Raw genomic sequence first — 57,671 nt, 5'->3', positions numbered from 1 at the left:
CAGACTTAGTTCAGGCAGATAGCCCTGTGAATAAAGTCGGAGGTAAACCGCTGGCTAAATTTGAAACCATTACTCATACCGTACCAATGTTGTCATTGGGCAATGTGTTTAATCAAGAAGAACTGTTTGCCTTTGCTCGTCGTATTGAGGAACGCTTACCCAACCAAAAAATTCAGTATGATGTGGAGTTGAAATTCGATGGATTGGCGATTTCACTTTGGTATGAAAACGGTGTGTTGACTCGTGGTGTTACCCGTGGGGATGGTGAAACAGGCGAAGTGATTACTCAAAATGTCAAAACGATTCGCAATCTACCCAAAGTGTTGTCTTCGGACAAAGTTGCAGTACCTCGTTTACTAGAAGTTCGTGGCGAAGTGCTGATGCCTAAAGCTGGTTTTGAACGATTGAATGCTGAGAATGAAGCCAAAGGTGAAAAAACATTTGCCAATCCTCGCAATGCCGCAGCAGGAAGTTTGCGACAGTTAGATCCAAATATTGCTGCATCACGACCTTTAGCATTCTATGCGTATGGAATTGCACAGTGCGAACCTAATCATGGGTTAAGCTCGATGTCAGCAAGCCTTGAATGGTTGACTAATTTTGGCTTTGCCGTAGGCGAACGTCATTTTATTTGTGACAGTATTCAGGAAGTTCAAGAAAAATATCAGCAAATCAATCAAGAGCGTCCGAATTTGGCGGTTGAAATTGACGGAATGGTCATTAAGGTGGATGACCTACAACAACAACAAAAGCTTGGTTTTTTAAGTCGAGAGCCACGTTGGGCAACAGCCTATAAATTCCCCGCCGTTGCTGCTTTGACAACAGTTGAAAATATTGATTGGCAAGTGGGGCGAACTGGTACATTAACCCCCGTAGCTCGTTTAAACCCTGTGGCTGTGGGTGGTGTCACCGTTTCAAATGTGACTTTGCATAATATTGGTGAAATCCATCGTTTAGATGTTCGAATTGGCGATACTGTAAGTGTCTATCGCAGTGGTGATGTGATTCCCAAAGTTGAGAAAGTTTGGTTAGAGTTTCGTCCAGACGATGTGGTTGAAGTGCATTTGCCCGAAAATTGTCCTGTATGTTCGTCACCTGTGGTGATGCCAGAAGGTGAGGCTTTAGCTCGATGTTCAGGTGGTTTGTATTGTTCAGCACAGCGTATTGAAGCCATTCGACACTTTGTTTCTCGTAAAGCGATGGACATCGAAGGTCTAGGTGATCGTTGGGTGGAGTCATTACTTCATCTTGATTTATTAAAAGATGTTGCTGATATTTATCACTTACATGAACATCGTGAACAGCTATTGACCATAGAGAAAATGGGCGAAAAATCTGTTCAGAATTTACTGGATGCCATTGAAAACAGTAAGAAAACAACCTTAGCTGCATTTATCTATGCACTTGGAATTCGTGGCGTCGGTGAAACGACAGCGCGTATGCTTGCCAATACATTCCAAACCTTTGATGCAATTCGCCATGCTGATCTCGAAGCCTTGAAAAAGACACCAGATGTGGGTGGAATTACAGCTGAATGGATTGTAGATTTTTTCCAAGCCTCACATAATCTTGAAGTTATTGATCGGTTACTGGCGGCAGGAATTCACTGGGATGCTCCAATAGCTCCAACACGTCAGCCTTTAAATGGTGAGAGTTGGGTGATTACTGGAACACTAGCAACGATGGGGCGTGATGATGCGACTCAGATGCTTCAAGCTTTAGGTGCTCGTGTGAGTGGCAGTGTTTCAAGTAAAACCAAATGTGTGGTTGCTGGAGAAAAGGCGGGTTCTAAACTCGAAAAAGCAGAAAAATTGGGCATTCCAGTGTTGGATGAGCAAGCCTTTTTAGCGTTGATGGCTGATTATGGTCAAGCTTAAATATGCTTGAATAAATTCCTAAGCTATTGTAAAGATACATTCTGTGTGTCTTTACAATCATCTTTAGGTCATGAAAATAATAAAACGATGTGCTGCTTGCTTTCTACTGTTATTGCCAACAACCTCAGTTTTTGCCGTGAATGATTGTGAGCATACGAGTGGTTTAAAACAGTTGGATGAGCATTTAAATCAATCCATTGAAAATGATTTATCCCACTATTGGTATTTACGAATTAAACATTTTAACGAATTCATGCTTAGATCCTTTAAACAGGATCAGCAATCGGTGAATGACTTGATTTGGTCAAAACAATACACACAATCCCAACTCAAACAAAAGCTGGTACAAAAAAACCAAAACATCTTCCAAGATTTGAATACTCAGTTTGTCAAAATTGCTCAACAACAACAGGCAAAAGAAACAAAATTGGATGATGTTTACCACTATATTGCCAATTATGAAAAGTTATTAGAACCCTATATCGCAATGCAATTAGATAAACAACAAAAGCAACTTTTGATGGTTTATGATGCTCAGAAAGATCAAGCGATCAATGCGCTTTTTCAGTATGACATTCAAGAGGACGAATTATTAAAACAACAGATCCAACAAAATTTTCATTTTAAATTTACAGAAATTAAGACGTTAAATCAGGAACATGATCAGGACAAACGAATTTTATATTGCCAAATGAAGCTGATGTTAAATCAACAAAAAAGTGTGATATTAGAATATGCGATCGGTCAATTTGTTGATGAGCCAGATGTGTTGCTCATGCCAACTGAATTTAAAGTGAATAGGCTGAATGTGGGATATGAAGATATTGGGCATTACTTAATCGTGCAATAATCAGTTTCTTCATAAAGCTTGAAAAAGTAATTTTTGGGAAGATGTTTAAATGTATTTTAGCTTGATCAAGCATGAAACCTTGATCATGAGATAAAAATAAATCTGTAAGACTTTTATTTACAACGCCAAGTTTTACATGAAAAATTTACATCAATTAAGCTAGGCGATGCTTAGCCATAGAAAGCGATTATTCATATTTCATGGATAATTAAAAGTATTGAATCCTATTTTGGATGGAGAAGAAGTCTCATATTTTTTATATGATAATCATTCCTATTTATTAGAATTTTCCATTAAAAAAAGTTTTAGATGAAAAATTACAATATTTAACAATAGTGATAGTGTATATAATAATCATTATCAATTGAAAAATAATTTGTTGAATATGAAACTTTTTTCCCAAACTATTTTGGTTAATTCTATTGCGGTTGCTCTTTTTGGCGGGGGTACTCTACAAACAGCTTTGGCTGATACGGAGGTTTCAACCTTACCGACAATCAAAGTTGCTGCTGAAAAACAGCAAGAGGAAGCAACTTTTGCCAATGGCGCTTTGAAAAAAATACCCAGTTAGGACCATTGGGCAGCAAGCAAATTATTGATACCCCATTTAGTATTAATAGTTATTCTGAGCAGTTGATTGAAAACCAACAAGCAAATACTGCGGGTGAAGTCTTAAAAAATGATGCCAGTGTAAGAACGACGACCAATCAAGGGCATCTCAATGAAAACTTTAAAATCCGTGGTTTTGATGTCAATCATGAGGATTTAAATTATAACGGCTTTTATGGTGTAGCCCCTTATGGGCGTATGCCAACAGAGTTTTTAGAATCCGTTTCAGTGCTTAAAGGACCAAATGCATTGGTTGCGGGTGTTGCTCCTACAGGAAGTGTGGGGGGCATTATTATTGGTCATTCAAAACGAGCCGATAAAGAATTAACACGTGTTTCAGTTGCATATGAAGACGGAGGATATTACCAATCGGGATTTGATGTATCACGTCGTTTTGGTCAAGAGAAAGAATTTGGACTACGTGTAAATGGTGCTTATGCAGATGGTGAGCATATCATTGATGGTATGAATGATCGTCAAGCACTGGGTTCAATTGCTGCCGATTACACTACAGATAAAGTCAAAATTAACTTAGATGCATATGCGGTAAAAGGAAATCGTAAGGGGGGCTCACCTGCGATGGTTGCGATGGGTGGAAAGGGAAGTGTTAATCAGGTTCTTGCCGCACCAAAAGGTGATTTAAACTATTTCTCAGACTTAAAAGGCAATACCAACAGTCAATTTGTGGGGTTATCTGGTGAATATAAATTTACCCCTGATTTAAAAGCATTTGCGGGTATTGGTTATGTTGAAAAATCATACGATGGGCATCTTTTTGGTACGCGTATGATTGTGAATAATGTCAATGGAAATGCCACATCTCAATATTATCGCGTGGGTTCAAAAGAACATAACACCGTAGCAAACTTTGGCTTTGAGGGGAAGTTTGATACAGGTTCTATTCAACATACATTAGGTTTACGTGCGGATTATTTAACGCGTCAGTATACCCAACATAAAGCAGCAACCAGTTCGAGTTTTACAACGAATTTATACCATCCATCCAATACTGGAAAGATGCCAACAACTTATCCTGAAATTGTGCCTTATGGTGATAATGAGTATGTGAGTTACACCTTAACTGACCAGATTTCAATGCTAGATGATAAGTTGCAACTCATTTTAGGTGCTCGCTATCAAGATATTGATACAAAGAACTTGGTTAAAAAAACATCTTATAATTCAGATAAACTTTCTCCAAGTTTGGGCATTGTGATTAAACCCTTTGGCGAGGATCTGTCTTTTTATGCAAGCTATGTCGAGGGTTTAGCAGAAGGCGTGACGGTCTCTGAGATTACCTATCCGACTGCAACCAATCAGGGAGATACGCTTGCACCATACCAAACTAAACAGTATGAATTGGGCGCCAAATATCAATGGGGTTCATGGTTAAACACTGTGGCGTTGTATCAAATTGAAAAGCCCGAGGTATATCAGGACACTATAACAAATAAGGTTAAAGATGATGCTGAGACTCGTTCACGTGGTATCGAATGGTCTTTCTCTGGAAATGTAACAGATGCATTATCTTTAATGGGGAGCTTGGCTTATATCGATGCGGAATACGTGAAATCTGGTAAAACAGCGATTCAGGGAAATAACGTTTATGGTGTACCTGATTTTACTGCCTCTTTGGGACTTGATTATGCGATTCCTCAAATTGACGGTCTCAATATAAACACGCGTGTGAGTTATGTGAGTGAACAATATTTGAATGAAGAGAACAGCTTAAAACTTCCTGATTATACAATTGTTGATTTAGGTGCACGTTATAAAACTAAACTTGGTGGGGTAAATACCACATTTCTTGCCAATGTTGATAACGTGACCAATAAAAAATATTGGGAAGGGGTCTTTAATTCAAATTACGCTTTGGTGGGGGGTGCTCGAACATATAAGGTTGGTGTAACTTTTGATTTCTAAACTCTAGCTGATCTTAAGCGTGATAAAACAACAAGCCTTTTTCATATATGAAAAAGGCTTGTTGTTTTAAACAAAACGTGTATGGCTGAAATGTTGGCAGACGCTAAATATATTTTTTCACCACGCCATCATCAAGCAATTGTTGAAAATGCTCCACTAAACTGGTCTCAATATCACGATAGTGGATGCCCAACTCTTTGATACTTTTATCTGCATTAAAGAAGATCGGATAGCCCATATTCTTTTCAATAAAGTCACGTGAATAACCAAATACAGGTCCAATAAATTTAAAAGCTTTTTTCGGAACTTGATTGCGGGGAAAAGGAAATTTTTGTCCAAAATTTTGACGTAAAATTTTTCCCATTTCCAAGAGACTGAGTGAGCCACCACTAATAATGTAGCGACCAGACGCGTGTGGGTTAAACGCGGCTAAAATATGTGCATCAGCTACATCTCGAACATCAACAATACCATTCCACATTGGTGGAACACCAAATAGCGTCATTCCGTTGGCAAATTGTTCGAGGACTTCAACACTGCCTGACTGAGTATTCGCCGTTAGTGATGGTCCAAGCACTAAAGCTGGATTTACACAAATAAGCTCCCAGCGATTTTGTGCTTCTGCCATTTCCCAAGCTTTTCGTTCAGCCATGACTTTAGAGTAAGGATAAGGTTGATGGGTCGTTGAACTGGTTGTGTTCCAATGGGACTCATCAAACTGATTGTGTTCAGTTTTTAATATATCGATTGCATCACCATAGGTTGAAGCAATACTTGACGTCACAATGACACGTTTTACAGAATCTGTTTTATTGACACTATTGAGGACATTTTCTGTTCCTAAAATTGCAGGCTCAATAATATCTTTAATGGCATCTTTATAGTTGGTCACTACAAATGGTGATGCCATATGTAATACAACTTCACAACCTTGCATCGCCTCATCGAAAGAACCTTTTTCAAGCAGATTGGCTTTGAAAAGCTTAAGTGTTCCTGTACTTTGCTGTGCTATTTTTTCAAGATGGGCAAAGCTTTGTTTTTTATTTAAATCCCGTACAGTTGCATGAACAGTATAACCTTGCGCCAATAGTTTTTGAATCACCCAACTCGCAATATAGCCTGTTGCACCTGTGACCAAAATCGGGGCTGAAATATTTCCCTGAACCATTATTTTTTCCTTCTAATTTTTAATATTCAATATCATAAATATTAAGGCGAATGTTGTCTTGAAATATTAGCATTAAAAAAAATTAAAAACGTGATCGCTTGAGTTTAGCGATTAAAATTTAATAGAAAACAAAATCATGATGGCAAATAAGAAGCATTTTTAATGGTTACAAAATAAATCATTGTCATTTTTAGCAATAAATCGCCATCAAAAGTATGGTGAATGATTGCAAGAGGTTATTTTATATATAGAAAATTACTTATTTGAATTGCAAATGCGTATGTTTCTCATTTTAATTTTATAAAAATCATAAACTTACACATTTTGCCTTTTGCAAATTTTATAAAATTTGCCCATACTATTGCAAAAGAATGTGGAGTAATTGAAATGCGTGGCAATCCAGAAGTCGTAGACTATCTAAATATGTTGATCGGTGGCGAACTGGCTGCTCGTGATCAATACCTCATTCATTCTCGTATGTACGAGGATTGGGGCTTAAGCAAAATTTATGAGCGTATCGATCATGAAATGCAAGAAGAAGCTTCACATGCTGATGCTTTAATTCGCCGTGTACTTTTCCTTGAAGGTACACCGAATATGAATCGAGATGATATCGTCACTGGTGAAGATGTGGTGACTTGCTTAAAAGCAGATTTGGCGTTGGAATATCATGTGCGTGAAAAACTTGCACAGGGCGTAAAACTGTGTGAAGAAAAAGGTGACTACGTTACCCGTGATATGCTTCGTCAGCAAATGAATGACACAGAAGAAGACCATACGTATTGGTTAGAAAAACAATTGCGTTTGATCGAATTGATTGGTTTACAAAACTATATTCAGTCGCAAATGTAAGATTTGCTGTATGAGATCAAAAAGCCTTTAGATTTTATCATCTAAAGGCTTTTTTTTATTGGTGTCGAGATATTTCAGCACCAAACAAGCTCAATCATTTGTTCGATGTTTAAGTGCTAATTAAATAGCACGCCCTCATAGCTAAGGCTTTATACAATTATTTTTTTGAAAATTTTTGGATATCAGCTAGCACTTGATTTGCGTGCGTTTGAGTATTTACACTGCTGTAGTGATACACAATTGAGCCTTGAGGATCAATTAAGAAAGTTTCTCTTTTTGCGATTTTGGTAATTCCGAGATTACGCACAATCCCAAACTGACTCGCCAATTGGTGATTGGTATCCGCAAGAATCGGGAAATTGAGTCCCAATTTTTCTGAAAATTTCTGATGAGATTTTACATCATCCAAACTTACACCAAGCACTACAGCATTATTCTTAATGAATTGTGGATAGAGTGATTTGAATTGATTGGCTTCTTGAGTACAACCAGGTGAATCATCCTTTGGATAGAAGTACAGAACGACCCATTTACCTTTATATTGACTCAGTTCATGCCATTTTGAATTTTGATCTTGTAGTTTAAAACTGGGCGCAGGTTTTCCAACCCATTGTCGTTCTGATTCATAAGAAGAAAAAATTGAATTTTCAGCATGACTGACCCGATTCAACATCAACAGGGTAGAAATAGAAAGTAACCCTATACCTAATATTTTAAGTGATTTCATTGTATGTCCTTTGCTGCGTTGAGCCTAAATCCATACTAACAAAGTTTAGCTGTACAGCGCGTGGAGAAATGTTGGCTTTTATTTGAAACGCCTTTATGATTTTTAAAGTTGTATATCATCAAGAGAAAAATATGGACGTCGGTGCAGTACTCATCCAATTGAAAATGGATAAGAAAGATGATGTGAGGGCATGGCAGGAAATATTACATCGTAGACAAGCTGAGGCAATACAGACACTTGTTGCTGAAGGTGTGCATGTAGAATCATGGTTTCATGTGGAACTGGATGGTCTTGACTATTTGATTGCTTATACTCGTGCCGATGATATTTCTAAAGCGCATGAAACATCGAGAAATAGTCAATTTGCAATAGATCAACTCCATCAACAATTTAAAAGTACATGGGCAAAAGTGATTCCTGCAAGCTTATTGGTTGATTTAGATGTTAAGCAACAATAACTAAAAAATTGACATTAATGTTTTGATTTTTAGATACTAATTCTGGCGTTGTAATCAGATCTGTTGTTCTATTATTTTAAGCATGCTCTAATCAACGCTTCTGATGATTTTTAACAGTGATTTGAATTGAATCGACGTATTTTGCTGATTACTGGTTGGGGCGGTGGAACAAAGCTGCTCATGGCATTACAACAACGCTTAGAACAGCAAGGTCATGCCGTTGAGCTGATTAATATTTTTAATGCCTTGGATCAACAAGTCTTACAACACTATGTTGAAAAGGCTCAATCCTTTGATGTGATTTGTGGCTGGTCTTTAGGTGGGCAGTTGGCAACCTTGTTGGTCGACCAAATCGAAAAACAATATCAGCAAAAGAAGATATTGATCACACTGGCTTCAAATCCATGTTTTGTCGCAAATGCTGAATGGCAAGCGGCAATGCCTCAAACTACATTTCAAAACTTCAAACAATCCTTTGTAGATGATGCAATTGCCACACTGAAAAAATTTGGTTTTATGGTGTGCCAGGGCAGCGAAACCAGCAAAGCAGATTTTGCTAAATTGCAAAGTTTGATTCAGCCACAAAATTTAGAACTATTAAAACAGGGTTTGTTGTGCTTAGAGCAATTAAATCATGTTGAGATCTTAAAAAATTATACAGGAAAGCAATATCACTTGTTTGCAGAACAAGATTTCTTAGTTAGTCACAAAGTCTTTGAAAATTTCCAGAAATTCAATGCAAAGTTTTTGGATGTTGAACTATTTACAGGTTCACATGGGCTTCCAGTTTTTAATTCTGAATTAGTTTCTGACAAAATCTGCCAATATTTACAAAAAATAGAATAAATCATTGGACGAGTGGTAAATCTCGCAATTTATTTTTATTCCCTCTAGGTTTAACATCGGTACACTGTTTTTGCTGTAATTGCTTTACCTATGGATACTGGAGTAAATGGATGACCGATTTAAACAACCGAGCGAACGAATTGGTCGCAGATGATCTAGGTTTTGATCGTGAACATCTTTGGCATCCTTATACGTCCATGACACAGCCCTTACCCAGTTTTAAAGTCAAAAAGGCGTTTGGTGCAACAATTGAACTTGAAGATGGTCGTCAACTCATCGATGGTATGTCCTCATGGTGGTGTGCGATTCATGGTTATAACCATCCTGAATTAAATCAAGCAGTCACCGATCAACTCCAAAATATGTCACATATTATGTTTGGCGGATTTACCCATGATCCTGCGATACAATTGGGAAAGTTGTTGCTTGAAATCACTCCGCCTAGTCTCGACAAAATTTTCTTTGCAGATTCCGGTTCTGTTGCAGTTGAAGTCGCATTAAAAATGGCAGTGCAATATTGGTCTGCTCAAGGCAACGCGCTAAAAACCAATTTTGTCACCCCCCGCTCTGGTTATCATGGTGATACATGGAATGCGATGTCTGTCTGTGATCCCGTAACAGGTATGCATCAAATTTTTGGATCAAGTTTACCCAACCGTTTTTTTGTCCCTGCACCCAAAGTTGGTTTTTATGAAGAATGGGATCAACAAGATATAGCGGCACTTGAAGAAACTTTGGCAGTACATCATGCCAGTATTGCAGGTTTGATTCTTGAGCCGATTGTACAAGGTGCGGGAGGGATGCGTTTTTATCATCCTGAATATTTACGTCAAGCCAAATTGCTCTGTGAGCAATATGATGTTTTATTAATTTTTGATGAAATTGCAACTGGCTTTGGACGCACAGGAAAATTATTTGCATGGGAGCATGCGCAAGTCGAACCTGACATCATGTGTATAGGTAAAGGTTTGACGGGTGGATATATGACCCTTTCAGCGACGATTACCTCAAAGCAGGTGGCTGAAACGATTAGTCAGGGAGAGGCGGGGGTATTTATGCATGGTCCTACTTTTATGGCAAATCCTTTAGCTTGTGCTGTGGCGGTAAAAAGCACTGAATTACTCATCAATCAAGATTGGCAAAACAATATTCAGCGTATCGAAACTCAGCTTAATCGCCATTTGACACCATTACAATCATTCAAGCATGTTGCTGATGTCCGTGTATTGGGAGCAATCGGTGTGGTTGAACTCACCGTTAATGTAGATATGAAAACCTTACAAAAAGAATTTGTACGTCGTGGTATTTGGGTTCGTCCGTTTGGTAAATTGGTTTATGTGATGCCGCCTTATGTGATTAAGGACAGTGAGCTGGATATTTTACTTACACAGTTGGTTGAAGTTGTCAGCGGTATGGAGCAAAACATATGAGTGCGACCAATAGATTGCTGGACCACTATGCCAAACAATTGGATGAGCTAAAGCAACAAGGAAACTTTCGACAATTTAATTCAAATATCCAGCAAGGTCGTGAGATATATATCCATGATCAGCGAATGCTAAATTTCGCTTCAAATGATTATTTAGGTTTGGCTTCTGACCTTGAACTAAGAACGCAATTCTTTGATGAAACGCCAAATACGCAACGCCGAATGAGCTCTTCATCTTCACGCTTGTTGACGGGGAATTTTCCAGAATATGAATTGCTAGAAGAAAGTTTAACTCAAGCTTTTAACGGTCGTGCTGCGTTGCTGTTTAACAGTGGCTATCATATGAATATTGGTATTCTGCCTGCTCTTGCTGATAGTAAGACACTGATTCTTGCTGATAAATTAATTCATGCCAGCATGATTGATGGCATCCGTTTGTCATCCGCAAAATATGTGCGCTATCGACATAATGATCTCGAACATTTGGCTCAATTGTTGCTTCAATATCATGATGATGAGGCTTTTGAGCGGATTATTGTGGTGACTGAATCCATTTTTAGTATGGATGGTGATGAAACAGATTTAACAAAATTGGTTGAGATTAAAAAGCAGTTTTGCAAAGTCATGTTATATGTAGATGAAGCACATGCAATCGGTGTTCGAGGTGAGCACGGTTTGGGTTGTGCTGAGCAATATCAAGTGATCGAAGAGATTGATTTTTTAGTTGGAACTTTCGGTAAGGCAATTGCATCAGTTGGTGGCTATTTAATTTGTCACCCAGTCATTCGAGCGTTTCTGATTAATTCGATGCGTCCTTTGATTTTTAGTACGGCTCAACCCCCAGTTTGTATGGCTTGGACAAATTTTATCTTTCAGAAAGTTTTAGGTTTAAATCAATTGCGCCAAGATTTATACAATACCAGTGGGTACTTACAACAGGCTGTACAAGCGAAGGGCTTTGATTGTCCATCTACTTCTCATATTGTTCCCGTGATTATTGGCGACTCAAGCCAAACAGTGATGAAGGCAAAAACTTTACAAGAAGCAGGGTTTTACATTATGCCTGTACGCCCTCCGACTGTTCCACAACACAGTTCTAGGTTACGTATTTCTTTAACTGCTCAAATATCTCGAGCTGATTTAGATCAGCTGATTCCCCTATTGTAAGCAGAACGTATTGTGAGTTGAATGTGAAATCTCTAAAACTTGATACGTCACAGATTGCGTTGCGTTTTGCGCAGGCAGGGCAGAGTTATCCAGAACAAGCAATTGTGCAAAGAAAAATTGCTCGGCATTTGTCTGATTTAATCACCCAATATGGTGTTGGTCAGTATGACAAAGTATTTGAAATTGGTTGTGGTTCAGGAAATCTAACCCAACTTTTAATACAAAAATTCAATATCAAAGATTTGATTTTGAATGATCTCTATGAAGATGTTCAGCAGCATTTTAACTTTAATGTAATAAGTAACCCTCAGGTAAACTGGTTAATTGGGGATATTGAACAACTTGAGTTTCCACAAAACTTGAACTTGGTTGCTTCAAGCTCTGCCCTACAGTGGATAAATGATTTAGATGCGATTTTTAAACAGGCGTTTCATCATTTAACAGCACATGCTGAGTTGTGTTTTTCGAGTTTTGGTCAACATAATTTACATGAAATTAAAAGCTTAACAGGGCAGGGATTGAGCTATTTATCTATCGAGGACTTACAGGCTAAATTGCAGAACAATGGTTTTGAAATTTTGCATTTATCTGAGCAGATTGAACAGTTGACTTTTACCCATCCCAAACAAGTTTTACAACATTTAAAAGCCACAGGTGTAACCGCAACGGCTTCTTCATTCCGTTGGACAAAGCAAAGCCTTATGGATTTTTATCAAAATTATCAAAAGTTTTCATATGTTGATGAGGTAGGAATACTTCAGTATCGCCTGACTTATCACCCTATTTATTGTATCGCGCGGAGAATGTCATGACTGGATCAGTTTACTTTATTAGTGGAATAGATACGGGGATTGGCAAGACCTACACGACAGGATATTTAGCAAAATTGTGGAATGCGCAAGGGCGTAAAACTATTACTCAAAAGTTGATTCAGACTGGTAATACAGATATATCAGAAGATATTCAACAACATCGAGAAATTATGGGCATGGGCTGGTTTCCAGAAGATGAAACCAAACTGACCATGCCAGAAATTTTTACTTATCCTGCATCACCACATTTGGCAACACAAATAGATGGACGTGAAATCGACTTCCAAAAAATTGAATCTGCCACAGATCAACTTGCACAAAACTATGAAGCTGTTTTATTGGAAGGTGCTGGTGGTTTGATGGTGCCACTCACTACAGAGCTGCTGACAATTGATTATATCGCTCAGAAAAAACTGCCAGTGATTTTAGTGAGTTCTGGTCGTTTAGGGAGTATTAATCATACGATTTTAAGTTTAGAAGCATTGAAGAGTCGTGATTTAGAGTTGTATGCGCTTGCCTATAACTTAAATGATGAATCTCAGGATGAACTAATTTCAAAAGATACCGCAGAATATTTAAAAGCCTATTTAGGGAAACATTTTCCGAACAGTATCTGGATCGATATTCCAGTAATCTCATGATAAAGCACGGTATCAAGTGCTTGATGCTGTATAAAAATACTTTGCTTTCGAGAGTAGGTTTTAACTTGAAAGCGCTTAAACAGAGAGAGGATGCTGCTGATGAGTTTTAAAATTCAAATCGAATTATTGAATGAGTCTGAACGCTCTTCTTTAGATTTTGAAAGTAATGCATCCACTCAAATTTTAAATAGCTTTGATCAAATTGATTGGTCGAAACAAGCTGTTTGGGGGATGTTAGAGCAACATCAAGGCGAGTTTCCCTTTTTTCAGGTTGAGCAGATACAGAGTGGGCGTAAGTTTGGTGGTCTTTTGATTGCCTACAGTCACGATCAATATAATTTTAATGTGCATGCAGAACTGTATCAAAAACAGCAAAAGTCACATCTTTTTGGTTTATTTAAATCTGAAAGCATGCCAAGCTTTGATAACGATGATGTGCCTTTTGAGGTATTTCGTGACTGTTTGGAAAAGTTTTTGCGTGGCAATGATTCCGAAATTGAACGACTACTCAAGATAAAATATAAAAGCTATGGTCATACAGATGCATTTAGTCGATAAATGATTGAACATTAAATTGTAATGAGTAAATTAATTAAAGGTATGTTTCTGTTTGATAATAAAGAATATTTAAAAAAATTTCTAATCGCTTCTTATCGTCGTTACATTAAGCATAAAGTGACAACAAATTAGTCTTTTTAAAAAATCAAAAGTCATTTATATTTCATATCAGTAGCGTAATTTATATCCAATAAGCGCTGTGTAATAAAATAAACTGAAAACAATCAAGAGGTGAGCCATGTCAGGATGGTATGAAATTAGTCAAGCAAAAGATGGTCAATATCGCTTTGTATTGAAAGCAGGAAATGGAGAAATTATTCTTACCAGTGAATTGTATAAAGCAAAGGCTTCAGCACTGAACGGTATTGCTTCTGTTCAAAAAAACAGCCCCGATGATGCTCGTTATGATCGCCTTGAAGCCAAAAATGGTAAACCCTACTTCAATTTAAAAGCCGCAAATCATCAAATCATTGGAACGAGCCAATTTTATTCGGGCGACGCAGCGCGCGATAATGGGATTGAATCTGTAAAGAAAAATGGTCCTTCTGAGAAAATTAAAGATTTAACTGAGCAAGCAGAATAGACTGTTAAATTTTTCTAAAAGAGCATGTGATTTACATGCTTTTTTTATGGCAATATTAAGTTGATTAAAAATACCATTATTTATCAAAATTGATCAATTTAATGAAATTATTTAAATAAATTTTAATTAAATTGTTAAGTTTAAAATTACAATTTTGACATAAATCTAGAGACACATTCTAAAAAGATAGAATATAAAAATATCGAGAGTGTTATATTTACTAGCTTTGCATTTACTTTTAAATCTTAATTGAGTTTTTATCATAAATTTATATGATTATTTTTAAGCATTTTTAAAATTTAAATATGTTATGGTCAATTTATTATCAAATTAAGATCACTGTATCGGTTTGGTATTATTGAGTTTTAATAAATAATTTACGATTAGGGTATTTGACCATTTAATCAAATACTTTTCGGAAAATATGTGAATTAGATTGAGTATTTTTAAATATTGCTAATGTAATGAAGAATTATATCCATGGAGTTGGGTGAGTGTATCTAGATTATAGGAGATATTCCATAAAATAATCATATTGGAATAATCACAAGAGATAGGTTTGATTTAGATTCAGCAGTCACTTAAATAAACACTAATATAATTCACATAATATTTATTAAGTGTTAAATTGGTCACAAATAAGTGAGGTTTCTCGATGAAAATAGAAATCGCTGGTAATTCACAAATTGCTGCTGAGGTTATTTCCCAAATTCAAATATGGGATGCTGCTGTTGTTGGTAACAGTCTTGAACACCTCTTAGATCAATGTGCACAAGATGTCAGTCTGTTTGACGTCAGTACTCAAATGGATGGTATTCACGCCTATAAACAGGAATGGGAAAAGTTTAGCCCTTATTTTAGCGAGAATATAAAAATTGTTCGACGTAATATGAAAATATATGCCTCAAACGATTTGGCGATACTGCATTGTCATTCTAAAGTGGAAAATACGGCACTGAAAGATAAGTTACAAATGCCTTGGTGTCGAACCACATTATGTCTTCAAAAGAAAGAAGGGCAATGGTTGGTGGTACATCAACATATCTCAATGCCAATAGATATGATGACTGGCAAAGCCATTATGTTAAAAGACAAGGCAAAATTGAGATTAGTGGTATAAATTAATCTTTATAACTGATGTAACGCAGTAACTCTAAAATTAAATGTTGGAGCTAGAAGAATGTGGGTACGCGGAAACGTCATCCGCAATTGCTTGAGGCAGGACTCCTTCTAATAAGTAAAGTTTCTGCGAAACTTTGAATATTTTGACGATAGTGAACGAGTTCTGCGATGTCGCTGCGCAAGATGGTTGCCCTTGCGGAGCTTTGCTCCTCATGCCAAAACAAAAGTACCTCGAGCCGAAGGCTATTCCATAAATTTAAACTTTGGATGTAAGACTCCGTCGTGTAAATTTAGCTTTTTCTTTTTCACCTACTTAATTTAAGTCAAGTGAGTAACATCAGTTTATAAAATAAACGCTCTTTCTTGGGCGTTTATTTAAATTCAATAGCAATCATTTGAAGTGGCAAAAAAGATTTTTCAGTGCTTGTTGGTTTGCTACTTGAATCACAGATCGACTTTTGAAAAAATCATGAAAATAATCTCAAAATGTGAAAAATAATGCCAAATTCATTGTTTGCAAAATATGGTTGGTTAAAACCCTTAGCTCCTCGTAATCCTCATGAGCCACATCGAGTGGCAACATCTTTAGAATTGTTGTTTGATTTGATTTTTGTGGTGGCAATCGCAACAGCAGGGCAGCAATTACATCATAGTATTATTGAAAACCATTTATCACATGGTTTATTGCTTTATTTCATGGTGTTTTTTGCACTGTGGTGGGCATGGATGAATTTTAGCTGGTTTGCCTCAGCTTATGACAATGATGATGTGTTTTATCGCATCATGACTTTTGTACAAATCATCGGTTCTTTGGTTATGGCGGCTGGCATTCCGAGTGCTTTTCAGCAGCAAGATTTTGATGTGATTATTATCGGCTACGTCATTATGCGCCTTGGATTGGTAACACAATGGTTTCGGGTTGCGAAAAATGATCCAGAGCGTAAGCAAACGGCTTTGAGATATGCTTTTGGTATTATCCTTGTGCAGATTGGTTGGTTACTTTTTCATTTTTCGCCGATTCATTTTACCCTATATCTATTTGTGCTTTTGGTGATTGCAGAACTCAGCGTCCCTATCTTTGCCGAAGCACATAATATGACACCTTGGCATCCGCATCATATTTCAGAGCGATATGCATTGCTCACCATCATTGTGTTAGGTGAGTCGATCATAGGATGTTTTGCAGCAATTTCTGATGCTTTAAATAATCAGCTGTTAAGCCAAGAGTTGATCTTTTTAACCATTGGTGGCTTATTGATCATGTTTACCATGTGGTGGGCGTATTTTGATCACGATGTTGCTGAAAGATTGAATAGTCGTAAACGTGCATTCTCATGGGGTTATGGTCATTTTTTTATTTTCGTGAGTATTGCTGCATTGGGTGCCGGCTTGGCTGCTGCCGTTGATGTTGTGACCCATAAAGCTGAAATTTCTGCTGAGATCGTAACATATTTTATTGCAATTTCTTTGATTGTATATAGCGCTAGCCTATGGTTATTACAGGATATTCATCATTTGTCTGGTATAAAGAAATGGTTTTATCCAATAACCGCTGCCATTGTGCTGTGTATTCCTATGATATTGCTTCAAACGGGCTATGCTGTGTTTGTGATTGCCATCATTTATGCATTACGTCTTATTTTTTCAAAATGTTATTTAGCAAGATAAGCAGAGTCTTATGATCAGGGTGGCGTAAATGGGGTTTCATGATTTTTACCGAATGAGTTCACATGCTGTTATTTTCAACGAACAACAGCAAGTCCTCTTATTAAAGGCAACTTATGCAGATTGTGCATGGGGTTTACCTGGTGGAGGATTGGATCAAGGTGAAACAGTACATGAAACGTTATGCCGTGAATGCCAAGAGGAATTGGGTTGTGATGTGAAGATTGAATATCTATCCGGTATTTATTATCACCCTACCGTTAATTCCCATGCCTTTATTTTTAAATGTACTTTGCCAAGTGATCAACAGATTCATTTAAGTGAAGAGCATTCTGAATACCAATGGTTTGATTTTGATCAGCTTTCCCCTGTACAAAAAATTCGGGTCGAAGATTGTTTTAACTTTGATGGTCAGGTCATCAGCCGGTCATTTTAAGGTGATGTCTCTTTTTCGGAAGCAATAAAAAACAGGTCATCAAGACCTGTTTTTTATTCTCAGTTCATTACCTTATTTATCTGGTAGGGCATAAGCGACAATAGAGTCACCCATCTTGGTCCCAAATGAACCATGTCCACCTGCCATGATCACAACATATTGTTTGCCGTTGCTTTCATAGGTCATTGGGGTTGCTTGTCCACCTGCAGGCAAACGACCTTTCCATAATTCATCACCATTGGTGACATTAATGGCACGAATATAATCGTCTTGCGTTGCGCCAATGAACATAACATTACCAGCTGTTGAAATAGAGCCACCTAACATTGGTACACCCATTTTGAACGGTGGTAATGGAATCCCTGGCATACTGTCACGGATGGTACCGATACGACGTTTCCATGCGACATCATGTGTTTTTAAATCGACACCAGCAACATAGCCCCATGCAGGTTGTTTACATGGTAAGCCGAATGGTGAAAGGAAAGCGCTGATTTCAACACCATAAGGAACACCATACATCGGTTGAACACCTGCTTCGGTACCTGCACCTTTTGCTGTTTGCTTACGGTTAGGGTCAGCTGGAATCAATTTACTGACAAATGGCAGTCCAATTGGGTTCATCACAGCAATTTGACGATCAGGGTTTAGTGATAAACCGCCCCATTCAAATACACCTAAATTACCCGGGAAAACGAGCGTGCCATTTTCTGAAGGCGGTGTATAAATGCCGTCATAATTTAAACGATGAAACGAAACACGACAGATTAATTGGTCAAACATGGTTGCGCCCCACATTTGTTTATCTGTCAATTTATCTTTTGGTGCTAAGTTAAAGTCTGAGAATGGTTGAGTTGGGGAATAGAATTCGCCTTTGGTTTGTGGACCACGTTTTACAGTTTGTGGTACTGGACGTTCATTAATCGGAACGATCGCTTGACCATTGCGACGGTCTAAAACAAAGGCATTTCCTGTTTTGGTCAATACATAGATGGCAGGAACAGTTTGTCCTGTTTTATCTTTAATATCAGCCAAGGTTGGTTGAGACGGTACATCCATATCCCATAAATCATGGTGAGTGGTTTGGAAGTTCCAGACTAATTTACCTGTCGTTGCATTCAACGCTAACATTGAGTTGGCATAACGCTCATGCAGTTTGGTACGGTTACCGCCCCAGATATCAGGTGTACCTACACCAGTGGGTACATAAACAATATCGAGTTTTGCATCATAGGCGAGTGGTGCCCATGCATTTGGTGAGTTGTTGACATATTTTTGACCAGGACCTGGAATCTGGTTTGGATCTTCAGCACCTGTGTCAAATACCCAAAGCAAAGCACCTGTATTCACGTCATAACCACGAATCACACCAGAGGGTTCTTGTGTAGAATAGTTATCGGTTGTTGAACCACCAATGATAATGGTTGTACCCGTAACCACTGGTGGAGACGTTGGAATATAGCCACCCGGATAAGGGAAAGGCATATCTTTTTGCAAATCAACTTCACCGTTGTGACCAAAGTCAGAACAAGCTTTACCAGTATCTGCATTTACGGCAACGATACGACCATCGTTTACAGGTAAAATGACTTTACGTGGGCATTCTGTTGAAGATGATTTTTTTGCTTGCAGGCTTGTTGCAAAACCTACAGTGTTATTTGCATCGTAGTAAGAAACACCACGACAGGTTAAGTGTTGGAAAGTATTATCTGATTTAAGTTTTGGATCAAATACCCACTTTTCTTTACCTGTAGAGGGATCAAGAGAAACCAATTTTTGGTGAGTCGTACACAAATACATGTTATTGCCGATTTTAATCGGAGTAACCTGATTGGTTGTTTCACCAGAGTCATTCTCTGTTTTTGACTCGCCTGTATGATAAGTCCATGCAACTTGCAGGTCTTTCACGTTGTCCGAGTTAATTTGGTTCAATGGAGAATAACGTAAACCTGATTGAGTGCGCCCATATGCAGGCCAATCCGCATCAGCGATTCCATCAATTGGAGCAGGGGTTGGTTGTTTTGCGGATAATGTCCCACGAATTTCTTGTGGATCATTAAAGATCGAATATGCCATCACGGCAATCGTGATTGCCAAAGTACCAGAAAGTGCAATTTTAGCGCCTTTGGCATTGAAACCACGGGTAACTGCTGGAATAAGTAACCATAAACCAAACACGCCTAAGATGTCTAAACGTGGTGCAAGCGCGAAAAAGTCAGAGCCGACTTCCCAAAGCCCCCAGACCACAGTACCGAGTACTAGAGCAGCGTAGACATATAAAGCAGAGCTGCTTAATTTACGTAATAAAATTGCTGTTGCAATGAACAGTATGCCGGCAATGATGTAGTACCAAGACCCACCAAGTGCTGCAAGCCATACGCCACCAATAAAGAGGACTATACCAAATACAATTGCAATTGCAATGGTAAATGTTCTAAATCCTGAAGATGGAGTTTGCATATTGACCACCTATCTATTTAATTAATTTTGAATGCTTGATCATTCCCATAAGGTTTGATGAAGCAGAGAACTTAAAAAACTAGACTTTAAATATTTTAATGTCTTGGGAGAACATATAAGCGGGCATCAAAATATTTATCGTCTACAAACTAAAATGCAGTTTGTAATTTAATGCCGCCAACCCACGCATTTTCGCCATTTTTATATGCGCCGACATGGCGGATATACTGTACATTTGGACGAATTGTGAGCCAATTTGTGGCATGTACACCATAATAAACTTCGGTGTTATATTCTTCGTCTTGTTGACGAATCTGAATATCATTGACATCAGAATTGATGCTAATACGGGAAAAGCCAATGGCGATGTCATCTTGAGGGCGAGCATCAAATGGACCTTTATAGACCAGCCCAATATTTTGCATATTGTCTACCGTATTGGTTTTTGAGTCATGAAAAGTGACATTGACAAAACCTGTTAAGCCGCGATTTACATTCCCTTGATGTGTGGTGAGTTGTTGTTTTGCAACGACCCATCCACCTTGCTTATGATCGGTTTGATTTGGTTTTTTGATGGTTGGTGCATCTGCTGTACTGTAGTAGTAGCCCAAACGATACTCGCCAGGTAAATTGGCTGTGCTAAGTTTAGGTTGCCAAACCACTTCTGCTGGAATAATTGCGCCATGAGAACCATCTGTGCTGAGGTTGAAACCTTTACTACGCTTTAAGTTCTCAGGATTATATTCATAAGCGCCAATTTGCGCATAAAGTTCAGGGGTGAGATTGTATTTCGCTCGAATTGCCCATTGACTGACAGGCCAGTTGTACCATTGATCACCAACCCAGTTCCCCACTTGAGAGCCACAGAGTGCAAGGTTTTGAAAATCACAGTCAAAGCTGTTAAAATCCTCGCCTTCGCCAAAACGACCCACTTTAATATCTAATTTTTGATCAAGAAATTTTTTCTTGATCCAGAAATCAGTAAGGCGCCAAGTTTGACCTCGTCCCCAAACTTCTTGGGTGGAGCTGAGTTGTCCAGCAAGTGCGTCTGAGGTTTGTGAAAGTGAGCGACCATTACGTTCAGTGATGGTGATTTGGACTTCTGTATCTTTCCAACCCAATACTTTCTCTAAGTCGATATGGGTACCCAATGCAAACTGATCTGCATACTCGGTACCGTGGCTTGAATGATTTTTTGAATCCAGTAATGTGGCTAATTCGCCAGTATAACCAAAACTGAAGTCATAACCTTTTTGTTGCAACTCGGTTCGCTTACCGTTCCAGTCGCCAAGCATCCACGGACTTTGTGGATCAAATGCATCAGCTGCCTGTGTACTTTGAAAAGAACAACATAAAGACAATAGGCTGATTGCCCCATAAAAGTAACCTTTAGATTTATTCATATTTGGTGACCTTGATAACACTTTGTAACTAATTATTTATGATACTCTCATATTTGTATAAAAATCTATTAATTTTGACTTTTAATTGTAATTTATGTAAATAGTTTATCGTATGGTGATAATTCTTTGTAAATACATAATTAAAATAAGGGTATCTTTTAGGTTAATTTATTCTATTGTTTTTGTTGGACTAAATTTATTTGTATAGTGCTTGAAATGATTATGAAACGTAGGGGGTGAGGATTTTAGAGGCATTAAGAAGCAGGAATAATGAAGCATCATCAGAACACCTGTGTAATTGATTAGTATCAAGATTACACAGGATGCTCTGCTTACAATTCATACAAATTGTAAATAAAATGACTAATTTGTAATTTTATTTAACTTAAAAGATGTTTGTTGTTAGTGTGCTGCTACCAATTTCCTTCGCCGAGTTGCTGACCAATATATTGATAACGCATTTGTGATCTTGAAAATTTTATTGGACATGCTAACTGGGGTTCGGTTTGATCTGCATTGGCTTTTAATGGAACATTGATCACCCAACCGCGTTCTTTGGAAATTTTGGAGTTTAGGGCTTCATCCAAACTTAAAACTGGCTCGACACAAACATCCAGTTGGCTAAATAAATCGTTCCATGTTGCAAGTGTTTGAGTTTTAATCTTTTCTCGAATTGCTTGTTTGACCATTTGGCGGTCTTCAGGGTCAAAAGAAGTACCTTTTTCTAATAGAATTGGCAGTTCGAGCGCTGTTGCTAAACCTGTCATAAATTGTGGTTCTAAACTACCGATCGATAAGTAACGATCATCGGCAGTTGCATAATAATCATAGAAAGTACCGCCATTCAGTTGCTCTAACTCACGCTGTTGATGTTGCCCACCTGCCAAACTGGCTGCGGCAGCCATATTGTTGAGCCCAACCACACAGTCTGTCATAGAAATATCAATGTACTGTCCAAGTCCACTATTTTGACGTTCGACCACAGCCGCAAGAATCCCAATCACCGCATGTAATGAACCACCTGCGACGTCGGCGATCTGAATTCCCATCGGTGGTGGTCCACTGTCTTGACGACCACAATGCCCCGCGATTCCAGACAGTGCAATATAGTTAATATCATGTCCTGCCTTATCTTTATATGTGCCGGATTGCCCATAACCTGTAATCGAGCAGTAAATCAGACGAGGATTAATTTCAGACAAGGTTGGATAGTCTAAACCCAAACGTTGCATTACTCCGGGACGGAATTGCTCAACCACAATATCGTATTGAGAAATTTTTTCCTTGACCTGCGCTATACTGGCAGGATCTTTTAAATCTAAGGTGACAGATTGTTTGTTTCGATTCAGATAACTATGTGATGTTGCTTGTCCATTTGCATAGGGAGGAAACAAACGAACCAGATCTGGACGAGTAGGTGACTCGATATGGATCACTTCTGCACCTAAGTCGGCAAGATACAAAGTTGCGAATGGACCGGGTAATAAAGTCGAAAAATCGAGTACTTTCAATCCCTTTAAAGCGCTTGTCATAATTGTTTTTACCAATATAGTGTTGATTTTACATCCATAATAGAAATATAAAATTAACAAAACAATGTCATGTTCAGCCATTTACCTTGATCATTTCGGCAATTTATGATGTAAAAAGGTGATCTGCACTGTTGTAAATCGCCAATAAAACATTTTTTAGCGTCATTTAGGTCAATTGTTAGTGAACATCAAAGAGAGTGAAGGATTTACCATGAGTCGTGATACGATCAGTATCCATTTTGTGAATGCAGCCTTAACCGGTGTAAAACGTTTAGGAATGGACGTTGATACTTTACTTTCACATGTTGGCATAGAAGCAGAATTACTGCGTCAGCCTAAAGCACGTATTTCACCAGAGCAATATACTCGCTTCGTGAAAATGTTGTGGATGGTTACCCAAGATGAACATGTTGGATTTGATATTCAACCACGTCGTCTAGGCTCTTTTGCCATTATGTGCCAATTGATCATCCATGCTAAAACACTGGGTGATGCTTTAGAACTATCCTCCCAATTCTATAAATTATTTGGTGATGAATGGTCTGTAGCAGTTGAACGAGATAAACATGAAGCGCGTTTGGTGCCTTTGATTCCAAAAACCATGGACCCTGACCACTTCATTACTGAAAGTATGCTGATGATTTGGCATGGTTTGGCATCTTGGTTAATTGAGCGTCGTATTCCTCTGGAGCGTGTACATTTTGGCTACCCACGCCCAAATCATGCAGATGAATATGATGCATTATTCTTTGCACCTGTCATGCAGTTCGACATGCCTCGTACGGAAATTACCTTTGCTGCTGACTATTTAGACCTGCCGATTCGTCAGGATGAGGCGAGTTTAGAAGAGTTTTTAAAAGCTGCACCTGCACAACTTTTGGTGAAATTTAAAAATACCAATTCGTTGACATCACGTATCCGTGAAGTGTTGAAGAGCCAGATCGGCGAAGAAATGCCGACCTTGAATGATGTAGCATCCATGTTGTATTTATCCCCACAGACTTTGCGCCGTCGTTTAGCTGCTGAAGGTAAAAGCTATCAAGGTGTTAAAGATGCATTACGTCGTGATGCTGCAATTCATTTGTTATTAAATCCAGATTTAACCCTTGAAGATGTGGCTCAACAAGTTGGTTTTAGTGAAACCAGTACCTTCCACCGTGCATTTAAAAAATGGACTGGGGTTACGCCGGGGCTCTATCGCCAATTACATGGTTATCACTGATGACAACATGATGAAATCAAAAACTATTTTTTGATTATCCTCCGCCCAAGTTTGACTTGGGCTTTTTTATGTCTAAGCATTTTGTCGATGCATTTTCTGATATATGATGGAATGGGTTTAAACGATAGGGCATTAAAAAAATGATTAAGCTCGGGCAGTTTGATGAGATACAAGTACAAAACTTGCTTCGCATTCATTTAGCAGGCATGCATGAGAACTCACCAATTGAACATAGTTTTGCTTTAGACCTTTCCGCATTACAACAGCCACAGATCAGTTTTTATACCCTTTGGGATCAAGATGAGCTTTTGGCATGTGGCGCTATTCAAGAACTCTCGCCAATTCATGCCGAAATCAAATCCATGCGGACTCATCCTCAACATTTAGGTAAAGGCGCAGCGACTACAGTTTTAAAACATCTGTTGCATATTGCGCAGTTTAGAAAATATCAAAAATTGAGTCTTGAAACAGGAACACATCCCTCTTTTGATCCAGCAATTCATTTGTATAAAAAGTTTGGATTTATCAAAGGTGATGCTTTCTCAAGCTATCAAGCCACCGAATTTAATCAGTTCTATCATTTAGACTTGTCTGTTACATCGCTCATTGCATGATATTCTGTAAAGCGGAGATGTATGTCAATTTCAAACTTTTTAAGTGGGGAGTTTGATCATACTTAACGCTAAATGTATGGCTAGATCAATAAATGACATGTTTAATTAGAACAATTGAAACTTTAGATATTCCACGCTTAATTGAAATTGAAAAATCAGCAACGCAAGCTTTTTTGAATATTCCTGCACTTGCTTGGTTAGCAGACAGCTCAATTTTATCTGTAGATGACCACATGCAGTTGATTTCAAAAGCGTATGGCTTTGTTTCGGTAAATCTTGATAATCAAGCCACTGGATTTTTATATGCCGAAAAACAAAACCAAGATTTATATATTATTGAATTAGATGTGGATGGGACATTGCAAAAGCAAGGAATTGGACGGCAATTACTGGAATACATTATCGATTTTGCTCGGAAGCATGATTTTTCAAATCTGACATTAACGACATTTAATGATGTGATTTGGAATCGCCCATTTTATGAGAAGTTAGGTTTTCAAAAGCTGGATGACGATCATTTACCAGATTATCTCCAAAAAAAAATTCAACATGAGGTTGAATGCGGTTTTCTTCGAGAAAGTCGTTGTGCGATGACATTGAATGTTTTATCCATTTAAAGTGAATACAGTATGAATGTTAATTTGTTTACTGATGATTCTTGATTAAATATTTAGGACTCAAGATTTGGTGTAGAACAGTATGTGGATGTTGATGAGAACAATCTCAGCTTATCGTTTTATTGACATTATTTTAGGTATTTTTACCACTTTAGAAGATGCCGAAAAGGCTAGAATACAGTATATGACATACCGCAAAGATCATGATCCTTGGCATGATCAAGCTTATCGTGAGTCATCTTTAGCTGATGATCTCCGTATCATTACTGTGGATGGTAATTTCCGAAATGGGGAAATTGTTTTTGAAATTAGTGAATATATTGAGGGTTTTGGGCAAATTGTAAGGGTTTTAAAAGCAATTACGCTCACACAAGCTGAAGCGATTGCATGTATTCAACGATTAGAAGCTGTTGAACATGAATTTCCTCAATTTGCGGAAATAGACTACTTAAAAATAGGGACATTACATTCAGATTTAAGTGAAGATCAACCCATCAGCTATCCAAGGAATGAAACTGATTTAGCCCAGACAGGGAAAAGAGAATTCAGTGATATTCTCGATATCGATTTTGTTTAGCAACATGATTTTAATGCTTATATGAGTTTTAGTAGGTAATGAGCAATGTTTGGTGCTGATATATGGGCATTTAAATCTCTTTAATTTGCAGCTTTTTTCAATTGACAAAAAATATCAAGCGACTATTCCGTTCTCGTCATTGATCTCTCGACTTTATAAAGTACACTCGAAGCACATAACAATCTAGAAGTCATAAGAAGGAACAGCTATGAGCGAGGCTTACATCATTGATGCCATTCGCACACCACGCGGAAAAGGAAAGAAAGATGGATCACTCTATGAAGTGAAGCCAATCACTTTATTAACAACATTACTCAATGAATTGAAAGATCGCCACCAATTGGATACTTCCAAAGTTGATGACATCGTATTGGGTTGTGTGACGCCAATTGCAGATCAAGGTGGTGATATCGCAAAAACTGCTGCGATTGCAGCAGGTTGGGACAATGATGTTGCAGGTGTACAAATCAACCGCTTCTGTGCATCAGGTTTGGAAGCGGTGAATATGGCTGCTCAAAAAGTCCGTTCTGGTTGGGAAGATGTTGTGGTTGCGGGTGGCGTAGAGTCGATGTCTCGTATTCCAATGGGCTCAGATGGTGGACCTTGGGCGCTTGATCCTGAGACCAATTTAAAATCACATTTTGTTCCTCAAGGGATTGGCGCTGATTTAATTGCAACACTAGATGGTTATAGCCGTTCGGATGTCGATGAGTTTGCTGCGAATTCGCAACGTAAAGCAGCGGCGGCGCAAGCAGCAGGTTATTTTGATCAATCTGTTGTGGCGGTAAAAGACAAAGCAGGGGTGATGATTCTTGAAAAAGATGAATTTATTAAGCCACTCACTACAGCGGAAGGCTTGGCAAAGCTGAATCCAAGTTTTGAAATGATGGGTAGCATGGGCTTTGATGCGATTGCTTTACAGCAATATCCAGAAGCACAGAAAATTAACCATGTACATCATGCAGGAAATTCATCAGGAATTGTGGATGGTGCGGCTGTGGTGTTATTGGCATCTGAAAAAGCAGTAAAAGAACAAGGTTTAAAACCTCGTGCCAAAGTGTTGGCGACGGCTTTAGTTGGAACAGATCCTACCATTATGCTGACTGGTCCAGCACCTGCTGCGCGTAAGGCATTGGCAAAAGCGGGTCTGACCATTGATGATATTGATCTATTTGAAGTGAATGAAGCTTTTGCATCGGTTGTGATGCGCTTTATGTCTGAACTTAACGTTCCTGCTGAAAAAGTCAATGTCAATGGTGGTGCAATCGCCATGGGGCATCCTCTGGGCGCAACAGGTGCAATGATTTTAGGTACATTGTTGGATGAATTAGAACGTCAAGGGAAAAAGCGTGGTTTAGCAACCTTGTGTGTGGGTGGTGGCATGGGTATTGCGACCATTATTGAGTTGGTTTAAGGAGAAGAATAATGAGCGCAATTCAATATGAAAAAAATGCAGATGGCATTGTCATTCTAACAATGGATTCTCCAAACCAATCTGCCAACACCATGAATGCTGATTTCCGTGTGGCTTTAGAAAATGTTGTTTCAAAACTTAAATCTGAAACTGACCTCAAAGGTGTGATTTATCGTTCTGCAAAAAAGACATTCTTTGCTGGCGGTGATTTGGATGAACTCATTGAAGCAACACCAGAGCATGCGACTGAATTCTTTAACATGACTGCAAAACTCAAAGATGATCTACGTGCAATTGATACTTTGGGAGTACCTGTCGTTGCTGCGATTAACGGAACTGCTTTAGGTGGTGGTTGGGAAATTGCGTTAAGTTGTCATTATCGTATTGCTCTAAACGATCCTAAAATCAAATTAGGTCTGCCTGAGGTGACGCTTGGCTTATTACCTGGCGGTGGTGGTGTCGTACGGATGGTACGACTACTTGGATTGCAAAACGCTTTTCCATTTCTGATGGAAGGTAAGCAATTTGGGGTGGATAAAGCAAAGTCTCTCGGTTTAGTCAATGAGCTTGCTGAGAATGAGAAAGACATGCTCGACAAAGCCATTGCTTGGATTAAGGCGAATCCGAAATCACAACAGCCTTATGATGTAAAAGGCTATAAGATTCCTGGGGGAGATCCAAAAACACCGGCTGTTGCGCAAATTCTTGCTATTGCACCTGCAATGTTAAGAGACAAAACCAAAGGATGCTACCCTGCACCAGAAGCAATCATGGCTGCCGCAGTAGAAGGGGCACAAGTTGATGTAGATACAGCTTTCCGTATTGAAAATCGTTATTTCACTTACCTTGCAACAGGGCAAGTGGCGAAAAATATGATCGGTACATTCTGGCATGGTTTAAATGCAATCAAAGCTGGCGCAAGTCGCCCTAAAGATATTGCAAAATGGCAGGCGACCAAAGTTGGTGTGTTAGGTGCAGGCATGATGGGTGCAGGTATTGCCTATTCTACAGCGATCAAAGGAATACAAGTTGTTCTGAAAGATGTATCTGTTGAAAATGCTGAAAAAGGCAAAGCATATAGCCAAAAACTTTTGGATAAGCGTGTCTCACAGGGGCGTATGACGGCTGAAAAACGTGATCAAGTTTTAAGTTTGATTACAGCAACTGCTTCTGCAGAAGATTTAAAAGGCTGTGATTTGATTATCGAAGCTGTTTTTGAAAATCAAGATTTGAAAGCCAAAGTGACTCAAGAAGCTGAACAGTTCTTGGTTGATGGTGGTGTGATGGCTTCAAATACTTCAACATTACCGATTACGGGTTTAGCCAAAGCTTCTAAAGATGATACTCATTTTATCGGTCTGCATTTCTTCAGCCCAGTCGATAAAATGCAATTGGTGGAAATCATCAAAGGTAAGAATACTTCTGCTGAAACTTTAGCAAAAGCCTATGACTATGTGCAGCAAATTGGTAAAACGCCTATTGTTGTCAATGATAGTCGTGGTTTCTTTACCAGTCGTGTCTTTGGCACATTTGTACAAGAGGGTTTACGTCTATTGCATGAAGGTGTCCATCCAGCACGCATTGAAATGGCTGCATTGAAAGCAGGTATGCCAGTGGGTCCACTTGCCATTCAGGATGAAGTTGCATTAACGCTTTCTGAACATGTGGCGAAAGAAACCCGTAAAGCACTGCAAGCAGAAGGTAAAGATTTACCACTTTCAGGTGCAGATGATGTGATTGAAACCATGATTCATACCTTTGAGCGTAAGGGTAAGGCAGCAGGTGCAGGTTTTTATGAATACCCAGAAGGTGGGAAGAAGCATTTATGGGAGGGTCTAAGCCACTGGAAGAAAGATGTAGTTATTTCTGAGCAAGAAATGATAGATCGCTTCCTGTTTGTTCAAGCATTGGACACTTTACGTTGCTATGAAGAAAATGTTTTGGAATCTGTAATTGATGCCAATATTGGTTCGATTTTTGGAATAGGTTTTGCGCCGTGGACAGGAGGTGCGATCCAATTCCTCAACCAATATGGTCTGGAAAAAGCATTGGCTCGCGCAAACGCATTAGAAGCAAAGTATGGTGAGCGTTTTAAAGCACCACAGAAATTGATAGACCAGATTCCAGTAGGGAAAATTATCTGATCAATTGATCTCGTTGAAAAATAGGGCAATTGCCCTATTTTTTTATTATCTTATTTTGATTAAATACTATACATTTGTGACACTTTTCTTCAATATAATGCGCGAAACCATTTTTACGATTTGCGATCAATCAGATTGCTATATGTGGAAAAATAGCAATAATCAAAATATCGACTAAAGTCTAATATTTCCCTTATAAAAAAGGATTGGGAATTCACATGGATTTAATACAAAGCAACGGTCAGCCACGTTATGGACGCTTTAAAGAAGTGCCCAGCAAAATTAATGTTCATGATTATGTCTATAAAACACCCTATGGAAAAACATTAACAGGCTGGCGCAAGCATTTAAAATATAAAAAGTTTAAATTTTGTGGTATTCAGCACGAACAATATTCAATTGGGATTGCAATAGCAGATATTGGTTGGGCTGGACACGGTTTCATCTATATATATGATCATACCAATCAAGAGGTTTTAGAGTGGAATGCCAATACCATTTTAGGACGTGGTACTTCACTTGATGAACAGCCTTTATATAGCCAAAGCCATTTTAGTAAGTCGCCGTTTGAATTCGAAATGCAACATGCCAATGGGGTGCGTTATATCCGTGCAACCCGTCATGGTGAGGAGCAGTTAAAAGCACGAATATTTTGTGCTGGTACTGAACCTTTAAGTCTATGTAGTCCTAATGGCATCAATGGTTGGACCTATACTCAAAAGAAAACAACATTGGCTGTTGAGGGTTTTTTTGTTGATAAGCATAAAGAATTGATTCATTTCAATGATCAATCATTGGCTTCTTTAGATGATACCTGTGGCTTTTTAAGACCTGAAACGGCTTGGTTTTGGCTTTCTTGTAATTTTTGGGATCAGCAAGGTCAACGTATTGGCTTAAACCTTGCATCAGGAGTAAATGAAAGTTTTGGTAATGAAAACTGCCTTTGGATCAATGGTGTACTCTATGCAGTTGCGGATGTATTGTTTGAAAAAATAGATACCAATGTATGGTCAGTACGTTCCCTAGATCAGAAACTCAATCTTCACATAGAAACGGGTTGGCGTAGATTTGAGAATTTAAACCTACGTTTGGTGGGGAGTCAATTTAGCCAATGGCAATCACGCATCAGTGGTAGCATCGAATCAGAAACAGGTGAAACCATTCAGCTTAATCAAGAATATGGTTTGCTTGAACAGCATTATGCAAAGTGGTAAGACTTCGTTTCGGAATTAAAATATTGGATTGAGCGTTCAGGACAAAAAAAGCAACATAAGAAGGGTTTGGATAAAATCTTATGTTGCCGAAAAAGAAATTGATCAGCTAGGGGGTAATTATTTCAATGTCTTATTGGGCTGCTTGCCAAAACGCTTCACCCGCTTCAATTGGATCATTGGTTTCAGCCAAAGTATCTACCCAGACTTGATATTGTCGGATCACAGGGTGCTGACTCGGATGAAAATCGGCTTTAAACCAATCTAGGTATTGCTGACGCATGGCAGATAATTTTCCAGACTTACCAAAGAACCAAGGAATACCTTTGAGCGCAAATTTGGCGCGTTGTAAGCGACTAAAGCCGTCATGTTTTAACATCACATTGGCACGATAAAAAGTGAAACCAAACATTTGTAGTGTTACAAAAGCCAGCGCGAATTTACGCAGATTCTCTGACACTTCGCCCACTTCTTTCATCACATCAAAAGCCACATCACGATGCTCCATTTCTTCAATTGAGTGCCAAGCAAAGAGTGCGCGTACAAAGGGATGTACATCAGCTAAAGTTTCTTTATGACTATAAAAAGTTTCTGCCATAAGTGCGGTGAGGTGTTCTGCTGCAGCTGTCATGGCAATGTTGTATTGCTTAGAGCGATGTTTGAGGATGTACTCAAAATGTTCACCCATAAACTGAACAAACTGATCTACAGGCATACCTTGGCGTTGCATTTCCTGATTCATTTTGTCATGGGCTAGACCGTGTTGTGCTTCTTGCTTAATGAAATCTGTTACGCGTTGTTGTAAATCTGGATCGGTGATTTTATCGCGAAGTGCTCGTACACTTTGGATGAAATAGCGTTCGCCCACAGGAAAAGTCAGGCTAAGTGCATCAAACATACGTGTTCGGAAAGGGTCGTTGTCGAACCAAAAACGTGGAACTTCATTTAATCTAAAATCTAGATTCGTTCGGACTACAGGATCAACTTGGTGTTGTACATATGCATTCATTATTTTATTCTCACATTTACCCATCAACAAAGGTGTAGCATAAGCAGACTTATAAACCTGCTTGCCAAAATGCTTCACCTGCTTGAATTGGATCATTGGTGGCAGCCATGGTGTCGACCCAAACTTGATATTGGCGAATCACTGGATGTTGGCTAGGGTGGAAATCTTTTTTAAACCAATCCAAATATTCACTTCTCATTGCTGAAAGAATACCTTGCTTTCCAAAGAACCATGGTAAGCCTTGAGCCGCCATCTTGATTCGTTCTAGACGGCTGAAACCATCATGCTTCAACATGATATTGGCTCGGTACAGCGTGAAGTTGAACATCATGATTGTAGTAAATGCCAAAGCGAAACGGCGTAAATGATCTGGAACTTCACCCACTTGTTGCATGACATCAAAGGCCACATCTCGATGTTCCATTTCCTCAATAGAGTGCCATGCTAACAAAGCGCGAACATAAGGATGTGCTTCAGCTAAAGTTGCTTTATGACGATAAAAAGTTTCTGCCATAAGTGCGGTTAAGTGTTCCGCTGCTGCTGTCATAGCGATGTTGTACTGTGGAGAACGTTGGCTGAGTTCAAATTTAAATATTTTTTGTAGAAGCTGAATAAAACGATCAACAGGCATTCCTTGGTCTTTCATGACTTGGTTCATTTTGTCATGTGCCATGCCATGTTGAGCCTCTTGACGAATAAAGTCAGCAACCCGTTGTTGTAAATCTGGATCGGTGATTTTATTGCGAAATAAACGAACACTTTCAATAAAGTAGCGCTCTCCATCTGGAAAGGTTAGGCTCAAAGCATCAAATAAACGTGTACGGAATGGATCTCCGCCAAACCAGAAGCGAGGAACGTCTTCAAGCTTGAAATCGAGCTTGGTGCGAACGACTGGGTCCACCTGATATTTAACTAATGCATTCATTTTGTTTTACTTGCATTGCTTTCGATGATTTCAGTATGTCGGGAAATTGCAGCTTTGTTTTGACAGATATTGCCAATTTTTATACATTTTATGACAGAATGAAAATTTAGAATGTCAAATTGGTTGATATGTAGAATTGAAAGAGTGCAAGGATATGCAAGAGCTTCAGATTCCGAACGGCTATTTCCATCTCTGGCAGATGTACTTGGCTGAACGAGGCGTGGATGTTACCACGCTTGATTTTTTGCAGGCAGATGAAAAACAACATTTGCTGAGTATCCTGTCATTACCTATTGATACACAATCGGCTTATTTATTCTTTCACCAATTGATTGAAAAAACCAAACAGGCTTTCGATTGCCCACAAATTGTTTTTGAAATGGCGGAATATGTTCGACCAGAACATTTTGGAGTGTTGGGTTATATGGCATCCCGAAGTACCACCGTTGCCGAAGCATTACAAAATATTATGCGCTTTAGTCGTTTGGTGATTGATGGGGATGAAGTAATTCCCATGCAGATGCAACAAAAAGGGCAGTATGTTCATTTAATTTGGCCATTTCATCATGATAAATATATTTTAATTAATGAATTTACCAATGCGCTGATGATGCATCTTGCGCGGAAAATCGTACCCCCAAATCAATTTCCCCTACAAGCAGTATACTTTGCACACGCCCCACAGATGGCACTCTATCATTATCAAAAGTTCTATGCTTGCGAGGTGCTATTCAATCAACCTCACTACAGTTTTGTATTGCGTATGGAAGGCTTGGAACTTAAGATACAACAAGCTGACCCATCTTTGATGCAGCTCTTGGTCAAGCAGGCAGAAGAAGCGATTGCAGCGAAACCTCGCTATAAAACCATTGCCCAGCAATTGCATATTATCGTGGCGGAGTATTTAAAACTCAAAGAACAAGCGCCAAAGATTGAGGATGTTGCACAGGAACTGCATATTTCGACACGTACTTTACAACGGCAACTCAGTGACTTAGACACTTCTTTTAAAAAAATTGTTGAAAGTGAACGGATGAAACGATGTGAATTTTTACTGAGTGGTGACATACAACTTTCTGAAATTGCAATGCGTTTAGGTTATTCGGATCAGTCCGCTTTAGCCCGAGCCTATAAAGCATATAGTGGTCAAACGTTGTTAGAAAAAAAGCAAGATTTAAAGTCTTCATAAATGCTTTGCAAAAACTAACTTAGACAATATGGCGGTAGGCTAAGTTAATTTTTTCATGCCTATTATTTATGAATTCTATTTTAATTTTGGAAATCTAAATGCGATAGCTAAAACTGCAAATATTGCCAATACCCAGCAGTAATAAATGGAGCTGATGAGTTCCACAGGTGAAAGTTTAGCAATTGAACATGCGAGTAGAAGTTGTGCACCATAGGGAATAATTCCTTGGATCACACATGAAAAAATATCCATGAATGCAGCAGCACGTTTGGGGTCTACACCATATTCTTTGGCAACTTCTCGTGCCATATCACCAGATAAGATAATTGCCACAGTATTATTGGCAACGAATAAATTCGAGAAAATCACCAAAAAGCTAATACCAATTTCACCTGCACGTTGTCGACCAATATTAAATCGTCGGGTTGCAGAATAAATCCGTTGAATTAACCACTCTAAACCACCTTCCTTTTGCATAATGGCAGAAAGTCCACCTAAAAACATGGAAAGTAGCGCAACCTCAAACATTCCCACAAATCCGTCATAAATTGCGTTATTTAATTTGAGTAAATCCAATTCAGGCTTTGCAACCAGACCGATTAAGACAGAAAGGACAATACCAATCGTCAACACAGCAAGCACGTGCAAACGGGTAAAAGCCAAAAAGAAAACAGCCAAATAAGGCACAATCAACCATAAGTTATAGCTTTTATACTCAATGAGTTGAGATTGGTGACTGGTCAAAAAATAAATCATGATGGTGATGATTGCAGCCGGTAGTGCAATCCAAATGTTGACCCGAAATTTGTCGCGTAGCTCTACATTTAAACTTCTCGTTGCCGCAATGGTGGTATCTGAAATCATCGATAGATTATCACCAAACATTGCACCACTAACCACTGCACCTATGGCATAAATGGGCTGAATCGCTGTGGCTTGGGAGAATCCAAACGCAATCGGAGCACAAGCTGCAATTGTGCCCATTGATGTTCCCATTGCAGTTGCAATAAAAGCTGAAATCACAAACAGCATGGGCAAGACAAATGTCGGTGGAATAATGGATAAACCAAATTGAACAGTTGAATCCACACTTCCAATGCTACTGGTCACACTTGCAAATGCGCCAGCCAACATGAAAACCATAAACATGAGGATCAAATTTGGATGGCTTGCACCATTTAAAAATGCTTCAATTGCTGAGTTTATTTTTCCTTTATACAGCAAAATCGCCAATATAATCGCAGGCAACGCTGCGATCGGAGCTTTGACTTGATAAAAAGCAAACTCAGTACCAATGATGGTATGGTAAATACCGCTGCCTAAAAAAATGGCTAAAAATACAATAAGTGGTAATAGCGCAAGCGCACTGGCTTGCACTTTAGCCTGTGGGAGTGTGGTCATAAGAGGAGATAAAAAATCAGAATCCCGCGTAGTATAAACAGCTTTTGCAATTTCTGAAAAATGATTGTGTATCTTCTAGAAGTGCTTTTTTTACCCTATGGTTATGATTTATTTTTATTTTTTAAAAAATATGTGGGATTTTCATTATATTAAAAATAGGTAACTTTGATCATTGTCCTCATTTTGAAAATAGCGCTAAATGTACATATGGGTTGTTTTATTATTTGTCATATAAAACAAGATACGTTTGAGCGACTATGTGACTCTATCCTTTGAGTAAAAAATAGCGTTACAATGCAGTGTCTTGTATTTATACATTTGGATGATGGAAGATAATAAGTCAATGAATTTTAAATTCATCTCAGTTGTCTGATCATCTAAAAACTCCTCAAGTTTGAACAATTCAAGGAATGTACAATCCTATGTCACGTTTAGCTACTCGTTTTGCACAACTTAAATCTCAACAGCGTAAGGCTTTGGTTTCTTATGTGATGGCGGGTGATCCACAACCTCATGTAACGGTACCATTGTTGCATCAGATGGTTGAAGCAGGCGTAGATGTTGTAGAACTTGGATTACCATTTTCCGACCCGATGGCAGATGGTCCTGTAATCGCACTTGCAGCAGAGCGTGCTCTGGCTGCCGGCACCAACACACTTGATGCTTTGAATATGGTCAAAGCGTTTCGTCAAAAAGACACCACTACACCTGTTGTTTTAATGGGATATTTAAATCCTGTTGAAGTCATTGGATATGAAAAGTTTGTGGCTTATGCCCATGAATGTGGCGTAGATGGCGTATTGCTTGTGGACTTACCTCCAGAAGAAGCAAAAACATTAGATGACGTATTGCAAAAATACGATATGGATCAAATCTTTTTGCTCGCACCAACCTCTACTGAACAGCGTATTCAACATGTAGTAAATCAAGCCCGTGGTTTTATTTACTATGTGTCTCTAAAAGGTGTCACTGGTGCTGCAACATTGGACACAACTGAAGTCGCAACACGTATCCAAAAAATAAAAACCTTTACAGATATTCCTGTTGGTGTAGGTTTTGGAATCAGTGATGCTGCTTCTGCTAAAGCTGTTGGTCAAGTTGCAGATGCTGTGATTGTTGGAAGTGCTTTTGTCAAACCTTTTGCAAATCTTGCACCAGAACAAGCTGTTGAAGCAGCAGTGAATAAAGTCAAGGAGCTTCGAGCGGCGCTCGATGAGTTAGTATGAATCAAGAAGTGAAATCAGGGAAAATCCTCAGCGCAATTACGCCGTGGACAGATCGTAAAGTTCCAGGCATTGATGTGCCTGATCAACAACAAACACTCAAAGCGACGTTTACTGAACCAACCATTGAGTGCCCTGAATGTCATGCACTCGTGACTCGTACAGCGATGTCTTTTAATGCTTATGTTTGTCCGTCATGTGATGAACATTTGAAAATGAAAGCACGTGATCGTTTGAACTGGTTCTTTGATCAGGTTAACAATGAACTTGGTCAAGAGTTTGTTGCAAAAGATCCGCTACATTTTGTCGACAGTAGACCTTATCCAGCGCGTTTAAAAGAAGCGCAGGATAAAACAGGTGAAACTGAAGCGCTGGTCGCCATGCAAGGGCAGTTGAAAAATATGTCAATGGTGGCTTGTGCTTTTGAATTCGACTTTATGGCTGGATCAATGGGTACTGTCGTGGGCGATCGCTTTGTACAGGCTGCTGAAAAAGCCATTAAAGACAAACAGCCATTAATCTGTTTTGCAGCTTCTGGCGGTGCACGTATGCAAGAAGGCATGTTGTCGCTTATGCAAATGGCACGTACTTCAGCCGCAGTTCAAAAAATGAAAGATGCACATCTACCTTATATCGTGGTGTTAACACATCCAGTTTATGGTGGTGTTACTGCGTCTTTGGCAATGTTGGGCGATGTACAAATTGCAGAACCTAAAGCGATGATTGGCTTTGCTGGTAAGCGCGTTATCGAACAAACCGTACGTGAGAAACTTGAAGAACCGTTCCAACGCGCGGAATTCTTGCTTGATCATGGGGTGGTCGATCAAATTGTTCATCGTCATGCATTACGTGATACTGTATATCGTATTGTAGCGAAACTGATGAACTTGCCTTGAACAACGAAACAGCACCTTTAAATACTGATAAATTACAAACATGGCTCGATTATTGGAGCCATGTTCACGTTACAGGAATTGATTTAGGCTTAGAGCGAGTCATTCCTGTAGCTGAACAACTCGAAATCATGCGTCCCTCAGCAAAAGTGATTACTGTTGCTGGCACTAATGGTAAAGGATCAACCACAACCACCCTCGCTGCTATACTCAATGCGCAAGGTTTGAATGTAGGCCTATATCAATCCCCACATATTTACAGATTCAATGAACGTGTCAAATTGGCTGGTCAGGAAGTTGATGATCAAACTCTGATTGATGCTTTTGTTCAAGTTGATCAAGCACGTCGTATCTGCAATTTATCATTATCCTTTTTTGAAGCAACCACACTGGCAGCATTCGTTATTTTTAAACAGAAACAATGTGATGTTTGGGTGTTAGAAGTAGGATTAGGTGGACGTTTAGATGTGGTCAATGTGATTGACCCAGATCTCGCTGTGATTACCAATATTGGTTTAGATCATACCGACTGGTTGGGCGATACGATTGAAAAAATTGCTTTTGAAAAAGCAGGAATTATTCGTTCAAATATTCCTGTCGTCTTTGGGGGCTTACAAACAATACCACAAGCGATTCAGGATAAAGCACAACAATCTAATGCTCAGTTATATGCTGTAAATCGTGATTATTTTTATCAGCTATCTGAAGATGGTCAGACTTGGAACTTTGCAAGTTCAGGTACGACTTTGAAATTTCCAACAGGGCAGCTTGCTTTAGAAAATATTTCTACTGCTGTTGCCGCAGTTGTACTCAGTGATTTAAATGTTTCGCAACAGGCAATTGCTCAGGGAATCAAAAAGGCACAATTGGCTGGTCGTTTTGAAATTAGAAAAATACAAGATAAAACAGTCATCTTTGATGCGGGACATAATCCGCATGGTGTTGAATTTTTGTTAAAGCAATTGCGAAAATTCTTAGAATACAATAAACAGTACACAGAAGTTGTCTCTATTTTTTCAATGTTGTCTGACAAAGATATAGATTCTGTGGTCAAGTTGTTGAAAAATACTGTCTTAAAGTGGAAAATTGCTCCATTAACTGTGCCTCGTGCAGCATCAATGGAACAGTTGCACACTGCATTGCAGAATGAGACAGTTGAACAGTTTGATTGTGTACAAGCCGCATTTCAATCAGCGCTTGCAGAAACCAATAATAATCAGCTGATTTTGGTGTGTGGTTCGTTCCATACCTTAGAAGCGGTCTGGGAGTATTTAGAAGAATGTCAATGAATAACAAACAACGCTGGATGGGCGGTGTTGTTTTATTAAGTGGTGGTGTTCTATTGGCGGCATTGCTTCTAAAAGGTAAAGAAGAAATCCACCAAAGACAGGCTGAAACACAACCTGCAAGTCAAACTCAGCCAAACAAAACTACGCCTGCAGGCGAGGCTGTACAATTACAACCATTGACTGTGGATGTTGCAACAGAAAAACGTCTGTTGGAAGAACAAAAGCGTGCTCGTGAAAAAGCTGTGGCTGAACAAGAAGCCAAGGCTGCTGAGTTTTTACGTATGCAACAACAGGCAGAGGCTGATGCTGCACGTAAAGCTGCTGAAGAATATGCTGCTGCAAATGCAAGACGTGGTGCAGCAGCGGCAGCACAAGAGGGTGCAGATATTCCTCCTGAGCTGGTGCAAGATGAAAAAGCCAAAGCGCAACAGAAAGCAACTGAACAGAAGCAGCTTGAGCAACAAAATGCACAGTTGAAACAGAAAGCCGAAGCTGAAAAAAAGCTCGCTGAGCAGAAGCGACAAGCTACCGCAGAAGCAGAGCGTAAAGCAGCTGAAGAGAAAAAACGTAAGCTAGAAGAACAACAGAAAGCTGACGAGAAACGCAAAGTAGAAGCTGAAAAGAAAGCCGCTGCTGAGAAAAAACAAGCTGAAGAGAAGAAAGCAGAAGCTGAGAAAAAGCGTAAAGCTGAGGAAGCTAAAAAGAAAGTTGAGGCAGAAAAAGCACGCGATTTACTGGAAAATGGTGATAAACAATGGATGGTACAAGTTGCACTTGCAGCCAATGAAGCCAATGCAGATGCAGTCGCTGCAAAGCTCCGTGCCAAAGGTTATAAAGTCACCAAAAGCCCAACCTCGAAAGGTATTCGTATCATGGTTGGACCATCTAAAGATCGAGAGTCTGCTGATGCATCACGTAAAAAGATCAATGCTGATGCAAGCTTAGGCATGAAATCTGCTTGGGTGATCGAATGGGTTCCTTTGGATCGCCGTTAAGAGCTGATGTTAAGTGCTATAGATTAGGACATTGAAGATGGATTCGTGAGTTGCTCACGAATCCATTTTATATTTTCAGGGGTAAAAAGTTTTTCAATATTGCTCCAAATCGGATGAAAACCATAACCACCATGTTTCATTTCTTTTAATGCATCATCGACTGACCAATTCTCAAAAATAATACGATACATGGCAACACTTGCACCCGTACGATCTGAGCCGTGATAACAGTGAATAAGAACCTTTTGCTGCTTTTTCTCAGCTGTTTGAATCGTTTTCATGACTTGAAGTAAATCATCACGATCGATTGCCCAAGTGTTGATTGGAATATGTACCAATTGAAAATCTTGTTGTGCCAAAACAGTTTTATCTCTATCACGGCTCCTTAGATTGATGACCACAGCAATATCATGCTCATTTAAGGCAGGAATAATCTCTGTGCTGGGCTGTTCACTACGGAAAACGCTGTCACTGATACGATAAAAATTATGCTGTTTATTCACCACAGTGCCCCATTGCTGTGGGCGTTGGTGATCAGGAAGTGCTGATGTCGTCATGCAGCCCACAAACTGTAAACTTAAGCTGACTAAGACGGTAGAGGCGAGTAATTTCAATTTCATAATTATTTTACAAGGTAGCGGTCAAGTTCAACGGGATCATGCGCACAAATTATTTCGATGCGTGGCTCATTGTGTGCCAAACGTTGGATTTCAGAAAGTGTTTTTAAGCGAGCTGTATTATTCTCTGCAAATAAACGTTCCAGCTTATCCAGGAGCGGAAGTTTATGATTTGGATCTAATTCCAAATGGCTGTAATAGGCATCACCACAGAAGAATACCCATCCATTGTGTTGTTTAATCGCAATACCACAGTGTCCAGTGGTATGTCCCAGTAATGGAATCAATAAGATTTCATCATTAAACATATGAAAACCTTGAACCTTGTGAAAATTAAACCAAGATTCTCCATTCTTTGGCTCAAGAAAGTTCCAGTGACGATGATTTTTAAATTGTTGTGGGCGATAACGTAATTTATTCATCATCGAGAGTTTCTGAGCTGCATTATATTCACTGGATAGAATATGAATCGTGGCTTGAGGAAAGTCTGAAATTCCTCCAGCATGATCTAGGTCTAAATGACTGACCAAAATGTGTTTGACATCAGAAGGTTGAAAGCCGAGTTGTTGAATTTGTGCAAGTGCGGTTAATGTAAAATCAAATTGAATAGCACTGACCTTTGAAAATAACTTGCCTAGGCGTGCTTGAGGGTGAAGATAATCTTGAGTCCCAAATCCTGTATCAATCAGTACTAAGCCTTTATCGGTTTCTACTAAGAGGCAGTGGCAGACCATTTTTGCATGTAAACCCTTTTGCCCATAAATTGGTGCACAGATTGGACACATCGTTCCACAATGTAAATGATGAATGTTGTATATCATAATGATGCTTTGTTTTTAGGATTGTGCTTTGTTTATAAACTGAATTGGAAAAAATACCAATCTAAAAATACAATTGTTGTGTAATTGATATCGGGTAAATCACAGCCCATGCAGTGGATTTTTTTAGCGGTTATAGCTTGAAACAGTAAAGTCTTTATTTCTCTATGTTGAAAAATATCAATTTTACTTTTAATCGACATGGTCTTGTTACTGGGGATTTGAATGCTTTTTCCCAAAGTTTCTATTCATCATTGATAACTTTGAGTTTGATTTGTTGCTTATGTTAGATTTGATTAATGCAAAGTGTTTTTGTATATCATATTAAATTTGTTAAGTATTTATATTTTTTTTCAAGGCAATATTCGATAATTAAATAACAAATTTCTCTTAAACATACATTTCGAGTTTTAAACTGCAAGGCTAAGCGTTTTAGTTCATTGGTTGTTGAAAACAATTGAAAACTTTGGGCTAGAGGATTTTCAACTAAAGACACAGATTGCATGCTCACTTGTGCTTCAGGTGTCCAAGGCTCTTCAACAAATAAAATTTGATCATTTTGAAGATTATTCATATTCAATAAGGTGGTGAATAGATCCATCGCATCTTACTTCTATCAAGCCTTGATTTTTTAGGATTACTGATCAATGGTTAAGTGGAATCTAGCGCTTATTCAAAAGCGCTGACATCGCCCACACCACGACGAACAATTTCTGGATTTACTCCAGAGAGATCGACAATACTAGTGGTGGTTAAAGTTCCCAAACCACTGTCAATAAATACATCAATGCGTTTTTCCAATAATTGTTCAATATCGTAGGGATCATCCATTGGTGCATCTTGACCGGGTAAAATCAAGGTACTTGTCAGTAAGGGTTCTCCCAACTCTTTTAACAGCATTTGACAGACAGGATTACTTGGAACACGTAGACCGATGGTTTTTTTCTTTGGATGCATTAAGCGACGCGGTACTTCACTGGTTGCAGGTAAAATATACGTGGTGACTGCAGGTGTATTGGCTTTAAGTAGTCGATACATTGCATTGTCTACTTTGGCATAAGTGGCGATATCTGATAAGTCAGCACAAATAATGGCGTATTGATGTTTGGCACCTAAGCCACGAATCTGAGCAATACGTTCCATCGCATTCTTATTTCCAATCTGACAGCCTATGGCATAAGCCGCATCTGTTGGATAGACCACAACATCACCTGCTCGAATTCTTTCTACAGCTTGACTAATTAAACGTGGTTGAGGATTGTCAGGATGTACTCTTAAATGCAGCATATTTATTCTCCTGATTTATTATCTATTGATATATGGTATTGAAAATAAATGGTTAAGAACACCATTATTTGTAATTTTATTTGAACTCATTCATATTTTAATAATATTAGAACGATGGCTCAGGTATTTTAGCTTTTGAATATGACATTCACTAAAATCTATGTCGATCTAGTGCGAATGAGTGGACTCTGATTGCAATTATATCGCCAGCCATAGAATCAAGATGGCGAAATGAGTTGGTAAAGATGTTTGAGTTAACTTATTTTGATTAACCATCTAAATCATTTCGGTTGAACTCACTGCTTTGTAATGTTTTGCCACCTCGAGTGTATGCACAAATACATTCAATAAAGTGTTTTGCATCGCGAGGAAGTTTAGTTTCACCTGAAAAAAAGTGTTGTACCTGAGCATAAACATGATCTTTAAATCTAGCACCATCACCCCCTTCTCCAGTGAGATTATCCAGTGAGACTCGAAATTTTCGTCCAAATGCTTTAGAGAATAACCATTCTATGGCTTGAGGTTTGATTTCAACCTGTTCAAACAATGCTTGTTGCTCAGCTGTACGTCCATCTGGCGCATACCAATAGCCTAAATCAGATAACAATCGACGTTGTTCACCTGCAATGGTCCAATGACTAATTTCATGTAAAGCACTATTAAAAAATCCATGTGCAAATTGAATACGCGCAGGCTGGTCTTTTGTTGCAGGAAAATATTCAGGTTCAAAATCACCACGAACAAGTATTACATTTAGGTGGGAAAACCAACGATTAAAGTGTAAGATAAGCCAATCTACTTGCTGGGCTTCTGTTTGCAAATTCTCCCATTGGGAGCGTTGCACATCGGTCACTTCCAATGTGTTTTCAGAGGTTAAGCGGGTGTTAAATTGTAATGAAGTAGTGACTTCAGGTTGCGGCTGCAACTGATGCATGGCTTGTATTACTCAAGAGATCTGTCTAAATAAGTACAAAATTGTATCTTAATCTTTGACAGAGTACCTATGAATTTGTAGAATTGCCGCCTTAATTATGTCAGCAAATACCTTTCCGGCACAGATAGAGCCGTTTAAATGGGCTGAACAAGGCTTTACATGGTCAGGTACACTGCCATTGTCTCGCTTTGTTCGTATTTCCCGTGAAGCTGTTGGATCAATTGATGATCAATTGATCAATATAGACTGTAAGCTATCAATGGATGCGTATCATCGTATCGTATGGTTAGATGGTCATGTAGATACTAAAGTTCCAATGGAATGTCAGCGTTGTCTGGATTCTGTTGAAATTCCTCTGGTTTCTGATTTCCATTTGGCTTTAATAGATGATGAGTCACTGATAGAGCGCTTGGATGAGGATGCTGATTTCATCGTATTAGGTGAAAGTGAAGCAACAACCAAGGGAGATTATTTAACCAATACTCCTGCAACTGTTGATTTACTCGCGCTTTTAGAAGATGAATTGTTATTGTTGATGCCTTTGTCTCCTAAGCATGACGCTTGTGAACATAAGCATCAGCCAGCCGTTCAGGACATTGTTGAAGAAAAACGGGATAACCCGTTTGATGTTTTGGCAAGTTTGAAGGGTAAACTTAACTAAATTTTGTGTTATACTGTTAAGTTAAGACAACCGAATTTGTTCTGATCCATTTTTTCGATTTGTAAGGAGCCATCATGGCCGTTCAGCAAAACCGTAAAAGTCGCTCTCGCCGTGACATGCGCCGTTCACATGACGCTTTAACCGAGAATGCATTAACTGTAGACCAAACTTCAGGTGAAACTCACCGTCGTCACCACGTGACTAAAGATGGTTTCTACCGTGGTCGTCAATTATTCGCTAAAGCAGCTGATGCTGAATAATTGTTGACGCATTAGGCGTAAGCTTAGTGAAAAAATGGGAGCGAAAGCTCCCTTTTTTTTGTTTTGTATATGCGTATTTTTTGTTGTATTTCGCAATTAAATAAATTTTTTTTTTCTGTAAAATTGCCGCATCGGAAACGATCAAGATTAAATAAGGGACTTTTTATATGTCTGCCAAACGACTCGAACAAGCAGCTCAAGCAACAAAAACTGCATTTTTGTTTCCAGGTCAAGGGTCACAAAAAGTAGGTATGCTTGCTGAACTTGCAGAACAGTTTAGTGGTGTACAAGAAACCTTTGCTGAAGCTTCAGATGCCATTGGTTTTGATTTATGGCACATTGCGCAAAGTGGTGAGGGTTTAGATCAAACTGAAAACACTCAACCTGTACTATTAACAGCCAGTATTGCGCTTTGGCGTGTATGGTTGGATCTTGGTGGTGTTGCACCAAAGTATCTTGCAGGTCATTCATTAGGTGAGTACAGCGCCTTGGTTGCTGCAAATGCAATGACATTAGCTGATGCAGTTAAATTGGTCAATCTACGTGGTCAATTGATGCAATCTGCAGTACCTCAAGGGCAAGGTGCAATGGCTGCGATTCTCGGTTTGGAGGATGCAAAAGTCATTGAACTGTGTGAACAAGCCAATGTGCAAGGGCGTGGCTCAGTTGAAGCGGCAAACTATAATGCACAAGGTCAAGTTGTTATTGCAGGGGATAAGACGCTGGTTGAAGCGGTTATGGTTGCGGCAAAAGAGAATGGTGGCAAAGCGATTGCTTTACCAGTATCAGTACCATCTCATTGTTCGTTGATGAAACCTGCTGCTGAACGGTTTGCAGAAGCTTTGGAACAAACTGCCATTGAGCTTCCAAGTATTCCTGTAATACAAAATGTCAATGCTGAAATTGCCACAGATACCACACAGTTACGTCAGGCGTTAACAGCGCAATTGTACCAATCTGTACAGTGGACCAAAACCATGCAACTCATACAAGATCAAGGTATCAAGTATGTTGCAGAGTGCGGACCTGGTAATGTACTGGCAAATTTGGCAAAACGTTTACCTAATATTGAAAAAGCATTTCCACTTGATACGCAAGCACGTATGGAAGATGCACTGAATGCTATCTTAGTGGCTGAAGGGAAAATTGCATGACACAAGAACGTAAAGTTGCATTAGTGACAGGCGCAAGCAGAGGAATTGGTGCTGCCATCGCTCAACAATTAATTCAAGATGGTTATTTTGTTGTCGGTACAGCAACATCCGAAGCAGGTGCAGAAAAACTTTCTGTGACTTTTGCAGAGCAAGGTGTAGGCGCAGTACTTGATGTACGCGACGGCACAGCCATTGATGCATTGGTATCTGACATTGAACAAAAATATGGTTCAGTGATGATATTGGTCAATAACGCAGGGATTACCAAAGATAATCTATTATTGCGTATGTCTGAAGATGATTGGGACGATATTCTCAACATTCATCTCAAGGCTGTTTTCCGTTTGTCTAAACGTGTATTGAAAGGTATGACCAAAGCTCGCTTTGGACGTATTATCAATATTAGTTCTGTCGTTGCTCATTTTGCTAACCCAGGTCAAGCCAATTATTCAGCGGCAAAAGCAGGTATTGAAGCGTTTAGCCGTAGCCTTGCAAAAGAGATGGGTAGCCGTCAAATTACAGTGAACTGCATTGCTCCAGGTTTTATTGCGACTGAAATGACTGAGCAGTTAAGCGAAGACATTCGTAAAAAAATGAGTGATCAAGTTGCCTTAAACCGCTTTGGTCAACCACAAGACATTGCGGATGCTGTGAGTTTCTTGGCTTCTGACAAAGCTAGTTACATTACAGGCACAGTATTACACGTAAATGGTGGTTTATACATGGCGTAATGCGATGTATAAACTTTGAAAAAAGTAAATATTCAATTAAACTATCAGGCAATTAAAAGCCGCCACAAGCAATGAGGAGAATTCCTGTGAGCGATATCGAACAACGCATTAAACAAGCTGTTGCAGAACAATTAGGTATTAAAGCTGAAGAAATCAAAAACGAAGCATCTTTCATGGATGATTTGGGTGCGGATTCTTTAGACCTAGTAGAACTTGTTATGTCTTTCGAAAATGACTTCGACATCACTATCCCTGATGAAGATTCTAACGAAATCACGACTGTTCAATCAGCAATCGACTATGTAACTAAAAAACTTGGTTAATGTGTTGATTGTATAACACGTCGTTGTTATGCGTAAAAACCACCGTAAAGGTGGTTTTTTTATTGCTGGATATTTTTAAAGATGCAATCAAGCTTAATCACCTAAACAAAATATTTGATCATGCTGAAATAATTCTAAAATCAAAAAAATAGTGGTTACATACGGTTACTTTTCTGTCACTAATGACTACGCATTTCGCTGTATTTTTTCGCTATAAAAATAGAGTTTATAATTTTTTATAAAAGTTCACAGTAAAAACAAGTTCCAAATAAAATATGGAGAACATAAATGGGTCTTTTTGATTTCGTAAAAGGTATCGGTAAAAAAAATACAGCGCCTGCTGAGCCACAAGCTGCACCAGCAACACCAGCAGAGCCTTCTGCACAAGAAGTTGCGAACAAACTCCTTGGACTCGTGAAGAGTTTAGGTCTGTCTATTGACGGTTTATCGGTGAGTTATAATTCTCAAACAGACTTAGCTACTGTTCGTGGACAAGTACACAGCCAAGCAGATAAAGAGAAAATTGTTCTTGCGATTGGTAATGTTGATCATGTTGCTCAAGTGGATGATCAAATGACTGTTGCTACACCAGAGCCAGAAAGTAAATTCTATACGGTGAAGTCAGGTGATAATTTGTCAAAAATTTCAAAAGAATTTTATGGTGATCCAAATCAATACAATAAAATTTTTGAAGCAAACCGCCCATTACTGAAAAATGCAGATGATATTTTTCCTGGACAAGTTTTGCGTATTCCAGCTTAAGTGCTGTAGATAGAATTAAAGGCACTTCGGTGCCTTTTTTTGATTTTAGACTCAGTCTGGTTTTAATAAGGAGTGTCTTGGACTTGAATAGAGAAATGGCATAAAAAAGATCACATATAAAATGTGATCTTTTGAAAGAGTAGTTAGTTTAAATAAATGACGTAGTTGCGGGTTATTTTATTTGTTCGGTTGTGGTGTAAGACGTAAATAAGGTTTAACCGCCGTATAGCCTTTTGGGAAGCGCTCTTTCAACTCCGCTTCATCTTTGAGTGAAGGCACAATCACAACATCCTCACCATCTTGCCAGTTGGCAGGTGTCGCTACTTTATAATTATCTGTCAGTTGTAATGAGTCAATCACTCGCAAAATTTCATGGAAATTACGCCCAGTTGATGCTGGGTAGGTAATAATGAGGCGTACTTTTTTATTGGGATCAATAATAATTAAGGAGCGAACGGTTAAAGTTTCACTGGCATTGGGATGGATAAAATCATAAAGCGTTGAAACTTTACGATCTTTGTCTGCAAGTATCGGAAAGTTCACCTGAGTATTTTGTGTTTCGTTGATGTCGTTAATCCATCCGCGGTGTGATTCAACATCATCTATTGAAAGGGCAATAGCTTTTACGCCACGTTTTTCAAATTCACTTTTTAACTTTGCAGTATAGCCAAGTTCAGTGGTACACACAGGTGTGTAGTCTGCAGGGTGCGAAAACAGAATTCCCCAGCTGTCGCCCAAATAATCATAGAAGTGAATGGGTCCTTCACTGGATTCTTGGGTGAAATCTGGTGCAATGTCACCTAGTCGTAGCGTCATGATAAAAACCTCAAAATTAAAAAATCATCTGTTATTTAGCTCGTCCAAAATACTATTGCGCAGTTTTTTTATAATTAAAAATAGTGTTTTTTTATTTCTTTATGAAAAAAACAGATATGTTGGTGTGTTGATGTGAAAAAAACACAGAATTGCGCACGACCTCGCTGTAAATATCGGTTAAATTTGCTACATTAAGGCGCTTTAACTCATGCGTACCTAACTGGTCGTCAGATTTTTTTGATTGGATTTGTGCAAAACCCTTGTACTTCAAATTTCTAACACCATAATATCGTCTGAGAAAAATTTATTTTACAAGATTTAGAGAGTTTATATGTTGGCAAGTCTGATCGGAGGAATCTTCGGTACTAAAAACGAGCGCGAACTAAAACGTATGCGTAAAATTGTCGATAAGATCAATGCGCTCGAGCCGACGATATCTGCACTCAGCGATGCAGACTTATCTGCAAAAACTGAAGAATTCAAACAAAGATATAAGAATGGTGAAAGCCTAGATAAATTAATGCCAGAAGCATTTGCTGTATGTCGTGAAGCAGCAAAGCGTGTTATGGGTATGCGTCATTATGATGTGCAGCTCATTGGTGGTATTACTTTGCACGAAGGTAAAATTGCTGAGATGCGTACAGGTGAAGGTAAAACCCTGATGGGAACTTTGGCTGTTTATCTCAATGCAATAAGTGAGCAAGGCGTTCATGTTATTACGGTTAACGATTATTTGGCACAACGTGATGCTGAATTAAACCGTCCGCTTTATGAGTTCTTAGGTTTAACGGTTGGCGTGATTTATTCAATGCAATCACCAATCGAAAAAGCTGAAGCTTATCGTTCAGATATTACTTATGGTACCAATAACGAATTTGGTTTCGATTATCTTCGCGATAACATGGTTTTCTCTATGGCAGAGAAAAAGCAACGTGGTTTGGTTTATGCGATTATCGATGAGGTCGATTCGATCTTGATTGATGAAGCACGTACTCCGTTGATTATTTCTGGTCAAAGTGATGACTCATCACAATTGTATGTCGCAATCAATAGTATTCCACCTAAGCTTCATGCACAGAAAGAAGAAAAAGTTGCAGATGGTGGGCATTTCTGGATTGATGAAAAACAACGCCAAGTGGAAATGACTGAAGTCGGTTATGAAACTGTTGAAGATGAATTGATCAAAATGGGTTTGTTGGCTGAAGGCGAAAGCTTGTATTCACCATCTAATCTTAACCTTGTTCATCATGTTTCAGCAGCAATTCGCGCGCATTTCTTGTATCAACGTAATGTTCATTACATCATCCATGATGGTGAAGTGATTATTGTCGATGAAAATACAGGTCGTACCATGCCGGGACGTCGCTGGTCAGAAGGTCTACATCAAGCAGTTGAAGCAAAAGAAGGCTTAGATGTTCAACCTGAAAACCAAACTTTAGCGACAACAACATTCCAGAACTATTTCCGTTTATACAAAAAGCTTTCAGGTATGACAGGTACTGCTGATACTGAAGCTGCGGAAATGAAAGAAATTTATGGCTTGGATGTTGTACTTATTCCAACGCATCGCCCAATGATTCGTAATGACCAGAACGATTTAATTTATTTAAACCGTAATGGTAAATACAATGCCATCATTGAAGAGATTCAAAAAATCCATGAAGCTGGTGTTGCTCCAATCCTGATCGGTACTGCAACGATTGAAGCTTCTGAAATTTTATCAGATAAGCTCAAAGAAGCGGGCATTGCGCATGAAGTGCTGAATGCTAAACAGCATGAACGTGAGGCTGATATTATTGCACAAGCAGGTTCGCCACGTGCTGTTACGATTGCGACAAACATGGCAGGTCGTGGTACAGATATTTTGCTTGGTGGTAACTGGAAAGCTAAATTAGCCAAAATTGAACAACCTACTGCTGAAGATGAAGCACGTCTAAAAGCAGAATGGGAACACAATAATGAAATGGTGTTGAGTTCAGGTGGTTTACATATCATCGGTTCTGAACGTCATGAATCTCGTCGTATTGATAATCAGTTGCGTGGTCGTTCTGGTCGCCAAGGTGACCCTGGTGTTTCACGTTTCTTCTTGTCTTTAGAAGATGATTTGATGCGTATTTTCGCAGGTGATCGTGTTGTTGCAATGATGCGTGCAATGGGTTTACAAGAAAACGAAGCTATTGAACATAAGATGGTTTCTCGTTCGATTGAAAATGCGCAGCGTAAAGTTGAAGCACGAAACTTTGATATTCGTAAAAATTTATTGAAATATGATGACGTCAATAATGAGCAACGTAAGATTATTTACTCTCAACGAGATGAGATTTTAGAAGAGAGTTCACTTCAAGATTATATTGAAGAAATGCATCGCGAAGTTGTAAAAGGTTTGATTGAGACTTATATTCCACCAGAATCCATCCATGATCAATGGGATATTGATGGTCTGGAAAATGCATTAAAAGAAGATTTAGGTATTGATCTTCCTGTTAATCGTTGGTTGGAAGAAGACCGCCGTCTTGATGAAGAAGCTTTGGTTGAGCGTATTTCTGATGAGATTGTTGAACGTTATCGTGGTCGTCGTGAGCAAATGGGTGCTGAAACAGCAGCGACTTTAGAACGTCACTTCATGTTGGGTTCATTAGATCGTCATTGGAAGGATCATTTGGCTGCGATGGATTATCTACGTCAAGGCATTCACTTACGTGGTTATGCACAAAAGAATCCTGAGCAAGAATACAAGAAAGAAGCATTTAACTTATTCGTTAATATGTTAGGTGTAATTAAGTCAGATGTGGTGACTGATATTTCTCGTGTTCATATTCCAACACCTGAAGAGCTTGCTGAAATGGAAGCTCAACAACAAGCACAAGCAGATGCAATGCGCTTGAACTTTGCTCATGATGAAGTAGATGGTTTAAGTGGTAATGTGACCAATGATATCGTTGATGCACAATTTGCAAATGACGATGTGGTTGAGCCACCAGAAAGTCGCAATGCACCATGCCCATGTGGTTCTGGACTGAAATATAAGCAGTGTCACGGTAAAATTAATTAAACCGACTGAAAATTCAATAAAAAAGCAGAACAATTGTTCTGCTTTTTTTACAAGTTATTACGGTGAGTTAATTTTGATTGCAGGAAATATAATAAAATGGTATTAAGTTGCTCAATTGAATAGATATTCGGAAAGACAATGAAAAAACTATTACAACCTTTATTTGTTGCAACTTTAGCCCTTCCAGTATTGGCATTTGCAGATACAGCACCACAAACCACCACTGTAGAAAAAGTACAAGCAGCGACAGGTGCGGTAACAGCGCAAGCAGAAGTTAAAAACGAAACAACCACAGTGATTAGCCCACGTACGGGTATTCGTTATACTTTGGGGAATACGGGTGGACGTCCAATTATTCTCAAAACAGCAGCAATTGCGGCAGTGACACCTGCGACAGTAAATCGAGTTGTTGCATCAAATCCAGCACTTTCAGCATCTAGTCAAGAAAAAGTGAAACAAGCGTTATTGGCTGTGGATACCACAGCTCCAGCGCAACAATAACAAGCGATAGCAAGTATGAAGCCAGTAAATTTACTGGCTTTTTTATTTTATATTCAAATGAATAAACATTTCTTATAGTAAAAATAAATAAGCTTTTTAATAAGCTCGATTTTTAGCGAGAATTCTAATAAGCTGTGGTTCTTATTTAACTCATATGGACATTTAAAAATGGCTGTTGGTGACGTGTCTATGCCACATATGCATGTGGTGCAAGGTGTAAAAATTGGCTCTGCTGAGGCGTATGTCCGTTATCCAAATCGACGAGATTTAGTTATTTTTGAATTTTCACAAGGTACCAATGTTGCTGGGATATTTACCCAAAATGCATTTTGTGCAGCACCTGTTCATGTCTCTAAAGCGCATTTGGCACAGGCGAATCCTCGTTACCTCGTGATTAATACAGGTAATGCCAATGCGGGTACGGGAAAATTAGGTATGCAAAATGCTCAATTGACCTGCTTAAAGCTTGCTGAATTGGCACAAGTAGAGGCTTTTGAAGTCCTGCCATTTTCTACAGGTGTTATTGGTGAACAATTACCAATTGAGCGCCTAACTCAAGGATTACAACCTGCTTTAGCAAGTTTGCGTGACGATGCATGGAGTGATGCCGCAACTGGAATCATGACCACGGATACCACACCTAAAGGTGCTTCAGAGCAATTTGAGCTGGATGGTATTACTTATACCATGACCGGCATTTCTAAAGGTGCAGGTATGATTCGTCCAAATATGGCAACCATGTTGAGCTTTGTAGCAACAGATATGCCTATTGCACGAACACTTGTACAAAAGATGCTGAAAGTTAGTGCAGACCAATCATTTAACCGTATTACGGTGGATGGTGATACATCAACCAATGATTCATGTATTTTTGCAGCAACTGGATGTGCTGGTGGTGTAGAAATCACTACAGAAGATGATGTTCGCTATACGGTAGTGCTTGAGGTTTTATCCCGTGTGATGAAGCGTTTGGCGCAACTGATCATTCGTGATGGCGAGGGAGCAACCAAATTTATTACTGTGGCAGTTGAAGGTGGTCATAATACACAAGAGTGCTGTGATATTGCATATAGTATTGCGCATTCACCACTTGTAAAAACGGCAATTTTTGCATCTGATCCAAACTGGGGGCGTATCCTTGCAGCAATTGGTTATGCAGGTGTGAAAGATCTAGATGTTGAAAAAATTCAAGTTTGGTTGGATGACGTACAGATTTGTAAAGATGGTGGTGCTGCAGAAGATTATACTGAAGAAGCAGGCGCGCGTGTGATGTCACAAACTGAGATGACTATCCGTGTAGATCTTGGGCGAGGACCAGCCAAAGATACCGTCTATACCTGTGATTTATCCTATGACTATGTAAAAATTAATGCAGACTATCGCTCTTAAACATTGATATTTGAATTGAGCCTCATTCGTGAGGCTTTTTTATAACAAAACATTTTTCGAGGTGAATTTATGTGCAGTAAAAAGTACAATAAATTCACACAGGTATACCGCTAGCATGATGCCAGCGACAAGGGATGAGAAGACCTCTTATGAATGATGCGAATAATTTAATTGCCAACGAAGCAAAATCGATTGTGCAAGCGCATTTAGATCGTTTGGGTGAGCCAAAGGACAATTGTTTAAGTCCAGAGCTGAAACAACAAAAGTTTGATCAAATCAAGGCTGAACTGGAAAAGCAAAATGCCGTTTTAGTGGCGCATTATTACTGTGATCCGGAAGTGCAAGAACTTGCAGAAGCGACTGGGGGATGTGTTTCAGACTCTTTAGAAATGGCACGCTTTGGTCGAGATCATGAGGCATCCACACTGGTTGTCGCTGGTGTTAAATTTATGGGAGAAACTTCAAAGATTCTTTCCCCTGAAAAAAGAGTATTAATGCCAACACTAGAAGCGACTTGTTCACTGGATTTAGGTTGCCCAGTAGATGAGTTCACAGCATTTTGTGATGCTCATCCTGAGCACACGGTTGTGGTTTATGCGAACACATCGGCAGCAGTTAAAGCACGTGCAGATTGGGTTGTGACTTCAAGTTGTGCTGTTGAAATTATTGAACATTTAGACAGTCTGGGTGAAAAAATTATTTGGGCACCAGATCAACATTTAGGACGCTATATTCAAAAGAAAACGGGCGCTGATATGTTGTTGTGGGATGGTGCTTGTATCGTGCATGAGGAGTTCCGTGCGCGTGGTATCGAAAAGATGAAAGCCTTGTATCCAAATGCTGCTGTTTTGGTGCATCCTGAGTCACCTGAGTCGGTGATTGATATCGCAGATGCTGTAGGCAGTACTTCACAATTAATCAAAGCAGCGCAGACACTATCGCAAGATACCTTGATTGTGGCTACAGATCGTGGCATTTTCTATAAAATGCAACAAGCCGTACCTCATAAAACATTAATTGAAGCACCAACAGCAGGTGAAGGAGCCACATGTCGTTCTTGTGCACATTGTCCTTGGATGGCAATGAATGAACTCGATGGAATCTTGGCAGTTTTACAAAATGCTGATCAAGAAATATTTGTTGATCCAGCCTTAGCAGAGCGTGCAAAATTGCCATTAGATCGTATGTTGAACTTCAGTGCGCAATTGAAACGTTAAAAATTGTATTAAAAACACCTGAAATGCTTGATTAATATACATTTGACTTGTTTTTTTAACTTTTTTTCAAGATAGGTGTTGACGTCTTGTGGCGTCACGCCTAGAATGCACACCGTACCGCACGATGTGCGATACACTAAAGCTGAGATGAACGGAGCATAGCACAGCCTGGTAGTGCACCTGGTTTGGGACCAGGGGGTCGTAGGTTCGAATCCTACTGCTCCGACCAATTCTTCAAGGCAAGGTAACGGTGATATCAGTATCATTGGTCATGCGCCTGTAGCTCAGTTGGATAGAGCATCCGCCTTCTAAGCGGATGGTCACAGGTTCGAATCCTGTCAGGCGCACCATATGTTGCTTGATATTATAGAGCCTAAAACTTAATGTGACGGTGGATGTAGCTCAGTTGGTAGAGCCCCGGATTGTGATTCCGGTTGTCGTGGGTTCGAGCCCCATCATTCACCCCAATTCCTTGAGTTCGTTGTAAATTCGGAGCATAGCACAGCCTGGTAGTGCACCTGGTTTGGGACCAGGGGGTCGTAGGTTCGAATCCTACTGCTCCGACCATTTAAGTTAAAGCTTAAATATAAATTATCCGCTTTGAAGCGGTTTTTTTATGCCTGAAATTTGTATTGCTTCAATCCGTATAAAAAAATGAAGACAAAAAATAGACCTCTGTTGAGATCTATTTTGAATAAAAGAAAATGATTAAGGAATAATAATCACAGCTACACGACGATTTTCAGCCTTATGCTCTTCAGTATCATTGGATTTAAGCGGTTGATCAGATCCCTTACCAATGATTTGAATATTTGCAGGATTAAATTTTTCTGCAATAAAAATATCAGAGACATTTTGAGCACGTTCTTTGGACAACTTTAAATTGTATTCAGGATTACCGACATTATCAGTATGACCTACAATTTTTAGTTTATCTAAGTGATATTTATTGAGTTGTTTCGCTAAACGAATCAACTCAACTTGATGTTCTGGTTGAATATTGGATTCATTAAAACCAAACAACAAGCGTTCAGGTAAGCCTAAGCTCCAACCTTCATCCGTCAATACGAAACCTTCTTTCTTGAGTACGCGTGCTTGCTTATAGCTTAGACCACCCAGGTTCATACAGCCTGTGAGAGCTAAGCAAACGAAAGCAAGAATAGAAAGACGTATATTTTTTGCAATCATAACAATCCTCTAAACATTAAGAATGATAAATGAACCAATGGTGTTGTAGCGATTTTGCTTTATACATCGCTTGATCTGCTTGAGAAATTAAGTCTTCTGGACTAGAGGCTTTACTTGAAATAGCAATCCCTAGACTGAAACTAAAATAAATCTCTTGTCCTTTGTAAATTAAAGGATCTTCACAACATTTAATGAGATTTTCTGCAATAGAAATTAAATGCTCAATTTTAGAAATTGAACGTAAAATTATTGCAAATTCATCACCGGCAAGACGTGCAACGAAGTCATCTTGACGAATATGGCGTCTTAAACGAACCGCCATCTCTTTTAACACTTCATCACCAACCAAGTGTCCATACTGATCATTAATGGCTTTAAAATTATTATTATCAATAAACAGTAATGCTAAATTTTGGCGTTGATGAGCATCATCAAATAAACTACAGAGTACTTGATAAAAATAACTACGGTTTGGCAGTTGTGTTAAGTGATCATGTTGAACTTGATATGAAAGCTCGCTATTTTCATTTTGAAGATGTGTATGCCAAGACTGGATTTCATCAAGGAGTTGGTTAAAAACACTATTTAACTCTTGGAACTCTTTAACATCACTTTTAGGAAATCTTAAGTTATAAGCTTTTTGATTTCTTAAAAGTTGCGCGATTTGGATAATTGGAGAAAATGAGCCCATGATATGACGGTAGGTGAGATTAACAGACCACCATACCGCAAAAACCATAAATAGCATTCCAAATGCTAGACCTAGAAAAATTTTAAAGATAAACATTAAAATTTCATTCGAGCTACCATATAAAACAACTTGTCCAACAAATTGTCCTTGGTGTTGCACATTCAATTTAATTGCATCTTTTAAAAAAATATGATCAAAGATATTTTGAATATAAGAATAGTGTTCAATATTTTTTAAACTTTGTGCAACCTTTTGTCCTTGCGCATCGTATACCTCTATAAGACGTACAGAATGCTGGAAAGTATATTCATTGATAATTTGTGAAATCGCGATTTTGTCTGAGAATACGAGTGCTGGTTGCACACGTTCAGAAACTGTACGACTGATTAATAGTAAATTTTGTTTTGCATAAGACTCAACAGTAAAGACTGAAATCGTGACAAAAGTTGATGTGCAAATAAATAGCGTGATTGCAAAAGTTGTAAATTGTGATTTACGAAAAAGCGTTTGCAAAGAGCTCGATTTAAAAAACTTATTGATCATGATTTTAATCCGAATTTTTTGCGAGTAACAAAACACGCGGATCAACATGTATTTTAGATCGAGCTAAGCTATCTAAATTAACTTTAAAAATAGTATTCCCTGTTTTGTTGGTAGAGAGGCAAAAAACACTTCCTATTTCACACTCAGCATTATTTGAGCTAAATGATAAAATTGTGGAGTTCAATGATTTATCTATTAATGTCTGCTCAGCTTGCGCGGTGATATTCGAAAAGAATACTGCATCGCAGTGACGACTTTTTAAATCTGTTGCGTGAATAGCATTTACACTAAAAGATGATTTGTTGGATTTTGCGTAATTAGAAAATTGAGTAGCATAATTTGGATTGTCTGCAACACATAATTCAGGTGAGGGTGTATTCCACTTTGCATAACTCAAAATGGATAAGGTCATCACAAAAATATTATGCGACGAGTTGGCCCAGGAATAATTGCAGCACAAGAGCAAAATTCCTAAACAGAATGTTTTTCTATTTATAAGAAGGGCCATATTTTACTTAATTTATTTAATGATAAAATCATTTGAAATAGTTTAAAGAAAAAATTCAAATATAAATAGGTCAAAATTTAAATAAAAATTTTAAAATATGATTAATAAAAATACAACTGAGCACTAAAATCAAAAATAATTAAAAAAGGGGGTTGTGTTAGGTTAGGAATGCTGTAGAATGCACATCCATCGGCGGTGATGAAGATTAAAACTTCTGATAAAACAATGGCTTGGTTGAATTGATTAAGGTGGGTTTTAGAAAGGAAGTTTAAAAAATAATTTGAAATCACAGTTGACTTTCTAGAGATAGAGAGTAATATAGCCGACCTAGCTTGATGCTGACGAAGCATGAAGAAGATCATTAAGAGAATATGAAGA

General features: G+C 38.8%; 54 protein-coding genes, 4 tRNA genes and 1 pseudogene (1 of these 59 running past the window's edge). 41 read left to right on the top strand and 18 right to left on the bottom strand.

Features of this window, described 5'->3' with window-relative positions:
* From ligA to AAV97_RS06495, 3 genes and pseudogenes are all read left to right on the top strand, one after another.
* Positions 1 to 1,877: the 3' portion of an NAD-dependent DNA ligase LigA gene (gene ligA / locus AAV97_RS06505; RefSeq protein WP_004830293.1), read on the top strand. 154 nt of this gene lie to the left of the window's left edge; 1,877 of the gene's 2,031 nt are visible here — the last part of the coding sequence; the start codon falls outside the window, past its left edge; the stop codon is at positions 1,875 to 1,877.
* A gap of 70 nt (positions 1,878 to 1,947) precedes the next feature.
* A complete protein-coding gene (locus tag AAV97_RS06500) occupies positions 1,948 to 2,727 on the top strand; it encodes a hypothetical protein (protein WP_046760137.1) in 780 nt (259 codons plus the stop codon).
* A gap of 385 nt (positions 2,728 to 3,112) precedes the next feature.
* Positions 3,113 to 5,259 (top strand): annotated as a pseudogene (locus tag AAV97_RS06495) (TonB-dependent receptor).
* A 103-nt stretch (positions 5,260 to 5,362) separates the two neighbouring features.
* Here AAV97_RS06495 and AAV97_RS06490 read toward each other — a convergent pair.
* The gene (locus AAV97_RS06490) at positions 5,363 to 6,427 is read right to left on the bottom strand and encodes an SDR family oxidoreductase (protein WP_046760136.1); all 1,065 of its coding nucleotides are present in this window, start codon (positions 6,425 to 6,427) and stop codon (positions 5,363 to 5,365) included.
* 387 nt (positions 6,428 to 6,814) lie between these two features.
* Between AAV97_RS06490 and ftn the strand changes: the two genes are divergently transcribed.
* The gene (ftn, locus tag AAV97_RS06485; RefSeq protein ID WP_005031172.1) at positions 6,815 to 7,279 is read left to right on the top strand and encodes a heteropolymeric bacterioferritin subunit Ftn; all 465 of its coding nucleotides are present in this window, start codon (positions 6,815 to 6,817) and stop codon (positions 7,277 to 7,279) included.
* Positions 7,280 to 7,436: 157 nt separating this feature from the next.
* Here the strand turns inward: ftn and AAV97_RS06480 are convergent, their stop codons facing one another.
* Positions 7,437 to 8,006: a peroxiredoxin gene (locus AAV97_RS06480; RefSeq protein ID WP_042088028.1), complete on the bottom strand. Its 570-nt coding sequence runs from the start codon at positions 8,004 to 8,006 to the stop codon at positions 7,437 to 7,439.
* 131 nt (positions 8,007 to 8,137) lie between these two features.
* On the opposite strand from AAV97_RS06480, the gene AAV97_RS06475 reads away from it, so the two are divergent.
* The 11 genes from AAV97_RS06475 to AAV97_RS06425 all read left to right on the top strand — a co-directional run bounded on the left by AAV97_RS06475 (position 8,138) and on the right by AAV97_RS06425 (position 17,723).
* Positions 8,138 to 8,464, top strand: a complete 327-nt coding sequence (locus AAV97_RS06475) for a DUF6176 family protein (protein WP_046760156.1) — start codon at positions 8,138 to 8,140, stop codon at positions 8,462 to 8,464.
* 126 nt (positions 8,465 to 8,590) lie between these two features.
* The gene (locus AAV97_RS06470) at positions 8,591 to 9,310 is read left to right on the top strand and encodes a hydrolase (RefSeq protein WP_035300404.1); all 720 of its coding nucleotides are present in this window, start codon (positions 8,591 to 8,593) and stop codon (positions 9,308 to 9,310) included.
* A gap of 110 nt (positions 9,311 to 9,420) precedes the next feature.
* Complete coding sequence (gene bioA, locus AAV97_RS06465) at positions 9,421 to 10,740, top strand: adenosylmethionine--8-amino-7-oxononanoate transaminase (RefSeq protein ID WP_042088032.1); 1,320 nt, start codon at positions 9,421 to 9,423, stop codon at positions 10,738 to 10,740.
* On the top strand, positions 10,737 to 11,906 hold the full coding sequence (locus AAV97_RS06460; protein ID WP_046760135.1) for an 8-amino-7-oxononanoate synthase: 1,170 nt from the start codon (positions 10,737 to 10,739) through the stop codon (positions 11,904 to 11,906). The genes bioA and AAV97_RS06460 overlap by 4 nt, the downstream gene beginning before the upstream one ends.
* 23 nt (positions 11,907 to 11,929) lie before the next feature.
* On the top strand, positions 11,930 to 12,718 hold the full coding sequence (gene bioC / locus AAV97_RS06455; RefSeq protein ID WP_046760134.1) for a malonyl-ACP O-methyltransferase BioC: 789 nt from the start codon (positions 11,930 to 11,932) through the stop codon (positions 12,716 to 12,718).
* Entirely contained in the window at positions 12,715 to 13,359 is a 645-nt protein-coding gene (bioD, locus tag AAV97_RS06450) for a dethiobiotin synthase (RefSeq protein WP_005031164.1), read from the top strand. The genes bioC and bioD overlap by 4 nt, the downstream gene beginning before the upstream one ends.
* 99 nt (positions 13,360 to 13,458) lie before the next feature.
* Positions 13,459 to 13,917 carry a hypothetical protein gene (locus AAV97_RS06445; RefSeq protein WP_004830278.1) on the top strand — a complete coding sequence of 153 codons (459 nt, stop codon included), beginning with the start codon at positions 13,459 to 13,461 and terminating at the stop codon, positions 13,915 to 13,917.
* Positions 13,918 to 14,155: 238 nt separating this feature from the next.
* Positions 14,156 to 14,500 (top strand): YegP family protein, encoded by a 345-nt coding sequence (locus AAV97_RS06440; protein WP_046760133.1) that lies wholly within the window; start codon positions 14,156 to 14,158, stop codon positions 14,498 to 14,500.
* A gap of 655 nt (positions 14,501 to 15,155) precedes the next feature.
* Entirely contained in the window at positions 15,156 to 15,620 is a 465-nt protein-coding gene (locus tag AAV97_RS06435) for a YybH family protein (protein WP_004830276.1), read from the top strand.
* A 500-nt stretch (positions 15,621 to 16,120) separates the two neighbouring features.
* Positions 16,121 to 17,290, top strand: a complete 1,170-nt coding sequence (locus AAV97_RS06430; protein ID WP_046760132.1) for a low temperature requirement protein A — start codon at positions 16,121 to 16,123, stop codon at positions 17,288 to 17,290.
* Positions 17,291 to 17,318: 28 nt separating this feature from the next.
* A complete protein-coding gene (locus AAV97_RS06425; protein WP_046760131.1) occupies positions 17,319 to 17,723 on the top strand; it encodes an NUDIX hydrolase in 405 nt (134 codons plus the stop codon).
* 72 nt (positions 17,724 to 17,795) lie between these two features.
* Here AAV97_RS06425 and AAV97_RS06420 read toward each other — a convergent pair whose 3' ends face one another.
* The 3 genes from AAV97_RS06420 to AAV97_RS06410 all read right to left on the bottom strand — a co-directional run bounded on the left by AAV97_RS06420 (position 17,796) and on the right by AAV97_RS06410 (position 23,118).
* Entirely contained in the window at positions 17,796 to 20,183 is a 2,388-nt protein-coding gene (locus tag AAV97_RS06420) for a glucose/quinate/shikimate family membrane-bound PQQ-dependent dehydrogenase (RefSeq protein WP_046760130.1), read from the bottom strand.
* Positions 20,184 to 20,332: 149 nt separating this feature from the next.
* Complete coding sequence (locus tag AAV97_RS06415; protein ID WP_046760129.1) at positions 20,333 to 21,586, bottom strand: carbohydrate porin; 1,254 nt, start codon at positions 21,584 to 21,586, stop codon at positions 20,333 to 20,335.
* Between the two features lie 413 nt (positions 21,587 to 21,999).
* Complete coding sequence (locus AAV97_RS06410) at positions 22,000 to 23,118, bottom strand: CaiB/BaiF CoA transferase family protein (RefSeq protein WP_046760155.1); 1,119 nt, start codon at positions 23,116 to 23,118, stop codon at positions 22,000 to 22,002.
* Between the two features lie 211 nt (positions 23,119 to 23,329).
* Between AAV97_RS06410 and AAV97_RS06405 the strand changes: the two genes are divergently transcribed.
* From AAV97_RS06405 to AAV97_RS06375, 7 genes are all read left to right on the top strand, one after another.
* Positions 23,330 to 24,340 carry an AraC family transcriptional regulator gene (locus tag AAV97_RS06405; protein ID WP_004724010.1) on the top strand — a complete coding sequence of 337 codons (1,011 nt, stop codon included), beginning with the start codon at positions 23,330 to 23,332 and terminating at the stop codon, positions 24,338 to 24,340.
* Positions 24,341 to 24,480: 140 nt separating this feature from the next.
* A complete protein-coding gene (locus AAV97_RS06400) occupies positions 24,481 to 24,954 on the top strand; it encodes a GNAT family N-acetyltransferase (protein WP_005031156.1) in 474 nt (157 codons plus the stop codon).
* 92 nt (positions 24,955 to 25,046) lie between these two features.
* A complete protein-coding gene (locus AAV97_RS06395) occupies positions 25,047 to 25,571 on the top strand; it encodes a GNAT family N-acetyltransferase (protein WP_009584670.1) in 525 nt (174 codons plus the stop codon).
* Positions 25,572 to 25,665: 94 nt separating this feature from the next.
* Positions 25,666 to 26,148 (top strand): hypothetical protein, encoded by a 483-nt coding sequence (locus tag AAV97_RS06390; protein ID WP_227567209.1) that lies wholly within the window; start codon positions 25,666 to 25,668, stop codon positions 26,146 to 26,148.
* Between the two features lie 208 nt (positions 26,149 to 26,356).
* On the top strand, positions 26,357 to 27,562 hold the full coding sequence (locus AAV97_RS06385) for an acetyl-CoA C-acetyltransferase (RefSeq protein ID WP_009584685.1): 1,206 nt from the start codon (positions 26,357 to 26,359) through the stop codon (positions 27,560 to 27,562).
* 11 nt (positions 27,563 to 27,573) lie between these two features.
* Complete coding sequence (locus tag AAV97_RS06380; RefSeq protein ID WP_046760127.1) at positions 27,574 to 29,706, top strand: 3-hydroxyacyl-CoA dehydrogenase NAD-binding domain-containing protein; 2,133 nt, start codon at positions 27,574 to 27,576, stop codon at positions 29,704 to 29,706.
* A gap of 218 nt (positions 29,707 to 29,924) precedes the next feature.
* Positions 29,925 to 30,920, top strand: a complete 996-nt coding sequence (locus AAV97_RS06375; RefSeq protein WP_046760126.1) for a DUF2804 domain-containing protein — start codon at positions 29,925 to 29,927, stop codon at positions 30,918 to 30,920.
* Between the two features lie 130 nt (positions 30,921 to 31,050).
* Here AAV97_RS06375 and AAV97_RS06370 read toward each other — a convergent pair whose 3' ends face one another.
* Both AAV97_RS06370 and AAV97_RS06365 read right to left on the bottom strand, forming a co-directional pair.
* Positions 31,051 to 31,926 (bottom strand): metal-dependent hydrolase, encoded by an 876-nt coding sequence (locus AAV97_RS06370; RefSeq protein WP_004830260.1) that lies wholly within the window; start codon positions 31,924 to 31,926, stop codon positions 31,051 to 31,053.
* Between the two features lie 49 nt (positions 31,927 to 31,975).
* Positions 31,976 to 32,851, bottom strand: coding sequence for a metal-dependent hydrolase (locus AAV97_RS06365; protein WP_009584713.1), 876 nt, complete (start codon positions 32,849 to 32,851; stop codon positions 31,976 to 31,978).
* 154 nt (positions 32,852 to 33,005) lie between these two features.
* On the opposite strand from AAV97_RS06365, the gene AAV97_RS06360 reads away from it, so the two are divergent.
* Positions 33,006 to 34,040: an AraC family transcriptional regulator gene (locus tag AAV97_RS06360; protein ID WP_042088057.1), complete on the top strand. Its 1,035-nt coding sequence runs from the start codon at positions 33,006 to 33,008 to the stop codon at positions 34,038 to 34,040.
* Between the two features lie 75 nt (positions 34,041 to 34,115).
* On the opposite strand, the gene AAV97_RS06355 is transcribed toward AAV97_RS06360, so the two are convergent.
* Entirely contained in the window at positions 34,116 to 35,441 is a 1,326-nt protein-coding gene (locus tag AAV97_RS06355; protein ID WP_004830257.1) for a Na+/H+ antiporter NhaC family protein, read from the bottom strand.
* A 422-nt stretch (positions 35,442 to 35,863) separates the two neighbouring features.
* Here AAV97_RS06355 and trpA point away from each other — a divergent pair, with 422 nt between their 5' ends.
* Genes trpA through AAV97_RS06335 form a run of 4 tightly spaced genes read left to right on the top strand, consistent with a single transcriptional unit; the run spans position 35,864 to position 39,841 of the window.
* Positions 35,864 to 36,667: a tryptophan synthase subunit alpha gene (trpA, locus tag AAV97_RS06350; protein WP_005031143.1), complete on the top strand. Its 804-nt coding sequence runs from the start codon at positions 35,864 to 35,866 to the stop codon at positions 36,665 to 36,667.
* Positions 36,664 to 37,560 carry an acetyl-CoA carboxylase, carboxyltransferase subunit beta gene (gene accD / locus AAV97_RS06345; RefSeq protein WP_046760125.1) on the top strand — a complete coding sequence of 299 codons (897 nt, stop codon included), beginning with the start codon at positions 36,664 to 36,666 and terminating at the stop codon, positions 37,558 to 37,560. Before trpA ends, accD begins: the two co-directional genes overlap by 4 nt.
* Positions 37,557 to 38,846, top strand: a complete 1,290-nt coding sequence (folC, locus tag AAV97_RS06340; RefSeq protein ID WP_046760124.1) for a bifunctional tetrahydrofolate synthase/dihydrofolate synthase — start codon at positions 37,557 to 37,559, stop codon at positions 38,844 to 38,846. The genes accD and folC overlap by 4 nt, the downstream gene beginning before the upstream one ends.
* Complete coding sequence (locus AAV97_RS06335) at positions 38,837 to 39,841, top strand: SPOR domain-containing protein (RefSeq protein WP_005031140.1); 1,005 nt, start codon at positions 38,837 to 38,839, stop codon at positions 39,839 to 39,841. The genes folC and AAV97_RS06335 overlap by 10 nt, the downstream gene beginning before the upstream one ends.
* A 23-nt stretch (positions 39,842 to 39,864) precedes the next feature.
* Here the strand turns inward: AAV97_RS06335 and AAV97_RS06330 are convergent, their stop codons facing one another.
* From AAV97_RS06330 to AAV97_RS06310, 5 genes are all read right to left on the bottom strand, one after another.
* Positions 39,865 to 40,461, bottom strand: a complete 597-nt coding sequence (locus tag AAV97_RS06330) for a dual specificity protein phosphatase family protein (protein WP_046760123.1) — start codon at positions 40,459 to 40,461, stop codon at positions 39,865 to 39,867.
* Positions 40,462 to 40,463: 2 nt separating this feature from the next.
* Positions 40,464 to 41,279, bottom strand: a complete 816-nt coding sequence (locus tag AAV97_RS06325) for an MBL fold metallo-hydrolase (protein WP_042088065.1) — start codon at positions 41,277 to 41,279, stop codon at positions 40,464 to 40,466.
* Between the two features lie 316 nt (positions 41,280 to 41,595).
* Entirely contained in the window at positions 41,596 to 41,850 is a 255-nt protein-coding gene (locus tag AAV97_RS06320; protein WP_228136519.1) for a hypothetical protein, read from the bottom strand.
* 95 nt (positions 41,851 to 41,945) lie between these two features.
* Positions 41,946 to 42,563, bottom strand: a complete 618-nt coding sequence (locus tag AAV97_RS06315) for an L-threonylcarbamoyladenylate synthase (RefSeq protein WP_004830246.1) — start codon at positions 42,561 to 42,563, stop codon at positions 41,946 to 41,948.
* Positions 42,564 to 42,831: 268 nt separating this feature from the next.
* The gene (locus AAV97_RS06310) at positions 42,832 to 43,497 is read right to left on the bottom strand and encodes an elongation factor P hydroxylase (protein ID WP_046760121.1); all 666 of its coding nucleotides are present in this window, start codon (positions 43,495 to 43,497) and stop codon (positions 42,832 to 42,834) included.
* A gap of 97 nt (positions 43,498 to 43,594) precedes the next feature.
* Between AAV97_RS06310 and AAV97_RS06305 the strand changes: the two genes are divergently transcribed.
* The 6 genes from AAV97_RS06305 to lysM all read left to right on the top strand — a co-directional run bounded on the left by AAV97_RS06305 (position 43,595) and on the right by lysM (position 47,388).
* The gene (locus AAV97_RS06305) at positions 43,595 to 44,158 is read left to right on the top strand and encodes a YceD family protein (protein WP_005031131.1); all 564 of its coding nucleotides are present in this window, start codon (positions 43,595 to 43,597) and stop codon (positions 44,156 to 44,158) included.
* 74 nt (positions 44,159 to 44,232) lie between these two features.
* Entirely contained in the window at positions 44,233 to 44,418 is a 186-nt protein-coding gene (gene rpmF, locus AAV97_RS06300; RefSeq protein WP_004830240.1) for a 50S ribosomal protein L32, read from the top strand.
* A gap of 167 nt (positions 44,419 to 44,585) precedes the next feature.
* Positions 44,586 to 45,572 carry an ACP S-malonyltransferase gene (gene fabD, locus AAV97_RS06295; protein WP_046760120.1) on the top strand — a complete coding sequence of 329 codons (987 nt, stop codon included), beginning with the start codon at positions 44,586 to 44,588 and terminating at the stop codon, positions 45,570 to 45,572.
* Positions 45,569 to 46,303 carry a 3-oxoacyl-ACP reductase FabG gene (gene fabG, locus AAV97_RS06290; protein WP_005031128.1) on the top strand — a complete coding sequence of 245 codons (735 nt, stop codon included), beginning with the start codon at positions 45,569 to 45,571 and terminating at the stop codon, positions 46,301 to 46,303. Before fabD ends, fabG begins: the two co-directional genes overlap by 4 nt.
* Positions 46,304 to 46,389: 86 nt before the next feature.
* A complete protein-coding gene (gene acpP, locus AAV97_RS06285; RefSeq protein WP_004723957.1) occupies positions 46,390 to 46,626 on the top strand; it encodes an acyl carrier protein in 237 nt (78 codons plus the stop codon).
* A 288-nt stretch (positions 46,627 to 46,914) separates the two neighbouring features.
* Positions 46,915 to 47,388, top strand: a complete 474-nt coding sequence (gene lysM, locus AAV97_RS06280) for a peptidoglycan-binding protein LysM (protein ID WP_004830234.1) — start codon at positions 46,915 to 46,917, stop codon at positions 47,386 to 47,388.
* Positions 47,389 to 47,565: 177 nt separating this feature from the next.
* Here lysM and AAV97_RS06275 read toward each other — a convergent pair whose 3' ends face one another.
* Positions 47,566 to 48,204 (bottom strand): peroxiredoxin, encoded by a 639-nt coding sequence (locus AAV97_RS06275; RefSeq protein WP_046760119.1) that lies wholly within the window; start codon positions 48,202 to 48,204, stop codon positions 47,566 to 47,568.
* A 331-nt stretch (positions 48,205 to 48,535) separates the two neighbouring features.
* Here AAV97_RS06275 and secA point away from each other — a divergent pair, with 331 nt between their 5' ends.
* The 8 genes from secA to AAV97_RS06235 all read left to right on the top strand — a co-directional run bounded on the left by secA (position 48,536) and on the right by AAV97_RS06235 (position 54,930).
* Complete coding sequence (secA, locus tag AAV97_RS06270; protein WP_046760118.1) at positions 48,536 to 51,256, top strand: preprotein translocase subunit SecA; 2,721 nt, start codon at positions 48,536 to 48,538, stop codon at positions 51,254 to 51,256.
* A 138-nt stretch (positions 51,257 to 51,394) separates the two neighbouring features.
* Positions 51,395 to 51,757 carry a hypothetical protein gene (locus tag AAV97_RS06265; RefSeq protein WP_004830228.1) on the top strand — a complete coding sequence of 121 codons (363 nt, stop codon included), beginning with the start codon at positions 51,395 to 51,397 and terminating at the stop codon, positions 51,755 to 51,757.
* Between the two features lie 168 nt (positions 51,758 to 51,925).
* Complete coding sequence (gene argJ, locus AAV97_RS06260) at positions 51,926 to 53,146, top strand: bifunctional glutamate N-acetyltransferase/amino-acid acetyltransferase ArgJ (RefSeq protein WP_009584714.1); 1,221 nt, start codon at positions 51,926 to 51,928, stop codon at positions 53,144 to 53,146.
* Between the two features lie 149 nt (positions 53,147 to 53,295).
* On the top strand, positions 53,296 to 54,363 hold the full coding sequence (gene nadA, locus AAV97_RS06255) for a quinolinate synthase NadA (protein WP_046760117.1): 1,068 nt from the start codon (positions 53,296 to 53,298) through the stop codon (positions 54,361 to 54,363).
* 152 nt (positions 54,364 to 54,515) lie between these two features.
* Positions 54,516 to 54,592 (top strand) — tRNA-Pro (locus AAV97_RS06250).
* Between the two features lie 44 nt (positions 54,593 to 54,636).
* Positions 54,637 to 54,713, top strand: a tRNA-Arg gene (locus AAV97_RS06245).
* 41 nt (positions 54,714 to 54,754) lie between these two features.
* A tRNA-His gene (locus AAV97_RS06240) sits at positions 54,755 to 54,830 on the top strand.
* 23 nt (positions 54,831 to 54,853) lie between these two features.
* Positions 54,854 to 54,930: transfer RNA gene (locus tag AAV97_RS06235), tRNA-Pro, on the top strand.
* A 141-nt stretch (positions 54,931 to 55,071) separates the two neighbouring features.
* On the opposite strand, the gene AAV97_RS06230 is transcribed toward AAV97_RS06235, so the two are convergent.
* The 4 genes from AAV97_RS06230 to AAV97_RS20830 form a co-directional block, all read right to left on the bottom strand.
* On the bottom strand, positions 55,072 to 55,551 hold the full coding sequence (locus tag AAV97_RS06230; RefSeq protein WP_004830223.1) for an OmpA family protein: 480 nt from the start codon (positions 55,549 to 55,551) through the stop codon (positions 55,072 to 55,074).
* 16 nt (positions 55,552 to 55,567) lie between these two features.
* Positions 55,568 to 56,785, bottom strand: coding sequence for a sensor domain-containing diguanylate cyclase (locus tag AAV97_RS06225; RefSeq protein WP_004830220.1), 1,218 nt, complete (start codon positions 56,783 to 56,785; stop codon positions 55,568 to 55,570).
* A gap of 4 nt (positions 56,786 to 56,789) precedes the next feature.
* Positions 56,790 to 57,197 (bottom strand): YfiR family protein, encoded by a 408-nt coding sequence (locus tag AAV97_RS06220; RefSeq protein ID WP_009584663.1) that lies wholly within the window; start codon positions 57,195 to 57,197, stop codon positions 56,790 to 56,792.
* Positions 57,198 to 57,394: 197 nt separating this feature from the next.
* Positions 57,395 to 57,671, bottom strand: a 277-nt coding sequence (locus tag AAV97_RS20830; RefSeq protein WP_228136518.1) for a hypothetical protein, incomplete at its 5' end; no start/stop codon positions are given.

Origin of the sequence: Acinetobacter sp. Ag2 (genome assembly GCF_001005515.1) — a bacterium.
Taxonomy (GTDB): Bacteria; Pseudomonadota; Gammaproteobacteria; order Pseudomonadales; family Moraxellaceae; genus Acinetobacter; species Acinetobacter bereziniae.
The sequence above is the reverse complement of the archived record's forward strand: the minus strand, read 5'-3'. Positions and strand labels throughout refer to the sequence as shown.

Coding starts and splice junctions, on each gene's coding strand:
- AAV97_RS06480 (WP_042088028.1), bottom strand. CDS start 8,006: ATGAAATCACTTAAAATATTAGGTATAGGGTTACTTTCTATTTCTACC.
- ftn (WP_005031172.1), top strand. CDS start 6,815: ATGCGTGGCAATCCAGAAGTCGTAGACTATCTAAATATGTTGATCGGT.
- AAV97_RS06360 (WP_042088057.1), top strand. CDS start 33,006: ATGCAAGAGCTTCAGATTCCGAACGGCTATTTCCATCTCTGGCAGATG.
- AAV97_RS06475 (WP_046760156.1), top strand. CDS start 8,138: ATGGACGTCGGTGCAGTACTCATCCAATTGAAAATGGATAAGAAAGAT.
- AAV97_RS06420 (WP_046760130.1), bottom strand. CDS start 20,183: ATGCAAACTCCATCTTCAGGATTTAGAACATTTACCATTGCAATTGCA.
- AAV97_RS06400 (WP_005031156.1), top strand. CDS start 24,481: ATGATTAAGCTCGGGCAGTTTGATGAGATACAAGTACAAAACTTGCTT.
- trpA (WP_005031143.1), top strand. CDS start 35,864: ATGTCACGTTTAGCTACTCGTTTTGCACAACTTAAATCTCAACAGCGT.
- AAV97_RS06375 (WP_046760126.1), top strand. CDS start 29,925: ATGGATTTAATACAAAGCAACGGTCAGCCACGTTATGGACGCTTTAAA.
- AAV97_RS06490 (WP_046760136.1), bottom strand. CDS start 6,427: ATGGTTCAGGGAAATATTTCAGCCCCGATTTTGGTCACAGGTGCAACA.
- AAV97_RS06440 (WP_046760133.1), top strand. CDS start 14,156: ATGTCAGGATGGTATGAAATTAGTCAAGCAAAAGATGGTCAATATCGC.
- AAV97_RS06430 (WP_046760132.1), top strand. CDS start 16,121: ATGCCAAATTCATTGTTTGCAAAATATGGTTGGTTAAAACCCTTAGCT.
- AAV97_RS06365 (WP_009584713.1), bottom strand. CDS start 32,851: ATGAATGCATTAGTTAAATATCAGGTGGACCCAGTCGTTCGCACCAAG.
- AAV97_RS06385 (WP_009584685.1), top strand. CDS start 26,357: ATGAGCGAGGCTTACATCATTGATGCCATTCGCACACCACGCGGAAAA.
- AAV97_RS06305 (WP_005031131.1), top strand. CDS start 43,595: ATGTCAGCAAATACCTTTCCGGCACAGATAGAGCCGTTTAAATGGGCT.
- AAV97_RS06460 (WP_046760135.1), top strand. CDS start 10,737: ATGAGTGCGACCAATAGATTGCTGGACCACTATGCCAAACAATTGGAT.
- secA (WP_046760118.1), top strand. CDS start 48,536: ATGTTGGCAAGTCTGATCGGAGGAATCTTCGGTACTAAAAACGAGCGC.
- AAV97_RS06445 (WP_004830278.1), top strand. CDS start 13,459: ATGAGTTTTAAAATTCAAATCGAATTATTGAATGAGTCTGAACGCTCT.
- AAV97_RS06410 (WP_046760155.1), bottom strand. CDS start 23,118: ATGACAAGCGCTTTAAAGGGATTGAAAGTACTCGATTTTTCGACTTTA.
- AAV97_RS06425 (WP_046760131.1), top strand. CDS start 17,319: ATGGGGTTTCATGATTTTTACCGAATGAGTTCACATGCTGTTATTTTC.
- fabD (WP_046760120.1), top strand. CDS start 44,586: ATGTCTGCCAAACGACTCGAACAAGCAGCTCAAGCAACAAAAACTGCA.
- AAV97_RS06275 (WP_046760119.1), bottom strand. CDS start 48,204: ATGACGCTACGACTAGGTGACATTGCACCAGATTTCACCCAAGAATCC.
- lysM (WP_004830234.1), top strand. CDS start 46,915: ATGGGTCTTTTTGATTTCGTAAAAGGTATCGGTAAAAAAAATACAGCG.
- AAV97_RS06370 (WP_004830260.1), bottom strand. CDS start 31,926: ATGAATGCATATGTACAACACCAAGTTGATCCTGTAGTCCGAACGAAT.
- accD (WP_046760125.1), top strand. CDS start 36,664: ATGAATCAAGAAGTGAAATCAGGGAAAATCCTCAGCGCAATTACGCCG.
- argJ (WP_009584714.1), top strand. CDS start 51,926: ATGGCTGTTGGTGACGTGTCTATGCCACATATGCATGTGGTGCAAGGT.
- AAV97_RS06325 (WP_042088065.1), bottom strand. CDS start 41,279: ATGATATACAACATTCATCATTTACATTGTGGAACGATGTGTCCAATC.
- AAV97_RS06220 (WP_009584663.1), bottom strand. CDS start 57,197: ATGACCTTATCCATTTTGAGTTATGCAAAGTGGAATACACCCTCACCT.
- fabG (WP_005031128.1), top strand. CDS start 45,569: ATGACACAAGAACGTAAAGTTGCATTAGTGACAGGCGCAAGCAGAGGA.
- AAV97_RS06395 (WP_009584670.1), top strand. CDS start 25,047: ATGACATGTTTAATTAGAACAATTGAAACTTTAGATATTCCACGCTTA.
- AAV97_RS06390 (WP_227567209.1), top strand. CDS start 25,666: ATGAGAACAATCTCAGCTTATCGTTTTATTGACATTATTTTAGGTATT.
- AAV97_RS06500 (WP_046760137.1), top strand. CDS start 1,948: ATGAAAATAATAAAACGATGTGCTGCTTGCTTTCTACTGTTATTGCCA.
- nadA (WP_046760117.1), top strand. CDS start 53,296: ATGAATGATGCGAATAATTTAATTGCCAACGAAGCAAAATCGATTGTG.
- AAV97_RS06335 (WP_005031140.1), top strand. CDS start 38,837: ATGTCAATGAATAACAAACAACGCTGGATGGGCGGTGTTGTTTTATTA.
- AAV97_RS06330 (WP_046760123.1), bottom strand. CDS start 40,461: ATGAAATTGAAATTACTCGCCTCTACCGTCTTAGTCAGCTTAAGTTTA.
- AAV97_RS06265 (WP_004830228.1), top strand. CDS start 51,395: ATGAAAAAACTATTACAACCTTTATTTGTTGCAACTTTAGCCCTTCCA.
- AAV97_RS06320 (WP_228136519.1), bottom strand. CDS start 41,850: ATGAATAATCTTCAAAATGATCAAATTTTATTTGTTGAAGAGCCTTGG.
- AAV97_RS06380 (WP_046760127.1), top strand. CDS start 27,574: ATGAGCGCAATTCAATATGAAAAAAATGCAGATGGCATTGTCATTCTA.
- bioA (WP_042088032.1), top strand. CDS start 9,421: ATGACCGATTTAAACAACCGAGCGAACGAATTGGTCGCAGATGATCTA.
- AAV97_RS06415 (WP_046760129.1), bottom strand. CDS start 21,586: ATGAATAAATCTAAAGGTTACTTTTATGGGGCAATCAGCCTATTGTCT.
- AAV97_RS06435 (WP_004830276.1), top strand. CDS start 15,156: ATGAAAATAGAAATCGCTGGTAATTCACAAATTGCTGCTGAGGTTATT.
- AAV97_RS06355 (WP_004830257.1), bottom strand. CDS start 35,441: ATGACCACACTCCCACAGGCTAAAGTGCAAGCCAGTGCGCTTGCGCTA.
- rpmF (WP_004830240.1), top strand. CDS start 44,233: ATGGCCGTTCAGCAAAACCGTAAAAGTCGCTCTCGCCGTGACATGCGC.
- AAV97_RS06405 (WP_004724010.1), top strand. CDS start 23,330: ATGAGTCGTGATACGATCAGTATCCATTTTGTGAATGCAGCCTTAACC.
- AAV97_RS06230 (WP_004830223.1), bottom strand. CDS start 55,551: ATGATTGCAAAAAATATACGTCTTTCTATTCTTGCTTTCGTTTGCTTA.
- bioD (WP_005031164.1), top strand. CDS start 12,715: ATGACTGGATCAGTTTACTTTATTAGTGGAATAGATACGGGGATTGGC.
- AAV97_RS06315 (WP_004830246.1), bottom strand. CDS start 42,563: ATGCTGCATTTAAGAGTACATCCTGACAATCCTCAACCACGTTTAATT.
- AAV97_RS06310 (WP_046760121.1), bottom strand. CDS start 43,497: ATGCATCAGTTGCAGCCGCAACCTGAAGTCACTACTTCATTACAATTT.
- AAV97_RS06225 (WP_004830220.1), bottom strand. CDS start 56,785: ATGATCAATAAGTTTTTTAAATCGAGCTCTTTGCAAACGCTTTTTCGT.